Genomic DNA, 57,671 nt, shown 5'->3' with positions numbered 1-57,671 from the left:
CCGCTACCTTTTTGACGCTCGTGGTACTGCCCATTCTCTATTATTATTCAGAAAAAAAATTAAGGATGAAACTTAACAAAACTACTCTTGTTGTGTTGATGGCATTCCTCGGAAGTGTCTATTCTATAAATGCGCAGACAACTTCCCAAGTAAAAGTCTATCAAAATATTGATGAAGTGATTGCAACGGCATTGAAAAACAATCCGAACATCAAAGTTTCACGTTTGCAGACCGAACAGCAGCAGGCACTGAAAGCCGCCAGTTTAGATTTGCCCAAAACCGAATTTGGTCTTGACTATGGGCAAACCAATAGCATCGCAGCTAATGACACACGGTTTAGCGTAAGCCAAAAGTTTGCGTTTCCAACACTTTATGGCAGCCAAAATAAATTGGCAAAAGCCAAAATTGAGGCAAGCGAACTGAACGAAGCCGTTTTGGAAAATGAATTGATTGCCCAAGTAAAATCCACCTATTATGAATTGTGGTACCTCAAGAGCAGAAAAATACTGTTACAAAAGCAGGATAGCATATATGAACGATTTGCCTACGCTGCCAACATACGTTACAAAACAGGCGAAAGCAATGCATTGGAGCAAGCTACCGCCAATGTGGAACTGGCGGATATCCAGATTTTGATTTTGGAAAACGCTTCTGCACTTAAAAACCAGCAATTGCAATTGCAGAATTTGATGAACACCGATAGTTTGGTCGATATCAATGTTGGAAATTTAGAAGCAAAAACGGCGATGTTGCCCCAATTGAAGGATTCCACGGCCATCGCAAATAACCCCACGCTCGCCTTTTACAAAAAGCAAATTGAACTTGCCGAAAATGAAAAATCCGTGGCTGTTTCAAAACTATTGCCCGATATCACCTTGGGGTATTTCAACCAATCCTTTATTGGCACTGGTCAATTCTTGAACGGGATACCGAATAAATATGATTCTGGCGACCGATTTACAAGTGTACAACTGGGTTTGAGCATCCCTATTTGGTTCAAGCCACACACAGCGAAAATAAAGGCTGCCAAAATTCAAAAAATGGAAAATGAGGCACAATTGGAAGCCGTAAAAAATACAACCCAAACACAGTTCGAAACCTTATGGAACGTGCTTCAAACAGAGCAAACAAATCTGGAGTTGTACCGAAACAACGCATTGCCACAAGCGGAATTGTTGTTGAAAAATTCGCAACGTGGCTTTCAGGAAGGCGAAGTTGGCTATATCGAATACATCCAGGGCCTTAATAGGGCATTGACCATTCAAGTGAACTATTTGGATTTTGTAAACCGGTACAATCAAACACTCATTAAAATAGAACAACTCATCGCAAATAATCAATAAAATGAAGAATATATATCTAACAGCAGTTCTAATCGTCACTTTAATGGCAACAGGCTGTAAGGAAAAAGCACAGCCAATGCTTGAAGACGACCACAAGACCGAAGAAAACCAAGTTGAATTGACCGATGCCCAAATGGCACAGACCAACATCGTAATCGGTAAGGTTGAAAAACGGAAAATAGGCCACGAAATAACGGTAAACGGAATGATTAACGTGCCGCCGCAAGGCAACATTTCCGTAACGGTTCCTTACGGCGGATTTTTAAAATATACCGAGATGCTTCCCGGAAGTAGAATAAAAAAAGGTCAGGTAATCGCAAAGGTCGAAAATCCAGAATTTATTGAATTCCAAAGAGCCTATTTGGAGGCCTTGGCAAACAACGATTATTTAAAAGCGGATTTTGAACGCCAACAAACCTTGAATGATGAAAATGTAACATCATCCAAAGTATTCCAAAAAGCGAAAAGTATGTACTTGACCAATCAGGCAACTATTAAGTCGCTTGAAAGTAAACTTCGGTTGATTGGCATCAATCCTTCAACTGTAAAAAATGGGACTATTTCCACAATCGTTAATGTGTATTCGCCCATAAACGGCGTGGTTCGGGAAGTTTACATAAATACAGGGAAATATTTCAACCCACAGGATGTACTAATGGATATTACCGATGCCACCGATTTGCACGTAGAACTTAAAGTATATGAAGATGATATTCCCTTGATTCGAGATGGACAGCGCATCCGATTTAGATTGGCAAATGCACCTGATAAATGGATGGAGGCCGAAGTGTTCCTCATTGCCAATAATGTTCGTGACGATAGGTCTATCACGATTCACGGCCATTTAAAGGAAAAAAATGAAGCGTTGTTGCCAGGAATGTTCGTCAACGCCGCCATAGAGGTGGAAGCGCAAGAAGAGTACGCCATTCCAGAGGAAGCCATTGTACGGTTTGAAGCAAAACAGTACATTTTTAAATCCCTCGGAAAACGGAAAGAAGGCGAAAACACAATGAACGATTTTGAAATGCTCGAAATCACAAAAGGAAACGAGGAAGAAGGCTTTATTGCTTTCGATTTTGTCGATGAAACACAGGATATTGCTACGATGGAAGTTGTTTTAAAAGATGCTTTCACACTTTTGGCAAAAGCAAAAAACAGCGAAGACGAAGGCGGAGGTCACGGACATTAATTATATAAGATGAACGAAATTGAACAATTTTTGGAAGAAAAAAAGGTAAGACCAACCGCAATGCGGATCCTCATCTACAAATATATGGTGCAAAAAGAAATTTCAGTAGCCCTGACCGATATTGAGAATTCATTCACAAAAGCAGAAAGAACAACCCTTTACCGAACTTTAAAAACATTTGAAGAAAACGGAATCGTGCATCAAATAGATGATGGCACAGGAATTACAAAATACGCCTTATGCGAAAAAGGATGCAATTGTGAAATTGAACAGGATTTACACCTGCATTTTCATTGTAACAATTGCAATGAAACGGTTTGTTTGACACAACATAAAATTCCGCATATCAATTTACCCGAAGGCTATTTGGCTGAAGATGTAAACCTTGTAATTAAAGGTGTTTGCGAAAAATGTAGCGGCCAATAAATGCACTTCCATTGCATCGAATATAGTTGGAAATTGCACCTATGAAAAAAGAAAATAAAAAGCTTAGTGAATTAGGTGCTGAGGAAGGCTGTTGCAGTCATAATCATAATAAAAATAACGAAAACACAAGCTCAAATTTTAAAATTTATCTTCCTGCAATCATAAGTTTTGCAATGCTGATTGCAGGAATTGGTTTTGATTATTTTGATACTTGGACATCGCTCAGCACAGGCACATCATTTTTTAAGGATTGGATTAGGCTGGCCTGGTTTATTATTGCATATATTCCCGTAGGATTTCCGGTAATGAAGGAAGGCTGGAAAAGTATTTTAAAAGGCGACTTTTTTACAGAATTCTTGTTAATGACCATCGCTACAATTGGTGCTTTTGCGATTGGTCATTATGAAGAAGGCGTCGCCGTAATGCTATTTTATGCAGTAGGCGAACTGTTTCAAAATTCAGCAGTTAAAAAAGCGAAAGGAAACATCAAGGCCTTACTCGATGTTAGGCCGAATGAAGCTTTGGTTTACAGAAACAATAATTATAGTTCCGTAAATCCCGAAGCTGTTGAAATTGGCGAAAAAGTACAAGTTAGAGTTGGTGAAAAAATCCCTTTGGATGGAATTCTAATTTCTGAAAAAGGCTCATTCAATACCGCAGCATTAACGGGCGAAAGCAAGCCTAATACCATTTCAAAAGGCGAAAAGGTTTTTGCTGGAAGCATCAATTTAGATGGTGTGATTGAAATTGAAACGACCAAAGAATTTAAGGATAGTTCTATTGCAAGAATTCTTGATATGGTGCAAAACGCCACCGCACGTAAATCAAAGACCGAATTGTTCATTCGGAAATTTGCAAGAATCTATACGCCAATTGTGGTGTTTTCAGCAATTGCTTTGACATTTTTACCCTACTTTTTTGTGGACGACTATATTTTTAGCGATTGGTTATACAGAGCATTGATTTTCTTGGTTATTTCTTGTCCGTGTGCTTTGGTTATCTCTATTCCGTTGGGTTATTTCGGTGGATTGGGAGCAGCTTCAAAAAATGGAATTTTGTTTAAAGGCGCATCTTTTTTAGATGAAATGACAAAGGTAACCACCGTGGTTATGGATAAAACAGGAACCGTAACAAAAGGTGTTTTTAAAATAAAAGAAATTGTTATTGCGAATGACAAAAACCGGTCATTGAGCGAAGCCCAAATGCCTGTATTGAGCGAAGCCGAAATGATGCAGTATTTAATGGCGATGGAAGAACAGTCCACCCATCCCATTGCAAAGGCCATTATGGAATACAAAGCCGATGGCGAAGATTTTCAAGCTTCCGAAGTAACTGAAATTGCCGGAAAAGGTCTAAAAGGAACGGTAAATGGCAAAACCGTATTGGTCGGGAACAAACCATTGATGATTTCAAACAACATCGAAGTTCCATCTGAAACCGACAATATCGTAGAATCTATCGTAATGGTTTCAATCGAAAATAAATTCGCTGGCTATGTAATTATTGCAGACGAATTAAAGGATGATGCGCACGAAGCCATTAAGAAGATAAGGGAATCTGGCATTTCAAAAATCATAATGCTTTCTGGAGACAAGGATTCCATAACCCAACAGATAGCAAAAGAATTGAAAATAGATTGGGCCAAGGGCGGTCTTTTACCGGAAGATAAGCTAAACCAAGTCGAAAAATTAATGTCAGAAAATGACAACAAAGTAGCTTTCATTGGAGATGGCATTAACGATGCGCCCGTCTTGGCGGCAAGTGATGTAGGCATTGCAATGGGTGGTTTAGGTAGCGATGTCGCCATTGAGACCGCAGATGTTATAATACAAACAGACCAACCGAGCAAAATTGCCAAAGCCATTAAAATTGGTCGATCAACCAGACGTATTGTATATCAAAATATTGCGCTTGCTTTTGGAGTAAAAGCTGTGGTACTTGTTTTGGGCGCAGGTGGTCTGGCAACGATGTGGGAGGCAGTTTTTGCAGATGTTGGCGTGGCTTTGTTGGCCATTTTGAATGCGGTTAGGTTGCAGAAAATGACTTGGAGTTAAAACATAATAATATGAGTAGTAAAGCACATTGGGAAAACGTTTTTAAAACAAAATCTTTAGAAGAAGTGAGTTGGTATGAACCTATCCCTAAAACATCATTATCTTTTTTTGAAAAATCCAATATTTCTAAATCGGCAAAAATCATTGATATTGGTGGTGGCGATAGTTATTTGGTAGATAATTTATTGAAGTTGGGATACAAAGATATCACAGTATTGGATATATCTGAAACTGCATTAGATAGAGCCAAAGAACGTTTAAAAAGCCAATCAAAGAAAGTAAAATGGATTGTAGCCGATGTTGCTGATTTTTTACCACCGGAACATTATGATTTTTGGCACGATAGAGCAGCATTTCATTTCTTAACAGAAGAACAAGATATAAATAGTTATATCGAAACTGTTCAAGAGTATCTAAACAAGAACGGTAATTTAGTTGTTGGTGCCTTTTCTGAAAATGGTCCCAAAAAGTGTAGTGGTTTAGCAATAAAACAATATTCAGAAAGGACGATGACCAATCAATTTAAAATATATTTTGAAAAAATTAGGTGCATTAAAATTGACCATAAAACGCCCTTTGATACAAATCAAAATTTCGTGTTTTGCTGGTTTAAAAGAAAATAAAAAGCATTTCCCTTTAATCTGTTAGCAGATGATGATGTCCATTTAATTTTGAAAGTAAAAAAACTTATTTTTTTGTTCTAATAATTTTTTGCTTGTTTATTTCATCCTGCAATTGGCGCCGTACTTTTTGTTCGCGTTCTACGGCAGTTTTACGGTGTTCCTCAAATTCATCTTCAAGTTCGGTAAGCGAACGTTTAGCGTCTTTGGTAACCGTGTTGCTATTTTTAAAACTATAGATAAAGAAAAGTAGCAAAGCAAATAAAACACCTACAATACTCCACATGACGGCACTATAACCACTTTTGCCCATTTGGATACCCAGCAAAGACATGTTGTCTTTTTCACTTTTGGTTTTATCTAAAGTGCTTTGTATATTTGAAACACTTGTTTTTAAATCTGAAATTTCCTGTGCTTGGGCTTTTAGCGTTATTTGTGATTCTGTTACTTCTTTTTTGATGGTCTGTATGGAATCTAAAACGTGTGCTTTTAGTTCGGTTAACCAAAATGTTTTTATAACTCTGTATTCTTGTCCGCGCTCATCTCGCCATCCATTCGATTTTTGAATGGCATATTCAAATTGATTTTCCAAAGGGCCACTGTTCAAAGATAGTTTATCTTTATCATTATCAGCATCTTGTGCAGAATTCGCAAAGGAAATCAGAAAAATCAATAGGGTTGGGAGTTTAAAATAATTCATTTAAATAGGTTTACAGGTTGTTATGGTGTACTAAGTTAAAAAAAATGTTTGTTAAACAGGTAAAAAATATAAAAAAGCCTCACTTTGTGAGGCTAAATTATATACGTTATAAAAAAAGGATTGGATTTTTTGATTTTCGGTTACCTGAAATTATAACGTTCTTTTTCTCCATTGGCATTTATAAGTTCTATCCTTAAAGGTTCGTAAGCCGACTTGTTTTTAATGGCTTCTTGGGCATCATCCACCGAATTTATTTTAGTATCATTGATGGATGTGATGATTGTGCCTTCTTTTACACCATTCTTTTTCCAATAATCGGCATACTTTTCATCCAGCTCCATTATTTTAATGCCATTTGATGCTTTGTATTTTCTTAGATCTTCTTGTTTTGCATTTTTAACCCGACCTACTAGCGGAAGTGTTAAGGTTTCGTTTCTGGACAAAGTTACGGGAAAGGTCTTTATGGAACCTCCTCTGGAAATTTTAACGTTCACCACGTCATTAACACGTTTCGAACCTATATGCCCGGTTAGATCGGCGAACTTAGAAACCTTAATGTTGTCAATTTCTTTTATAATATCACCTTTTTTAATACCCGCTTTTTCGGCACCAGATTCTTCTACCACACCATCCACATAAATACCTTCGGTATCATTAATACCCAATTTATCGGAAAAGGCACTGTTCAATGAGCCGCCAGTAATACCAAGTATGCCGTTTTGCACATTACCAAACTCCATAATATCTTCAATAACCCTTCGTGCAATATTACTGGGTACCGCAAACGAATAACCGATATAGGAGCCCGTTTGGGATGAAATGGCCGTATTGATACCAATAAGTTCTCCCTTTGTATTTACCAAGGCACCACCAGAATTTCCTGGGTTTACAGCGGCATCGGTTTGTATAAACGATTGTGAGCTTGTACCCGATAAATCCCTGGCTTTGGCACTGATAATACCAGCAGTTACGGTAGATGTTAAATTAAACGGATTTCCTACCGCCAATACCCATTCGCCAATCTTCGCTTGGTCAGAATCGGCAAATGTTACATAAGGCAAATCTTCATTGGCATTGATTTTTAAAAGCGCAATGTCCGTTTTTGGATCGGAACCCACAATTTCAGCTTTATAAGTTTTATTGTTGTTTAAAGTAACAGACAACTCATCGGAGTTATTGATAACATGGTTATTTGTAATAATATAGCCATCAGCGTTAATAATGACCCCAGAACCTGTACCCATTAGTGCATGTGGTGTAGTTCTGCCCGAAAATAAATCCTGCAAACTCATTTCTCCAGAACTAATCGACACATTTTTTACATGCACTACGGCATTGACTGCATTTTCGGCAGCAACCGTAAAATCTGGAGATTCGTAGGCATTCATTAAAGCACCAACACTACTGGTTGGTAAAAACGTTGGATTTGGGTTTGAAGTTGTTAGAACAAATTCATTTTTTGGCTCTATAAAAGTTTTGTAAGCACCTAAGGTTAAAGCCCCACCTAATGCCGAAACCAATACTAATGATAAAATCTTCTTCATAATTTTCAATTAAGTTTTATTAAAAATAATTTTTTGAGAGTAAACCTCTAAATTTCAATTAAATATGTTATCTGTGCGATAGCAAAAACCACATAACGATTAAAATTAAATATTTATTGAATCAAGAATTCAACTTTAACGATTTTTAACGTCCACTTTAACGACGATTTAACAATCAAAAAAATGAAAGCACAAATGAGCTTCGTTCGATAGCTTCGTAACTCATAATTGGTTGTATAGCATAAATAAACTTTCGCCTGTTAGGATGCGTATTCCCGCACCTAAAATTTTACCCAAAAATCCAGAATCGTTTTTGGAACCATCGCCAAAAATGGTTTCCATTTTAATGCCGTCGTCCATCATCATAAAACTTCATGCTTCGGCAATCATGTCTTCTTGGGGGTCGAGTTCTATTTCTACATATTACATTTCCTCGCCATAGATTCTATAATCAATTTCGTGAGCTGTCATATTAAAAAAGTTTATTAGTTTAAAGGTTTATTAGTTTATAAGTTGATTTGTTTATGGTTTTGTTACAATTTTTTGTTGGTTGTTGAGATGTTTGTTGTTAAGCTGTAAATCAACGACACAACTTCACGACAAGCGACTTAACTCTTTTCTTTAATACTCCATTCAAAAATAAAAGTAGAGACTTCGATGCCTTCTTCGTTGGTGCCAACAGATTTCATACTAACGGTTTGCCCTTCGCCAGTTTCGATGGCTTTTTGAAGCGCTGCGTCTATTAATTTACCATCGTTGCAAGTAAAAGTGATTTTACCAGTTGCTTTTTTTGTGAATGTTGCCGAGTTTGATGTTACCAACATTGATACCCTTTTGCCCGATTCTTGAATTTTACCAATCATTAATGCACCCGTAGAAAACTCCGCTGCCATCCCTTGCACTGCCCAAAACATGGACTTAAATGGGTTTTGGTTGATCCATTTATAGGTTACGCCCACAGTACAGGCATCATTATCAATATGTTTGGTTCTCACACCACACAGGTAGGCAGCAGGCAGTTTGAACATGGTGTAAGCATTTAGTTTTCTTGGTGTTAACGTCATTTTTAATCATTTAATTTGGCACTAAGTTATGAAAATAATCCGTACCCTTAAACGTTAAATTTGTGTTAAAATATGGTACTATGCGTAACATAATACCTTTTTAAAGATATATATTTGCATAGGAAACTATTATACGTTTTAAAACCATGCTCGACAACCATCAAAAAAACATCGCTACATTTATTCATTTATCAACCTTTAGCAGGTTTATTATTCCGTTCGGGAATTTTATTGGTCCTATTATATTATGGGCCGCCAATAAAGATAAATCGGAGTTTATAGATGCGCATGGCAAACAAGCCATCAACTTTCAAGTAAGCATTTTGCTGTATGCCATTATTATCGGCGCCATAACCATTCCCTTATTTATTTTCAAGTTTTTGGGCGGTTTGGATTTTATAGATTTTAATGGTTTTCACGATATCCATTTTAATATTGGCAAGCCTTCGCCCTTATTATATATTGGAGGAGGACTGGGTGTATTGGCTGTTTTAGGTTTTATTATTGAACTTGTTTTGATAGTAATAGCCAGCTTAAAAGCGCGGGATGGGGAATATTACAAATATCCTTTTACAATCAATTTTTTAAAATAGAGAATGCCTTATGAGAAAAAAACAGATGGCAAATGGGACCGCGTTAGGGATTGGAGCGGAAAGCCCACAGCGAGGTACGAGCGAGGACTTGTAGCGTAAAGCCCGACCCGATAGGGTAACGCCCAAAAAATAAAATTTCATCAAATAACAATCATCAAAATCAATCAAAAAATGAACAGTTTCACATTATTAAACGAATGACACTATGAAGATAGAAAACACAAAAGCACAAATGCGCAAAGGGGTTTTGGAATTCTGCATATTATCGGTCTTAAAAGACGACGATGCTTATGTTGCAGAGATTTTGGACACCTTAAAAGACGCCAAGTTGCTGGTGGTGGAAGGGACCATTTACCCGCTACTTACCCGATTAAAAAATGCCGGACTACTTAATTACCGTTGGGAAGAATCGACCTCGGGGCCACCAAGAAAATACTATGGCTTGACCGAGACCGGTAAATTATTTTTAAAGGAATTGAACACGACGTGGAGCGAATTACAAAACGCCGTTAACTTAGTAACCAACACCAAAAAACAACATTAAAATGAATAAAACAGTCAACATAAATTTAGCAGGGACCTTTTTCCATATAGACGAAGATGCTTACTTAAAACTGCAACGCTATCTTGAGGCTATAAAACGTTCATTCACAGATTCTCAGGGACGCACCGAGATTATTGCGGATATTGAAGCACGTATTGCCGAACTTTTTAGCGAGCGCGTGCAAAACGACAAACAAGTGATCCGTATCAAGGAAGTGGACGAGGTGATTTCCATTATGGGACAACCGGAAGATTATTTGGTTGATGATGCCATATTTGAGGATGAACCACAACCGGCTCATGAGAGAAAATCTTCGGCCTCTAAAAAGCTTTTTAGGGATACCGATAACTCGTATATTGGTGGGGTTTCGTCTGGGTTAGGACATTATTTGGGCATTGATACCATCTGGATTCGTTTGGCTTGGATATTATTGCTCTTCGGATTTGGCACGGGGTTTTTACTATACATATTACTTTGGATTTTAGTGCCTGAAGCTAAAACAACTGCCGAAAAAATAATGATGACGGGCGACCCGGTTAACATTAGCAACATCGAAAAAAAAATAAAGGACGGGTTTGATACCGTTTCGGAAACCGTATCGGACGTTGCAAAAAACGTAAGCGATTCTGTTTCGGGGGCAGCCAAAAATGTTTCGGAAGCAGCAAGGAAAGCCGATTTTCAAAAACAGGGAAACAAAATAAAATCGAGTTCAAGATCGTTCTTTGACACGTTGGCAGACATTATTATGTTCTTCTTTAAAATAATTGCGAAATTTATTGGAATTATTATGATTTTGGTGGGTGCCTTTGCCCTAATTTCCTTAATGATCGGTTGGTTTTCGGTGGGCATTTTAAATATACTCCACATACCGGGAATGGATTTTATAAATATTGCCATTGCAGGAAATTCACCGGTATGGTTGGCATCTTTATTAGCCTTTTTTGCTATTGGGATTCCGTTCTTTTTCCTGTTCTATTTAGGTTTGAAAATTCTTATTGACAACTTAAAATCTATTGGAAACATTGCAAAATTTACCCTTATCGGTCTGTGGTTGTTTTCCATAATCGGATTAATAGTGATAGGTTTAAGGGAAGCCAGTGAACATGCCTTTAACGAACGTGTTATAGAAAAACAAGAACTTTTTATAGCTGCCAACGACACTTTGGAAATTAAAATGGCAGAAAATGATTTATTGGGAAACCGATACAATTCCTTTAAAGTGGTTAACAATGGAAATGGGGTGCCTACCATTTATAGTTCGGATATTGAGATTGTTGTAAAATCTACAACCGATTCCTTGGCTACTATAAGTATAGAAAAAAGTGCCGATGGTAGAAATTATGATAAAGCCATGGAACGTGCCAAAAACATAAACTACAATTATGCTTTAAAAGGGAATGAATTACGGTTGGATTCTTATTTATCAACCAATGCCAAAAACAGATTCAGCGACCAAGAAATAACGGTGGTACTTTATTTGCCGGAAGGTGCTGTGGTTAAATTTAATAATAATACCAAACGTTATTTACACCATACAATGGGGTCCAACTATGTGAATCATTACATAAATGTTGTTGAGGATGGGGTAACATGCCATGATTGCGAAGAAGATGAATTTGAAGTGGACGTTGATACGCCCCATGTGAAAATTGACGAAAATGGTATTGAAATTAAAAATGATAACAATAATTTTAAAATTGATAGTACGGGGATTAAAGTGGAATCGGAAGACGTGAAAGTGAACATAAATTCCAAAGGAGTAAATATCAAATCCAATTAATTAACAATTCAGTATTAAAAAACAACAGTTCAGATATTTAAGTTACTAATCAAAACCTAAAAATTGGATATTCGAACTATAAATCATCAACCTGTGCTGAACTTGTTTCAGTACCAAAAAACGAACAGTTATGACCACTTTAGTAAAAATCATTGTAGCAACCCTAATCAGTTTAAGCCTATTTTCTTGCAATTTCGATATGAACATCAATGGAGTTAAAGGAAATGGTCATGTAACCACAGAACAACGAACCATTAACAAACCATTTACCGCCATTAAAGCCACCGAAGGTTTGGACGTATATGTAACGCAAAGCGATACCGAAAGCGTTAGCGTTGAAGCTGATGAAAACCTACAAGAACTTATAATAACCGAAGTTATAGATGGTGTTTTAAAGATTCACACCAAAAAAAATATTGGCAGATGTAAATCGAAAAAAGTGATGGTAAGTTTTAAAGACGTTAGTGGCATTACGGCAACCAGTGGGAGTGATGTTTTTTCTACCAACACCATTACCGCCGAAAGTTTAGAACTTGAAACCACAAGTGGCGGCGCTATGAATTTAGATGTAAATACGGTAACACTCAACTGCATATCTACCAGTGGCAGCGATTTGAAGCTATCAGGCAAAACAATCAAACTAACAGCAGAAGCTACCAGTGGCAGCGATATAAAAGCAGCCGATTTAATTGCAGAATCCAGTCATGTAAAAGCAACCAGTGGTGCGGATATCACGGTGAATACTTCAAAAGAATTAACAGCCAAAGCGAGTAGTGGAGGCGACATTAAATATTTAGGAAATCCAGAAGTGGTGAACAAAAACGATAGTGCTTCCGGAAGTATAAAAAAACAATAGCCTAATTAAAACCAACCAATTTTAAACCATCTTAAACTTAAATCAAAGTTTAGGATGGTTTTTGTTTATATTTGTTATTCAACAATCTTCTACAAATCAATGTGTAAACAAGTTATATCTCTACTTTTTGTATTTGCATCATGCTTTATTGGTTTTGCGCAAAAAGCTGAAAAAGTAAAAGGGAACAAAAATGTGACTATTATACAAACTGAAATTGATCCGTTTCACACCATCCTGCTTGATGAAGATTTTGAAGTTGAACTCATTTATGATCAATCGCCTTCTGTAACCATTGAAACGGACGAAAACCTACATGGATTTATTAAATTTTATGTGGTTGATGGGGTTTTAACCTTTGATAAAACCATGCGGATAACCTCAAAAAAACGCTTGAACATTACCGTTAATTATGATGCTGGTTTGACCAATATTAGAACCATTGATAACAGCGAAATAACCTCAGTAACTTCCATGGATTTAACCAATGCCTTATTGATAACCGAAGGATCTTCCAAAGCTGGATTAACCTTAAAAACCAATAATTTTGATTTTCAAAGCAATGGCAGATCGAAAATAAAGCTGAACCTTACTTGTGAAAATGCCAAACTTACTTTAACAGACAACAGTAAAATAGATGCCTTAATCTATTCGCCCATAACGACTGTTGATCTATACCAACGAGCCAATGCGACCATTGAAGGGGAAACCGCTGAATTCAAATTAAGAACCGATAATTATTCCCAATTCAACGGTAAAAATTTTACGGCCCAAATCTGTAATACGGTAAATGAAATGTCCAGTGATGCTTATTTGGAAGTGGTGGATACGGTAACCATTGACGCCTCAGGTAGCAGTAGCGTGTACTTGTATGGCAACCCAAAGATTATTGTGAATAGAATGAGCGACACCTCAAAACTTCAAAAAAAGGAAAAATAAAAGAAGTTGTTTAAATGAGTTCACTGGTTACTTTGTCTGGTCGAGTGCGCAGTCGAGACCTTAATGATTGTCAATTATGTGAAGTTATAAACTTTAGTTTATCTTGAGCGAAGCCGAAAGACTACCATTGACTAGTATTTTATATATTTGATTTTCAAATATATAAATATCACTCAAATTTTAAAAACACCCCTAAAGTCTAGGGGACAATCCATATTTTCAAATTTTCGGTTTCAAATTCAATTTAATTGTCAACAATATCGCTTGATGATTTTTTTTATTTGTTGCGAACGGACAACAGCTGTTATTTTTCCTGAGCTACCAATTGAAAAAAAATTTCAATTGTATCATCCACAGAAATAAGTCCGAAGAGTTTTTTAGGAGCTTCTAACTTAAAATCATCCAAACTCAACGCCAAATCTCCCGTAATGAGCATACTACTGGTTTTTTTAATCTTCACAGGGATTTTATAGCCTTTTATAATGCCGGCAATTTCTATATTTACGGATGCTTGAACGTCTCCAGTGTTTTCCAATAAACGGATTTCTTTTAAAAACAAGGTGATTTGAGGGTAGATATCTGATTTTAAAATTTTCTTAAAATCATTGTTTATGGCTTTTCCTCCACAATCAAAACCATTGGAATCTAAAATCAATGCTGTTTTATTAAAGCTCATTTTATCACCTTCCATACGATAAATTACCTGAATGGGATTTTTGAATTTATTGATATTATATGTACAAGAAAAGGTGTTCACATTGGTTGTTCCTCTAACTAATAAAGAACTTTCGGTAGTTATAACAACCGATGTGCTTTTAAAACCGGAATCCCTATGTGTAAAAGCGAATGCCGTTATTATAAAAATTAAAAATGTAAACCTTTTGAGAATCATATTATTAAAACTAATAGTTACAATCTAATAGTTACAATTTTTATTATAAAAAAACAAGTCTCAAAAATAACAGCAATTTAAAATATTATTTCGAATAATTAAAACGTGTGCTTTTTTGAGACTTGTCAAAATTCAACTAATTATAATTATTTGCTTAAAAACTTATGGCAGCTTCTAATATAAAACCATTAAACTTACCATCCTCTAAAAGATTTCCGGTAGGATAATCGTTATATTTTTGAGTTACGTATTCAGCTTTCATTAAGATGTTTTTGGTCAAAAACCAACCAGCACCTAACTGGAATCTATTAATATCTATATCATCGCCACTTGCCAATTCCGCACTTACCGTATTATATCGAGCACCTAAGTAGAAGTTTTCGGTATTCCCAAATCTATAAATAACTTCGCCAGCGTATTGTGTAGCTTTTCTATCGTTGGTTTCAGTCAAAGCTCTTCCAGAAGTTAATTCAACAGTTCCAAAAACTTCCAATCCACCGTATTTTACAAAAGGATTGATCATTACAGCAGTAATTTTGTTTTTAAAACCTGGGTCAAAGCGACCTGATCTAAAATCATGACTTGTAGCTGTTGGATTTTGCATAACATCATAATATCTAGAACCAGCTCTATCTGCTGTATATAAATAAACATTTTGTGCGTATCCTGTATTATACAGCGACCCGGTTAATCTAAACCTGAAATCATCGGTAATTTGTTTATCATAACCTACCTTAGCTAAAAATGCAGCGCCTCCAGTAGTTCCGTTTACATCCCTAACGCTTTGGTTCAATTTACCATTGGTAAAGCCAACCATTGCTAAAAACCCACTATCCAATCGGTAAAGTAATTCGGCTCCTACTTCTGTTGTGAAAGAGTCCATAATCAAGTTGCCTACAAACGGGTTAAAAAGTGTTTGGGCATTATCACTTCTTCTAAAGTGGGCGTCGCCATAGTTGTTTTCCATGTGGCCAATTTTGATGGTTGCATGGTTCATGAAATCTTCTAAAAACCCTTCACTGATAAAATTCAGTTTATCAATTTGAAAATACCCTCCTTTTACATAAGGTTCGTTGTGATGTCTTGAAGATAGGTACGTTCTTAGATGCATTCTAACACCATCATAAAGTGCCACATCCAAATCTAAATTGGCAGTGGCCAGGTTAAAGTTGCTTCCTACTTCTACTAAAGGAACAACTCCTGAGTTTTCATTATCCAAAGATTGGAATTGCAGTGTAGAAGCACCACCTATCCTAACTTTTACACCATCAAAGGTTGATACTGAATCTTTTGGTGCTTCAAAAACACCAATTCCATCTTTGTCCGGTTGTCGGTAATTGTCTAAATTTCTGTTTTGGGCATAAAAACTGAAGCCTGTTGATATAATTCCCAATAGTACTGCTTTTTTTAATATTGATTTCATGATTTTTAATTTTTAAGATTTGATTATTACGTTTATTTGAATATGGTTGAAAATTTAATTGTGATGTCGTCGCCCGTTGTGATGGTTCCCAATAATGCCGTTGGAGGATCGATTTTAAAATCGGTCATTTTAATTTTTTTATCACCGGTAAGCGTTATTTTATCCCCCATAATAGTTGCCGAAAATTCCAATGGAATGCGTTTTTTTACGCCAGCTATGGTTAAATCCCCTTCGGTTTTTACCATAAACTTGCCTCCCCCTTTGTTTGTGGTTTCCTTAACTTCAATCAATTGGAAGGAAATGTTTTTATGGGCAGTGGTTTTTAAGGCTTTATAGGTGTTTTTGTCCATGGAGGATTTGCCACTTTTTAGGCTTTCTGCCACAATTTCAACGGTTAATTTATCAATGTCGCCGGTTTCAGGGTTTTTAAAAACTATTTTTCCGCTTTGTTGTTCGGCGGTAATGTGCCAATCATGTAAACTTGAAGTTCCTAAAACGGTTAAAGTGGATTCATGGTTGGATAAACTGAATTGTTGTGCGCCACTTAAATTAATCGCAAACACCAATACAGCTATTAAGCTTAAAACTCTAAAATATCTATTTTTTTTTGGGTCCATAATTACTGTTGTTTTAATTATGTTACAAATTTCAGATGTAAATAGATATTAAAACATGATAAAAATCATTTCGGGAATTTTAGTTCCAAAATCGAATAATTTCAAAAAAAAAGAAGTGTCCATGTTCATGGATACCTCTTTTTTTACGAAACAAAAGGAAATTTTACCAACTTAGGGTTTGAAACTGGGCGCCAATCGGCAGGCAAACACTTTTAGGAACTTAATAATCTTTGTGGTCCCGAGCCATCGGAAGCGCCTCCCCACAATAGCGCATGTGGCTGGTATTCGGTTATTTTATGTCAAATTCAGGTTGTTCAGTGAAAGAAAACTGAAAAACAACTTTAGCACCTGGAAAGGAACTTATTTTTACATTAAAACCATAACCATGTTGCTTTTTCCATCATCCATGTCCCTTTAGGGACAAAATATGGGTAGCCCAACAATATCCAGTTTTAAAATCGTGCCTTTAGGTACGACAGATGTGATCTATGTCCCTTTAGGGACAAAATATGGGTAGCGGCAATTATATCGAGGAGTGGATTCGTGCCTTTAGGTACGGCATAGGGCAGCATTGAAAGAAGGATATTTGCAATCTGATTTCATGTATGGCATTGTTTTAAAATCTGCTTTCCCATCCTGTAACTAAAGTCACAGAAAACCAGCGTATTGATATGCCACTGCCCAAATGAAGTCCCTAACGGGACAGGGCAAACGCTTTTTATGGACTTAATGGTCTTTGTGGTCCCGAGAGGAGCCATCGGGACGTGTAATATTTTGTAGGCCTTTGTGTTACAGCTATTTCACTGAGATGCACAAAGCAAAAAAACCATTGCATAAAGGAGTTTATCATGGGTCATATAAGAACATTTTTTAATGGGGTTTGAAACTGGGCAACCAATCGGCTCTTAAACTTCCAGTTTTTTTAATTCTTTGTAATTTTGGTTAAGGCGTTTTAATAATAAGCCGTAAAGGAGTTTGTAAAATAGCCAGATAACGAGCATAAAAACACCAATAACTACCATTGAAAATAAAATGATGAAAAACAATTGTTTGTCGCTGTAATGCGAAAATTTGCTGGATATTTTTGGGTCATGATTTATGCCATAGACCATTGCTACTAGAAAAGTAATGAATATCATGACCAAATTGTAAATCACATAGAACTTGATAATTTTGCGGGTATTTAAAATGCTTTCCATTAGTTTTTTTGCACTGTCTGTTGCCGAAATGGATTTTTGGGCTTTGAAAAGTAGATAAATAAAAAGTATTATAACCAAATAGCTGAAAATGGTTATGGCGGTAAAGAGATGTTCGTTAAATAAAGTGTCTAGGTTTGTTTTATATTCATCTGAATAGAAATAGGGTGTTATGGTGTTGATCAATATCCAAAACACCAGTTCGGCGATGCTTATGTAAAACAACGTCTTTGCAATAGACGACGATTTTTTGTGCAGCATGGGGTAAATATCTTGTGTAGATAGTTTTTTATGCTCTGGCTTTTCCTTGTTCCAGTCTTTTTTAAGTATATCTAGTTCATCCATAGGTTTACGGATTTAGTATGGTTTTTAGTTTGTTTTTAATTCTGTTCATTTTTACCCGTGCATTCACTTCACTAATACCCATGGTTTCACTTATTTCGCTATAATCTTTATCTTCTAAATACAAAAAAACGAGTGCTTTTTCAATATCGTTCAATTGGTGTACGGCTTTATAAAGTACTTTAAGTTGTTGTTCTTCGGTGTCATCATAATCTTCTGCTTTTATTTTAAACTCTACACCCGCAAAATCTTGGGTTGTGATGCTGCGTTTCGATTTTCGGTACAGGGTTATGGCAGTGTTTAACCCCACACGGTACATCCAAGTACTGAATTTGGCGTCGCCCCTAAATTTTGGGTAGGCACGCCAAAGCTGAATGGTTATTTCCTGAAATAAATCGTTGTGCGCATCCTGGTTATTGGTGTACAACCGGCATACCTTATGTATGATGTTTTGATGCTTTTCTAGCAATTCAACAAAGCTATGTTCTAGTTCTTTATTCAAATCGATGGTTTGGTTACACTGTAAGTAGCCTAAAGTTTTAAAATGTTACAGCTTGGTAAAAATAATATTTTGTTTCAGTAAATTATTGGCAACCCTTATATCTTTGCATAAAGTTTTATTTTATACATTATGAATATTCCCCAAGTAAATGTTCCCAGACTTGTAATAATAGGAGGTGGTTTTGCCGGTATTAATTTAGTAAAAGCTTTAGGCAACAAACCCATACAGGTGGTATTGATCGATAAGCGGAACTACCACACGTTCCAACCGTTATTGTATCAGGTGTCTTCGGCAGGATTGGAGCCGGATTCCATAGCATATCCGCTTCGGAAAATTATTAAACGCTACAAAAATATGTATTTCCGCATGACGAAAGTACGCAGTATTGATGCCGAAGCCAAAGAGATACATACGGATATTGGCGTGATTGGTTACGATTATTTAGTGATTGCCACGGGCACCAAAACCAATTACTTTGGCAATAAAGCCATTGAAGCCCATAGTATGCCCATGAAAAAAGTACCTCAAGCTTTAAATATACGAAGTTTGATTTTACAGAATTTTGAACAGGCGGCCATTACCAATGACAAGGCCGCCCGAAAAGCGTTACTCACTTTTGTGATTGTGGGAGGTGGGCCCACCGGTGTTGAACTTGCGGGTGCCATTGCAGAATTGAAAAACCAAATCTTGCCTAAAGATTATCGTGATTTGATAGCATCGGACATGCAGATTTATTTATTGGAAGGGGGTGCGCGGGTACTGTCAACCATGAGTGATGAAGCTTCAAAAAAAGCGGCGCGATTCCTTACCCAATTGGGCGTGCTTGTACATTGCAATACCTTTGTAAAGGATTATGACGGTAAAAAAGTAACTACTAATTTAAGTCTTCAATTAGAGTCCGAAACCTTAATTTGGGCCGCTGGCGTTACCGGCGATGTGGTAAAAGGATTGAAGGCGGAAGCCTTAATGGAGCGCACCAACCGGTACAAAGTAAATGCCTACAACCAAGTGGAAGGATACCCCGATATTTTTGCTCTGGGAGACATTGCTTTGATGGCTTCCGATGCGTATCCAAATGGGCATCCACAGGTAGCGCAACCAGCCATCCAACAGGCACAACTTTTGGGTAAAAACATCCTTAAATTAATGGAAGGGAAACCGCTAAAAAAATTCAAATATATGGATAAAGGATCGATGGCAACGGTGGGCAGAAATAAGGCCGTGGTAGATTTGAAACACTATAAATTTGGAGGCTTTTTTGCATGGTTTATTTGGATGTTTGTACACCTTATGGCATTGGTGGGTTTTCGGAATAGGGTATTGGTTTTCTTCAATTGGTGCTACAATTATATTAATTTTGACAAGGCTTCCCGACTTATTATACGTCCGTTTTATAAATTAAAGTAAATATTCATTTAAAATGGTTTAATAAACTGATTACAAATATTTTGAATGGTTAGTATAGATTTTGTCTATTGGTATTTTTAAGGACTAAAAAGGATAAATAAGGATGGGATATGTAGGTAAGGAGAATAATTAGAACGTCTAGAAATCAAATAACGTTCAACATATTTTAAAACCAAAAATGCACCCGAAGTTATAAAAAATTCAGCAACTAAAAAAACCAAATGCTGACTCGTTTTTTGGAATGATCTATGGTCGTAAAAAACCTGTTGTTAACTTCGTTTAAAATACAATGATCACTCAATTTCAAATCCTCAAAAAACGCCTCAAATTATCTTTCAAAAAAGCAAAAATCTCCATCCTGTAAATCAACAAAATAATTGTTAAAGCAACAATCTTATTTTGTCGATTTTGGCTTCTTCAAAATATTAAAATGTGCATCAAAAAAGGCTAAAAAAAAGACATGGATTATTTAATCAAACAACAAATGTTAAAACAATAAGTTCAAATTATTAAAAATAAATTCCTCAATAATGACTCTCTTTTTTGTGCGCTTGACTTAGGGGCGTTAGCCTTGTAATCTTTATAGCAAAGTGTGACATGAAGATGAATTAGGGGCGTTAGCCCTGACATCTTTTATAAAACAATTGTGTACGTGTTTGCCATGTTTAATAGATTTAAGGGCTAGATCTTTTTTTTCGTCATCGTGTTATTTTACGAAGATAACAGGGCTACGCCCCTTTTCATTTCATTAACGTTTGTATCTACGACGATTTTAGGGCTAACGCCCCTAATGATGTATTCTAGATCCTAATGGGTTCTAATCTTTTCAACCCTTGATTCACATAACTAACTATTTTATCACATACTGAGATAAATCATTAAAAATATTTCTTCAGGATTGCTTAACATAATGGACTGTTTTTAAATTAAAATCAATTCATCATTGATATTTTACAGTTGGGTAGTTTAATGTTTTTCATCAAATGGCAATGGTTCAAATTTGTGCTGTCAATAAAAAGCAAACCAATCAACCATCATGAAAAAATTGATCTTAACAGTTAGTTTAATCATCTCAAACCAATTACTGGCTCAGACCATAATTAGCGGAAAAGTTATAGAGGCTAATGGAGCCCCCATAGCTGGAGCGAATATTTATTTGGAAGGTACTTACGATGGGAGTACCAGTGATGGACTTGGTGTTTTTTCATTTAAAACCAATAAAACAGGTTCGCAAACCCTGATTGTTTCTTATCTGTCTTTTGAAACCTTTACTATGTTTGGCGATGTGTTTTACATGAAAAACCTAATTGTTAAACTTCGTGAAGACGTCAATACGTTGGATGCGGTGGTTTTATCGGCAGGCACATTTTCGGCGGGCGATAACAGTAAAGTAAATGTTTTAAAACCTTTGGATGTGGTAACCACGGCAAGTGCTTTGGGCGATTTTGTGGGCGCATTGCAAACCTTGCCCGGAACCACCACGGTTGCCGAAGATGGCAGATTGTTTGTACGTGGTGGAGATGCCGACGAGACCCAAATTTTCATTGACGGCATTCTTGTATTCACACCTTACACGCCAACAACCAACAATGCGCCTACACGGGGGCGCTACTCGCCATTTTTGTTTGATGGGATTACGTTTTCAACAGGTGGGTATTCGGCAGAATATGGTCAAGCTTTATCGAGTGTCTTATTGTTAAATACCATAGATGAACCCGACCAGGAAAAAACCGATATTGGCATTATGAGTGTGGGTGGTGGTATTGGCAATACCCAAAAATGGGATAACAGTTCGTTGAGTTTTAATGTGTCGTATCTTAATTTGGCGCCTTATAATGCGATTTTTTCAAGTAGAAATAAGTGGATAAAACCTTATGAAACCGTTTCGGGGGAAACCGTTTTCAGAAAAAAACCCAATAAAGGTTTGTTTAAATTGTATGGTGCTTTTGATGCCACTAATTTTGAATTGACCCAAGAAGACATCAATGATGCAGATGGTGTTCATTTTAAGTTGAAGAACAAAAACTTTTATTTGAACAGTTCGTATGAAGTGGAACTGAATGATAGCTGGACTTATTTTGGTGGTTTGAGTTATACCCATGGGAACAACGATTTAAATAGTATTGACAGCGCCATTGAAGATGTAGAAAACTCGGTACATGCCAAACTGAAATTCAAAAACAGGATAAGCAACCGTTTCAAGCTTTATTTGGGCGTAGAGTACTTCGCTACCAATTTTACGGAAACGTACAATGACACGTCTGTAAACAATGCCAAATACGGCTATGACAATAACATTTCGGCAGCATTTGCAGAGGCCGATATTTTTATATCGAAAAACTTAGCGTTTAAAACGGGGTTGCGTGCCGAATATAGCCAGTTGTTCAATGAAGCCACCGTAGCGCCAAGGCTGTCTTTGGCATATAAAATATCGGGCAAAAGTCAGTTGTCATTGGCTTATGGGAACTTTTACCAAAACCCATCGAGTGCCATTTTAAAATTCGACCAAGATTTAAAAGCGCAAAACACATCGCATTTTATAGCCAATTATCAATACAATGGCGATAGAAAATTATTTAGGGCCGAAGCGTATTATAAAAAATACAATAACTTGGTAAAGTACGATACTGTCCCGATAGTTATCGGGATTGCTTCTTTCAACAGCAATTATAACAACACGGGTTACGGATTTGCACAAGGCATTGATTTCTTTTACCGAGATAGCAAAACCATTGAAAACTTTGATTATTGGGTAAGTTATTCGTTGTTGGACACGAAGCGTGATTATAAAAATTTCAGCATGGAGGCACAACCCAATTTTGCGAATACCCATAATGTGTCGGTTGTTGGAAAATATTGGATCAACGATTGGCGCAGTCAGGTAGGGTTTGCTTATGCTTTTGCATCAGGCAGAACATTTACCAACCCCAATGAACCAGGTTTTTTAAACGATAAAACAAAAGCCTATAACAGTTTGAGCGTGAATTGGGCGTATTTGATAAGTCCGCAAAAAATACTCTACGCCTCGGTTAATAACGTGCTGGGTTTTAAAAACATTTATGGCTACCAATACGCCAACACGCCCGATATGAACGGAAATTTTAACAGAAGGGCGTTACAGCCTGCGTCAGACCAATTCTTTTTTGTAGGCTTCTTTTGGACCATTAGCAACGATAAAAAGAGCAACCAGTTGGATAATTTGTAAATGGGTTTTTACTGGTCATGCTACTTGTTACAAGTAAAGTTCGTCCTTGTATTTTGGAGTGGTTATTTTTATGTCTTCTAGATGTCTATTGTTTAAGTTGATTTTCAGTCCTTTATGGTAAAAAACTTCGTTTTCTCTTTTATATATTTCTTGGTCTTTCTCGCAATCTTCAAATTCTTTTTTGTATTCGATTTTCCCTGTTGAAATATTAAAATCGAAATGAGTCCAATATTCACAAGGTTTTCCGTAAACGCTGGTGTAACCTATGAGTTCGAACTCATCTTTTTGAAACCTGTACTTGTCCGTATAGCTCCATTTCCAACTACTGCCTCCATAGTGGCTAATTAATAAAACACCATTTTTTATTTCAACCTCGCCAAACGGGTCTCCCATCATGCCGCCTTCTTCACTTTTTAATATAGCATTTCTGGAGGTTATCCATTTTTTCCAATTTCCGTCTGACCATTTTAGGATTTGAATTTCACGAACATTGCCAAATTCCGTCGAATCTGTTGTATTATGAACTACAATTTTTTCATCTATTCCATCTTTATCCAAATCACCTGATTTTTGAGTAAGTACTTCATAGCCTTTTGGTGTAGGAATTTCCTGTGCAAATATAAAAGCACTTATAAGTGTCAGAGTTATTGTTGCTAGTTGCCTCATTACCAATCTTGAAATTTTTTGAATAACTTAAATCGTTGAGTGTCTTAAATTTTTATTGTTAAACACTTTTCCCAAAAGTAAGCAAATTATTATCGGGATCCAGCATGGAGAATTCTTTTTGTCCCCAAGGTTTTATTTGTAGTTTTCCATTAGGGTGAATGCTTAAATTTTTATCCAAGAATGATTTATATAGGGCTTCAATAGCATTGGTTCTAATATAAACCTGACCGTAATTTTCTTTAGGATCCAAATCCTTAAATTCAAAAAAATGGATCTGAATCTGGTCTTTTTGCAACATCAGGTAATCATCAAAGTCTGCACTTCCAAATTCTTCAAAACCCAAACCGTCTATATAATAATCTTTGGTGGTTTTTTTACTGCGCATGGGCAGTTTCGGATTGATTTCTGTTAGCATAATTTCTTTTTACTTGGAATGACTAATAACGCATCCATCTTCAAATTTAATATAAATTTTATGAATGTTTCAATCAATCACTATTAAAAAAAATCACCCAGATACACCTAGTAAAACCTTTCATTAAAAAAAACACTATAAATACATCCCTTGTACATGATAAATATCATATTAATTGATAGTTAAATCCATTAATTTTAAGGTATTAAATGAACATAATATTAAATCAAATAATCATGTTAGCTCATAAAAAAAATCCGGAAATAGAAATAAGCCGAAATAGCGGTTTGTATTTTGCTATTGGGCTTAATTTAATGTTGCTTTTATCATGGCAGCTTTTAGAATATAAAACATACGAAAAAAGTGATGTGGCTAGGGATGTTTTAAATATGGAAGCCGAAATTGAAGAAGACATACCTATTGTAAATATTAATATGCCGCCACCGCCACCACCGCCAATTGCGGTTGGAGAATCCATTCAAATTGTAGAGGACGTTAAGGATATTGAGGAAACTGTTATTGAAAGTTCCGAAACCAGCCAAACGGAGGCCATTACAGAACGTGAGGTAAGCGTAAAAGAGGTTAAGGTAGCCGCAGTTGAAGAGGAGGTTGAAGTGGCGTTTGCCGTTATTGAGGATGTACCTGTTTTTCCAGGTTGTGAAGGATTATCCAAAAGCGCCACCAAAGACTGTTTTCAACGAAAAGTGCAAGAGCACGTGGTCAAGAATTTTAACTACCCGCAAGCAGCCTTGGATTTGGGCATCCAAGGTCGGGTTTCAGTCATATTTAATATTGACTCTAAAGGGTATACTACCGGAATACGTTCTAGAGGGCCAGATAAAATATTGGAAAAAGAGGCAGAACGCATTATTGGTTTGTTGCCGAAGATGCTACCTGGCAAACAACGCGGAAAACCAGTGAAAGTGTCGTATGCAGTGCCCATATTCTTTAAGTATCAAGATGGATAGTATTTGGATTTAGTTATAGAACTCATTTAAACTTTTTTAATTGGCTAAAAAATTGCCTTTTTGCACCCATTTTTCGTCTTTTTTTCGTTCCGTAGCGATGCTGTGCAACTCAAAAAAACCTTCAACTGGACAAAAATCTCTTCCCGATAGCTATCGGGATTTCACTTCAATCCAAAAAGTTTAAATGAGTTCATAATGTCAATGTTAAAAATCAAGAGGCAGGAATGCTCTCTTGATTTTTTTTGTTTACAGTTCTTTAACAGTTATCTTTTTATTTAATGAGAATAAGATACCAATAATTAGCGATAAAGCTATAAAGGCTAAAGATACCCATTCAGGAAAATGAAGGTGATGGGCCAGTATAAGTTTCACTCCAACAAAAATTAAAATGGCAACCAAACTATATTTTAAATAGGTAAACTTGGCAAGCATATTAGCTAAAAAGAAATACATGGACCGTAAGCCCAGAATAGCAAAAATGTTGGAACTGAACACTAAAAAGGGATCGGAAGTGATAGCCAATATGGCAGGAACACTATCAAGTGCAAATAAGATGTCTGTAAATTCTATTATAATTAAAGCTATAAATAAGGGTGTTGCTGCTTTGATATGACGTATTTTCACAAAAAACCTTTCACCTTCCATCTGCGATGTAATGGGTATTATTTTTCGTAAATTTCTATAGACAAATGATTTTTTAGGATTGAAATGTGCATCTTTTGAAAACAACATTTTTAAAGCCGTAAAAATTAAAAATGCACCAAATACATAGGTGGTAAAGCTGAACTTTTTAATAAGGGCTACGCCAAAAAATATCATTAAAGCCCTAAAAACAATTGCACCCAAAATGCCCCAAAACAATACTCTGTGCTGGTATTTTTGGGGAATACGAAATGAAGTGAAAATAACAGCGATCACAAAAATATTATCAATACTCAAAGAAAGCTCTATTAAATACCCCGTAATGTATTTAATAGTGGCATCCATTGGTTTTAATGAATCCACATTATCTATATTGCCTGTGCCATACAACCAATAAATAACGCCTGAAAACAGAAATGAGAGCGTTACCCAGATACTGGTCCAAATTGAAGCTTCTTTAACACTAATTACGTGTGGATTACGGTTAAAGATGCCTAAATCCAACGCCAAAAAAATAAGGACTCCTAAAATAAACAAACCCCAAATGAGCATAGCATATATAATTAAAAACGACCAAAAATAACAATTGTGTTTTTTCAAAAAAAAGAATATTAGTTAAAATTTTTCCCTTTCGGACGTAGAAAAGAAATATGTTTGGATCGTGCTGAACTTTTGATATATTTTCAACTTGCATACACCTAACTTTCAGAATCGATCAAAAATGAAATCCAATTTTTTAACATTCCATCCCAAAAAAACAACACTTGGGCAAGTCACTTTTTAAAAACCTTTAACAGTGTTCGATATTTGTTTCATAAACTTGTACTGGCTTAGTCTCCATATTAAAAAAAAAACGAATCATCATGAAACACTTAATTAAAATTATTGGTCTCGCACTTTTTAGCATCACCATTTCAAATGCGCAACAATCAAAAGGAAACCATGTTACTGTTACTATTTCCAACCTTAAAAACAATAACGGGAAAGTGTTTGTGGCACTTTATAATTCCGAATCCTCTTTTTTGAATAAAGGCATTAAAAGGGATATTGTTAAAATTAAAAACAACAGTTGCAAAGTAACTTTTGAAGATGTTGCCAACGGCACTTATGCCGTATCGATGTTTCATGACGAAAACGATAATGGTAAAATGGATACCAATTTTTTAGGAATTCCTAAAGAAGATTATGGCTGCTCCAACAACGCCAAAGGATTTATGGGGCCACCAAAATGGGAAGACGCCAAATTTGAAATAAATAACCAATCAATCAATCAACACATAAAACTTTAAAAATACTAACCAATGAAAAAATTACTTATCATTGCAACATTAATGGTTTCAGTTCTAGCAACTGCACAAACCAATTACGAACAAGGCATGCAAAAAGCCTTTGAATTATGGGGAAGCAATAACCCAACCGAAGCTTCAAATATGTTTGAACGCATCGCAAAGGCAGAACCCGATAATTGGTTGCCACCATACTATGCGGCCCAGATAAATATTGTTAGCAGTTTCGGGGAAAAAAATGAAGAAAAGCTATCGGCACAACTTAAAAAGGCGCAAGATTTGATTAATGATGCTACCGCTATTTCAAAAAACAATCCTGAAATTTTAGTGTTACAAGCCTTGTTGCATACGGCGTGGGTAGCTTTTGATGGTGCCACTTACGGGATGGCTTTGTCGGGCAAAATAGTAGAGCTTTATGCAAAAGCAGAAATGTTGGCACCCAAAAACCCACGGGTGGTGTATTGTAAAGCCGAATGGAGCATGGGAAGTGCCAAATATTTTGGACAGGATACCAAACCATTCTGCAAGGATTTAGAGCGTGCTTTACAACTTTTTGCTAACTTTAAACCCGAAACACCTTTTAGCCCAAATTGGGGCAAGGACCGTGCCGAAATGCTATTGGAATCTTGTAAGGAGTAAACCTGTATTTTTAAATTAACAAATGAAAAACCTTCGGAAATCAATCATTTTAAGCTTTATAATAGGCTGTGCCGTTTTTGTAATAGGCAATGCCATTTCTGGTGGTTTTCATTTTGAAACGATTAACGAATTTCTAATCAGTTTTTCACTGTATCAATTGTACAGTTTTGTTCTTGGGTTTGGTAACATGTACTTTTTCGATTTCATGGAACGCCAGGAATGGAAAAAGGAAGATAGGATCAAACGCATAGTTTTAGGCATTATTGGCTCTACGGTATTGACTTTAATGGGGCTGTTTTTTCTAAGGGCCTTTACATCGGTTGTGTTATATGGTCATTCCTTTCATGATTTTTTAGTGAATGAAAAATTTGCTTACTACCAGTTTGGGTTGTGGATTACCTTAACCATCGTGATCATTTTTCACTTTGTATATTTTTATAACCGATACCAGCAAAACAAAATAAAGGAACAAAAAGTTATTGCAGGTACGGCAAGCGCAAAGTTCAATGCTTTAAAAAACCAACTGGACCCACATTTTTTGTTCAACAGTTTAAATGTGCTCACCAGTTTAATTGAAGAAAATCCAGAGAATGCCCAAAAGTTCACCACGTCACTATCAAAAATATATCGCTATGTTCTGGAACAAAAAAACAAGGAATTGGTATCGGTGGATGAAGAGTTGGAATTCGCCAAAACCTACATGTCGCTTTTAAAAATGCGTTTTGAGGATAGTATTATTTTTGATATTCCCGAAAGGGCCAATAACCCCGATAGTAAGGTGGTTCCCTTATCGTTACAGTTGCTTTTGGAAAATGCGGTAAAGCACAACACCGTAACTGCCAAGAATCCCTTGCGTATAAAAATTTATGAACAAGGAGACAGTTTGGTGGTCGAAAACAATTTGCAACCCAAGCAGATAGTTAAAAAGAGCAGCGGCGTAGGTTTAAACAATATCATGCAGCGCTACGACCTGTTGACCATAAAGAAAGTAAACATTGACAAAGAAGCAACACGGTTTGCGGTGGCCATACCCATGCTCACAAAACAAATTTATAACATGGAAACCAATCATCATTACAACGAACAAGACGCGTACAACAAAGCCAAAAAGCGCGTAGAGGAAATTAAAGGCTTTTACTCCAATTTGCTATCCTACAGCATTGTGATCCCGTTTTTAATCTTTATAAACTACAAAACCTCTTGGGAATTCAAATGGTTTTGGTTTCCCATGTTGGGGTGGGGCATGGGATTGACCTTTCATGCCTTTGCGGTGTTTGGATATGGCAAATCGTGGGAAGAGCGCAAAATACAAGAAATATTGGAAAAAGAAGCATCGGCAACCAATAAAACCTGGAAATAATGGAAACCAATTCTACTGAAAAAAGCCGTTACGAGCGTGCCGCAAAACGTGTAAAGCGCATCCGGGGCTTTTATTCGCACGCCTTGGTGTACGTGGTCATCAATACCATGATCGTAATTATCAACACTCAAAATTTAGATACAGGCGAAAGCTATTTCCAATGGCACAATTTCACCACCCTAATATTTTGGGGCATTGGTTTGCTGGCCCATGGACTATCGGTTTTCGCACCCAATTTTATATTCGGAAAAGATTGGGAAGAACGAAAAATTAAAGAGCTCATGGAACAAGACAAAAGATCTTGGAGGTGATATTAGTTTACAGCCGCAGTATTCAGTCCCAGTTTACAGTAAGCTTTGCGGCTTTGCGGCTTTGCGAGAAAAAAGTAATCAGTTGCAGTTTTCAGTAAAATTTTGCGAGAAAAAAAGTATAAAAATTTGGGCGTTCCCTTTATCCTGAAACAAGTTCAGGAACCGGGGCGGGCTTTTCGCGCTACACGGTAGCTTGCTTCAATCCCTAACGCACCTGCCAATAAACAGTAACCAAAATAAAAAACAGTAACCAGCCCATGAAAGTAATAATCATAGAAGACGAAAAACCATCGGCACGACGTTTACAGCGCATGCTCACAGCTTTAAAAATGGAAACCGAAACCATGCTGCATTCCGTTGAAGAATCCATCCATTGGTTTCAAAACAACCCGCATCCCGATTTAATATTCCTGGATATCCAGTTAAGCGACGGCCTTTCATTTGAAATCTTTGAAGCCATCGAAATAAAATCCGCCGTCATCTTTACCACCGCTTATGATGAATATGCGCTACAAGCTTTCAAATTAAATAGTATCGACTATCTATTAAAACCTATTGACGACGACGATTTAGCAAAAGCCGTAAAAAAGTACCAAGAACGCTTACCGCAAAAACAAGCCGTTACGCTCGATTTCAACGATATTAAAAAACTCCTTGTCAACCCCATAGACCGCGAGTACAAAAAACGCTTTTCGGTAAAAGTGGGCCAACATTTAAAACTGATAAACATTGACGATATTGAGTGTTTTTACAGCGAAAATAAAGGCACTTATTTACACACCACAGAAGGAAGGAACTATGTGCTGGATACCACTTTAGAGCTGTTGGAAAACGAACTGGAGCCCCAAAATTTTTTCCGCATCAGCCGAAAATTCTTTGTAAACATCAACGCCATAAAAGATATGGTAAGCTATACCAACTCGCGCCTGCAAATTAAACTGAATTCTTATAAGGACGATGAAGTTATTGTGGCACGCGAGCGCGTTAAGGATTTTAAGGACTGGTTGGAGTAGGAGTTGTTTTTTAAGAGTTTTCATCTCTGCATTTGATGGAAGTAGTTATCTCTTATTATAGAACTGGTTAATCAAAAATGGTCAGGAAAAATATTTTTATCGACCATTTTATTATACGTTTAAACCTAAATCAACTTTTGTTGTAAATATTCATTAAGTACATGACAAAAATTTATTAACATCAAATTATTAAAAAAATCTCCTTAAATAATTCCTCCCCTTTTTTCAAGGGGAGGTGCCGATAGGCGGAGGGGTCAACTTTAATAGTTATTTTTATGATGTAAGATTATTTTTGTCATGTACTAAAAAATATTCAAATAAAATTTAAAAGGCTTATTTAAGATTTGATAAACTTGGTCTGGTAATTTTTTTCCCCATTTTGTATCTTGATCAGATAGATGCCATTGGACAGGGCATCCACATTTATATTTTGAATGGGGTTCTGCATAGCTTCTGTTTTTACCAATTTCCCATCTATGGAATAAATAGATATTTTGCATTTGGCATCCATATTTTTGGAAATGGAAATCGTAAACGCATTGCCCACAGGATTGGGGTAAATGGTAACCGAACCGTGTTTCCCAAAACTGTTTTGTTCAATGTTCAGAGTATTATTGGAATCTCCGTTTTCAATCACGACACCGAATATTCTTTTTGCACTTACCCCATTATTGGTCGCCAAAGTTATAGCGGTTAAAGACACTGGGTACGTGGTATATCTTACGTCAACGTCGCCCGCAGCATTTATATTTGAAGTGTCGCCCAAACGTTCAGTGGTTGCTACAATAGTAGCTGATGCAAAACCATTGGTAATATCTAATATCCTACAATTATTCCCAATCGGGCTACCAGTGGTTTGTTTACTTTGAAAAATGGCGAGATATTTTTTCCCTTCCAATTCAAAATATTTTGTTGAGTTGCTATCACTATCAATAATAGCGTTTCCTAATGTACTTTTATTAACACCGGTACTACTATAAAGGATGGTATTTTTAGCTATGGAATTCACAATCATATCACTATCATCACTGGTGCCGGTAGCGGCAACACAGGCTTGGTTGCCCATAGCTGCTGGTAATGTAATTTCAGTTGGACTTTGCACCTCGCCATTTATTACCAACCATCTAACCACTTTGGTGCCTCCTGATGCCGCAGCGAAAATCACGGCATTTTTAGAAATATCTCCTAAAACTGTGAATTTATCGCCCAGTCTGAGGTTTGATGGTGATGCGTAATCTATATAAACTGTTGGATCTGTTGTTTCATTAGCCCATTTATAAATTTTAAAGTTCGAAGAGCCTGTGTTTATTGTTAAATTGCAACCAAGCAGCATCCCATTGCTACTCGCCTCTATATCGTTTAGCCCAAAAGTGCCTCCTGAAATTCCTGTAACAGGCAACTCTCCTGAATCGGTGCCATCAAAGCAATTTAGTATTTTCACTTTTATACCATTACTTCTTGATACTACATAAACTTTATTGTTGGCATAAGCCAATCCTCTTTCTGTATCCGTGCCAAACCAAGTTGGCTTGTTGCCATCTGTTGAGGCTCTTTTCCAATCTATTTCCACGCCATTTGTAAATGTGAAACTTATGGGGTCTGAGTAATAAGACTTAAAACCACCAGCTTTAAAAGCTATAACTGTCCAATAATAAGTGGTTCCCAATGTTAAATCCGAAAAATCATAAGTACCCAGGGCGATGTCCTCATTTACTAGCACCGTACCATCTGTGGTGGTGTTGGGTGTGAAACCAACGTGTTTGTTCCAATTATCTTTTGAAGTCGCTATTTGAAGTCTATAGGTGGTGCCCGTTTCCGTAGGCATGTTCCACAAAAGATTCACGGGGTTGTCTAGGGTTGAAGATTGATCCATAGGTGCCGTAGGAACTGGTGTTTCCAAATTTGCCTTTTTGTAGATGGCCCAAACTGAAGGCACTAATCTATAGGATTCTGATGGGGTATTGATAAATGCATCTGGTGTCGCTAATTGCGAAGAACCTCCGCCATCAAAATTTAAAGCTTCCTCACAACCTAAGTTTTTTAAAATGGAAGCCATTAGTGGTAAAGATGCACCTGCTGAAATACCCGGTTGTCTTCCATCCGCAACCAATAAAATTACATGTTTATCTGTGGTATAGCCCATAGCGGATCGGGGATCCAATCCAGTATTTGACACACCAGACCCCCAAAAAACCTCTTCGGTATAGGTATCTACAATAGTCCCATTTTTAATTAAAACGGGGCCTGCACCCATGCCTTTTGTTAAATTGGTCCATTGTACGCCTCCACCCTGCGTAGGGGTTGGGGCAGGAAATCCATCAGCATTCGGGGCGGGGGTTGCATAGCTATATATATCGGCTTTGGTATTGCCAAAATGGTAAATCCAATTAACGGCCATCGTACCATCCGCATTAAAACCAAAAAAACCTCTCGTTACGGGGTAATTTAACCCACTTCTATTTAAAACGGCCACATTTTTAGCTTCCACAGTAGTATTTACAACTGCCGAGAACGAGGTGCTTCCACCAAAATAACCCCCATTCATGGCGGCTACGGCGCCTAAATTGGTTGCCCAATTTTTAACATGTGCATTGGTAGAGGATAGTACGGGCGTCAATTCCAAATCAGCATTATTAAGATCAACGTCTATATATTTAACCTTTAACGGGATGCTGGCGTCTTCTCCTGAAAAAACCTGAACGCCTGTTGGCATACTATAGCTTCCGGTAATATTGGTCCAAGTAATATTTTGTGCCGAAACAATAGACATATTAATGAACAATACAAATAGGGCGACCTTTTTCATAATAATAGTTTGTTGAGTTTAAATTGAATGCACGTAAAGGCCATAAAAAAAATGAGGCTGTTCGTTGGAATAGCCTCATTAATTAAATGGTGTATTTTTAGTTTTTAAGCAACTTGCTTGTCGATTGACTGTCGCCATTTTTTATTTTAACCACATACAGCCCTTTGCTTAAGTCTGCTATGGATATGGATTGTAATTTAGAAATCAATTTAGAAGATTTTACTTGGCGTCCATTGATGTCATATATAGTAGCTTCAGCATTTTTTTCAACCGCATTGCTTAAAGTGATTTGGAATTCATCACTCGCAGGATTAGGGTATATATTTGCTGCGGATACAGAAAACTTTTTATTTGATAAAACGGTACCTTGGTAAACCAGTGTGGTGCCACTTATGCCGTTGTTTGTGGCTAATGTGTAAACAGTAATGGTGTTGTTGATGCCATCTACCATATCGAGTTCTGTTTTTACACCTACGCCACCTGCGCCATTGACATTACTATTTGTACCTAGTTTTGGAGTACGGCTTATAGTGGCGGCGTTTCCTAAACCACCTGTTACATCCAATAATGTTGCTTGTTCTGCAATAGATGAATAAATAGCAATATACTCCTTGCCACCTAATACGAAATATTCAAAATCGGTTGCTGTACCTCCTAAAACCGAGGCTGAAACTTCTTCGTTTGCGTAAGTACCGTCTGCATTATATAAACGTAACGTTTTACCATAAGATTTCACTAACATTTGAGGGTTTGCACTGATAGTTTTTGGATATGCAACAGTATTGGTTCCTTGAACATCGGCTAATGTAATAACGGTAGGTGCTCCTATCGCACCAGCAGTTACTATCCATCTAACTATTTTATCGCTACTTCTTGCACCTGCGAAAATCACAGCATTAGTACTAATATCACCTGCAACAGTAAATACATCCCCTAAACGAAATATGGGGTCACTAGCGTCATTTGGATATTCTGCATAAACTGAAGGTGTAGCGTTTTCGCTATCCCATTTATAAATCTTAAATTTTGAGGTAAGACTTGGAGTAACGGTTAAATTACAAGCTAGAATACTACCATTAGTGCTTACTTCCACATCGTTTAAAGTGAATGTTCCGCCACCAACACCTGTGTAATTAGCAACATCTGTTAAGTCGGAACCATCAGCACCGTTAACAACATTAATTTTGTTCCCAAGCCTTGTAACCACATACATATGGTCATTCGTTGCGTGATAGGCCATGCCTCTTTCGGTATCGCCAGTCCCCATCCAAGTTGGATAATTTGAAGCTGCTTGAGATCGTTGCCAGTTAATTTGTGCATTCCCAACAAAAAAGCTGGCGCAGAATACTAATAAGTAAATTTTTTTCATAATATTAAAGATTAAATTAGTTATATAATGTAAAGATAATAAAATATTTTATTAAATGAATGTAAATTAATAAATATTTTTTAGTAAATGATTATTTTAACTCGAATCGTATTGTTTATTGAGCTTTTTTTTTGAAACCTGCTCAGGATATTATAAATGATTTCTTTTTATTTGTCCAAAAAATTTTATGAACAAACAATTAATGTCGATATTAAAACAAAATATAAAGTAGCTTTGTGCACGGACTTTTCGTCTTCTTAAAAAATATATTAAAATGAATTTAAAGGATTTACTGGATAATAATGTTGATAAAACACTCTCAGATTATAAATGGCACGTGCTTAGGCAGACCATCATTAAGCGCTTGCTGTCCGCAGGAAATGCTACCATAACAGAGTTGAGTTTGGATTTGCAATCCAGTGTGCCCACCGTAACCAAAGCGGTTAACGAGTTGCTCTCTGAAGGGTACATGATCGATATGGGAAAGGTTGCCAATAGTAGCGGAAGGCGACCCTCCTTATATAGTATCAACCCTACCTGTGCTTATTTCTTGGGTGTTGAAGTAGGGGTGGCAAGCGTATCTATGGGCTTGCAAAATATTAAAAATGAGTTTGTGAGTATCGAAATGGGTGCCTCTTTTGTTTTAAAGAATACCCAAGAATCGCTCATGGATTTTTGTAAATTATTAAATTCATTTATTGAGGATAGTTTGGTAAAAAGGGATATGATAGTTGGTGTCTGCATTAATTTATCGGGCAGAATCAACTCCATGGAAGGTTTTAGTTATAATTATTTTTATAAAGAAAATCGCCCTTTAATTGAAATCATATCCGAACAAATAAACCTGCCCGTGCACTTGGAAAATGATACCCGTGCCATGGCTTTTGGTGAATTCACTGAAGGCGTGGTTGATAACGAGCAAAATGTGATATTCCTCAACTATAGTTGGGGCGTGGGGATAGGGATTATAACGGACGGGAAACTTTACTACGGCAAGTCCGGTTATTCCGGTGAATTTGGACATAGTACTATCTTTGATAACGAACTTATGTGCCAATGTGGGAAATTGGGCTGCTTGGAAACCGAAGTTTCCGGGTGGTCCTTAGTGAACCAATTTCGGGAAGCCATTAATGAAGGCAAACAATCAAAAGTTAAGTTGGATGAAAATTTGGTCTCTTTACAGCATCGCGCCATTATAGATGGTGCCGTTAAATTGGAAGACAGTTTATGTGTGGATTTGGTAACGAAACAAAGCGACAAAATGGGGCGTTACTTGTCCATTTTGCTAAATATATTCAATCCGGAGCTATTGGTGATTGGAGGAGATTTTGCACAGCTTGGGGACTATGCGTTGTTGCCCATCCGGGTCGCTTTAAAAAAACATTCCCTCGGTTTGGTCAATCGGGATGTCACCCTTAAAAGATCCACTTTGGGCCGTCGTGCAGGAGTTATTGGTGCTTGTTGCATTGTAAAAGAAAAAATGTTGTCACTTTACTAGCTTAAAATCATTCTTCAAATCTAATTAATAAATATTTTTATTAATTATAGATGTATTAATAAAATATTATATATATTTGTGTTGTTCTATACAATTACAAATGGTAAAATTTATTAATCCACTCACTATCTCGTTAATTATTGTTACAGGGTTAGCCCTACACAAAATAAAGAAATCTCTTGTTTTAAATATCCCGTTTTCTTTGCGCATAATAGGAATGTATGTTATTGCAGCAACTGGTTTTCCCCCTGATTCAATTTCTAAAATTATAAAATCCATCAAACGCGGTCTAATCCTATCGAAGTATTTTGTTAGGTTTCAATGTCATCATAGTGACTTTGGAATTTATAGGGGGTTTAGTTCTATTTAAAAGTGAGAAGAGAATAATTAAAGAATAATTGCCAACAATGCAAAGTGGCGGGTTTTGTTATTAAAAATATTCAAAACAGTAACATATTGATTTAAAATACTTAACATCTATGTTTAAAATTAAAAATAGGGTAAACAAAGAATTGCATCTTGAAAATGATTTGTCTGAGTATGCCCATTTATACCAAAAGGAGTTATTGGAAGAAATCATTCCGTTTTGGGAAAAAAATTCCATCGATGCTGAGTTTGGAGGATATATTACCTGTTTGGATAGAGAAGGTAAGGTGTATGACACAGATAAGTTTGTTTGGCTTCAAGGCAGGCAAGTGTGGATGTTTGCGATGCTTTACAACAACGTTGAAAAAAAACAGGCTTGGTTGGATATAGCGCTAAACGGTGCCGATTTCTTATTGAAAAATGGAAGGGATAAAAATGGCAATTGGTATTTTTCCCTGAACCAAAAGGGCGCACCCTTAATTGAGCCGTACAATATTTTTTCAGATTGTTTTGCTGCCATGGCATTTGGTGAATTATTTAAAGCCACCAAGAACCCAGAGCATAAAGATGTCGCTATTGATACCTACAATAATATTTTGGCTAGAGAACACAATCCTAAAGGAGTGTGGAACAAGGCGCATAAAGGGACTAGGGATTTAAAAGGGTTTTCCCTTCCTATGATTTTATGTAATCTTTCCTTGATTTTAGAAGATGTTATAGGTAAAGAGGTGGTTGATAAGATGGTGCCGCTATTGATTGACGATATCATGACCAATTTTTTGAACAAAGAGCATGGGGTCATCATGGAAAATGTTCTTGCTGATGGTGGTTTTTGCGACAGCTTTGAAGGCAGACTTGTAAACCCCGGCCACGGAAATGAGTCCATGTGGTTTTTAATGGATTTGGCAGTACGGTACAACGATTTGGATTTAATCAAACAATGTGAGGATATTTTAATCCGTACCACAGAGTTTGGATGGGACCAAGAATTTGGCGGCATATACTATTTCTTGGACATCAAGGGGCAACCTATGCAAGAGTTGCAATGGAACCAAAAACTTTGGTGGGTACATATAGAAACGATGATTTCGTTTGCAAAAGCATATACGTTAACAGGAAATAAAACATGTAAGGAATGGTATATAAAATTACACGATTACACTTGGAAACATTTCCGGGATGAAAAACATAAAGGCGAGTGGTTTGGCTACTTGACCAGAGAAGGTAAGCCACTATTGGAAGCCAAAGGTGGTAAATGGAAAGGCTGCTTTCATGTACCGCGGGGGTTGTATCAATTATGGAAAACATTGGAATGAACTAACTAATTAAATAATAAATATTTACGTATGAAAAGAGTAATTCTATTTTTACTTTTGTGTGTCTTTTCTCTTAATATCGAGGCTCAGACAAAACAAATAAAGGGAACTGTTATCGATCAAGACGGATTTCCGCTTCCCGGGGCTACCGTATTGGTAACGGGAACCAAGACGGGGACTTCAACAGATTTCGATGGAAATTTTGTGCTGGACATGCCACAGAATATAACTTCTATTAATGTGAGTTATATTGGCTATAAAACAAAAACCGTGTCCACTCAAGGGCAAACTTCATTTAAAATACAACTGGAGACAAGTAATGTTGAGATGGACGAAGTGGTGATAGTTGGTTATGGCGTGCAAAAGAAGGCGACCTTAACAGGAGCCGTAGGAACTATTAAGGGTGAAGACCTTAACAAACGTAGCGTAGCATCATTATCTACGGCAATTCAAGGTACAGTTCCCGGCGTAACGGTTCAACAAACATCTGGAGAGCCGGGTAACGATGGTGCTCAAATAAGAATAAGAGGTATAGGTTCGATAGGTTCCAATACCTTTCCTTTAGTTTTGGTTGATGGTATAGAAATGGATATCAATCAGGTGGATATGAATACGGTGGAAACCATCTCCGTTTTAAAAGATGCTGCTTCTGCTTCAATATATGGCTCCAGAGCATCCAATGGTATTGTTTTGATAACGACTAAAAGAGGTACGGAAGGCAAATTTAAAGTATCGTTTGATACCTACTCTACGCTTCAAACACCTACCAATATGCCACGGGTGATTAAGGCTGCTGATTTTCTTCAAGCGGAATTAAACTCTTTGGACAATGCAGGAATTATTCTTCCAAATGAACAACGTGTTGAAAGGGAACAAATAATTGAAGACCAACGGAATTTTAAACCAGACAATTGGAATCGCTACGATACCGATTGGAGAGCTGCTACGGTAAAGACAACGGCACTAATGACCAACCACAGTTTAACACTGTCCGGTGGAAGCAAGGATTTTAAATATTATGGTGCTTTAACCACCTTGAATCAAGGTGGACTCATAGCCAATAATAATTTTAAGCGTATTAATATTCGGGTCAATACAGATGCCAACCTTAATAGTTGGTTAAAGTTTAGTAATGAAATATCTTATAGAGATTCTGAACAATTAACACCTGGTATTTCATCTCCCAAAGAAATCATCAATAAATCTTTATATTTATTGCCTACATTATCGGCAGTAAGGGAGTTAGATGGAAATTGGGGTTATGGTAAAAATGGGGACAACCCAGTAGCCAATGCCGAAGATTCAGGTACTAGAACTTTAAAAAGTCCTGAAATTTTATTTAATGCCACACTTACCGCTACGCTCATTCAAGATTTAGTATTTGAAGCACAGTACAGTTACAGAAAAACCGAGCAACGTGGTACATATATATTAACACCTTACAAAACGTCGTTAAAAGGAATAGATTTAGGATTTTTTCCTGGGACTGATGGCGTTCAAGAAACTTGGAATCAAAATATTAGAAATTATTTTAGAGCACAAGCATCTTATGTAAAAACCATGGGCTTACACAATTCCAAAATTTTAATTGGAACCCAATCTGAGGATAATTTATTTACCGATATCAGTGCTTCAAGAAGAGATTTTGAATTAGATCGCTACTATTTAAATAATGGAGATGCCAGTACTGCTGTGGCAAATGGTGGCGCTACAGATTGGTCCATAGCCTCTTTTTATGGTAGATTTAATTATGATTATGACAATAAGTATTTATTTGAATTAAGCGGTCGCTATGACGGGTCATCTCGATACATAAAAGACCGATGGGGTTTATTTCCTGCGGTTTCTGTAGGTTGGGTGGTAAGTAAAGAGAAATTTATGGAGCCTTTAAAAGGTGTGATTAATTTTTTAAAATTAAGAGCCTCTGTTGGGGTCTTAGGAAATCAAGACTTAGTGAGTACGCTAAACAATGCAAACCAAGCGAATTATGCTTATGCCTCTCGTATAGAACCAGGGTATAGTTATTGGATTGATAAACAATTAGCTGCGGGGGTTGCCCAAACTACATTGTCTAATCCTAACTTAAGTTGGGAGAGTTCTAAACAACAAAATTTTGGAGTAGATGCTAATTTTTTTAATAATAAATTAACCGCCACTTTCGATTATTATATAAAGGATATTTATGATATGTTAATAGCTTATCCTGTAACCTATTACACGGGCTTAAATCCAACATTTTTAAATTCTGGTGATATGCAGAATAAAGGTTTTGAAGCCAGTTTGAATTACAGGGGCAAAATTGGAGAATTCAAATATAATGTTACCGCAGTATTAAGTAACAATGAAAATGAAGTGACTAGTTTACTCAGTCCTTTTTCAGATAGAAGTTTAACAGTTGGATATCCTTATCAAGGTATTTGGGGTTATGTAACTGATGGGTATTATAGAGATTCTGATGATGTGGCAAATTCCCCAAAATTATCAAACTCAGCGGCACCTGGCTACGTAAAATATGTAAAAACCGATGCAAGTGGTTTGAATCCTAATCAAATAACAGAAAGAGATAGAGTGTTTTTAGGAGACCCGTTTCCACATTACGAATACTCATTAAATATAGCGGGAAATTATAAGAATTTTGACTTTACATTGTTTTTCCAAGGTGTTGGGGAGCGAAAGGTGGTATTGAGTGGCATTGGTTTAAGGCCCTTTTTTAATGGCTCTAATTTGTTTACCCACCAGTTGGATTCTTGGACGCCTGATAATCTGGATGCAGCCTACCCGATATTGGTGCCAGAAGCCAATTCTGCCGATAACTTTGTGGTTTCTGACAGATGGGTTAAAAATGGTGCTTATTTAAGATTGAAAAACGTGGTATTAGGTTATAATTTACCTAAATCATTTTTAGAAAAAACTAAAATAGACGGGGTAAGGCTGTATATAAGTGGTCAAAATTTATTTACCTTAAGTTCGTTCTACCCAGGTTATGATCCTGAGGTTAATTACGGAGGAAGACTTGGAGGGGAATTCTACCCTATCATGCAGACCTATACCATTGGTGCTAACTTTAAATTTTAAAAAAATGAAATCAATTAGAAAAACTATAATAGGATTGGGTCTTTTAATAGGCTTTGTGTCTTGTGATGACTATATAGATAAAGAACCATTAAGCGAATATTTGTCTTCCAATTTTTATAATAATGAAGCGGCTATTGAGCAAGGGACTAATGGTGCGTACCAAGGTATGTACATGGAAAGTAGCCTGTTGCCTTTTTTTACGCTTTATGATATGTACACACCCATGGGCATTGAACGTGCGGACAATAGCAGTATAGGCGTAGGAAACTCAAATTTAGAAATGTCGTTTGTAGTTGAGTTGCAATGGGCCAACTTTTACAAAGGTGTGGCACGTGCCAATGCCGTTATTGAAGGTTCTGAACCTTATTTGGCTGGATTGAGCGATAAGGCAAAACAGTATGTAGCTGAAGTAAAAACCATTAGAGCGACGCATTACCACTACTTAACTTCTTTATATGGTGATGTACCATTTTTTACAAAATCGGTAACTCCAGAAGAACGACTAAGTGCACCAAGGACCCCTTGGATTGATATTGTGGACTTTTTATTGCAAGATTTGGAGGAGGCAAGTACACTATTGCCTTGGCAAACAAACCAACTGGGAAGAATAGATAAATCATATGCACTAGGTCTAAAATCTAGAATAGCACTTTATGCTGGTTCGTGGTACAAAGAAGGTTTTGGTAAAGATGGCGTAAAAGACGTAGCCAAAGCTGCTATTTATTTCGATATCGCAGCAAAAACATCGCAACGCATCATCGCAGAGTCTGGAAGAGCTGTAAGTCCAAATTTCGCCGATTTATTTACAAGGGCAGGTCAACTTACACCAGCTTCAAAAAGAGAAAATATTTTTGCTTTGGCATATTCCGATCAATCATCCAGAAAATACCATTATCAATCTTTTGGTGAAATGGCTAGAACAGTGGGTGGACAATCCGGACGTTTTCCAACACAGTTATTGGTAGATACTTACGAAATGACCAACGGAAAGAGAATTGACGAGCCAGGTTCAGGGTATGATCCTAAAAAACCTTTTGAAAATAGAGATCCACGTTTAAAAATGAGCATCTATACCCACGGCGACAGAATCATTGCCAATAATGGTGGCGTTAAGTTGGAAATCCAAATGGAACTTTACAATCCAAGAACATTATCTTTTGACGGCACAGGGAATTCTCAACTCATTACAAATCTCGATTACACAGGGTCTGTAGCGCAATTTGGATATATTCAAAGTGGTGTTGGTTATTTATGGAAAAAATACAATTTCTTCAATGATGAAATTGTATCAGAACCAACTTATAATGTATTGTTGATGCGCTATGCAGAAATATTATTGATATATGCCGAAGCAAAAATTGAATTGAATCAAATAGATAATAGTGTTACAAGTGCTTTAAATGAAGTGAGAGGAAGAGTCAACATGCCAATCATCACTTCAACAGATCCAACAAGATTAAGACAGTTAGTTCGTAGAGAGCGGAAAGTAGAATTGGCAAGAGAATCTGGATTGCATTTTTTCGATATGAGAAGATGGCGCACCGGAGCTTTGGAAAATGCCGAAAAAACGTATGGCTATCCTTTAGCCATTGGGGTTAATGCTTCCACCAATACCTATCCAGATGGGTATGACCAAGTGTTGCCCAGTATGGTGCCAACGTATGGAGGAACGGGATCTGCCAGAGATTTAAATGATTTAGCTTTATATGGAGCTTATGGAAGTAGATTGCGCCAAAGAGATAAAGATAGACCTAACAATTGGGATGATAAGTTTTATTTGTGGCCTATTCCACAAACCGAATTAAATAAAGCGCCATGGTTAACGCAAAACGATGGATACGGTCAATAAAATGCTGTATTTCAATGTTCATTCTGTTATATTTTAATCAGAATTGAATGATAAATTAGAATGAATAAAAAAAAATAAACAAATCAAACTTTCATACCGAGGCATCAATACTCGAAAAATAATTATATGGAAGTAAATGAGACAAAAACAAATAATATAAACACATGAAAAAAATATGTTACTTCCTGTTAAGTCTTTTCCTTTTAACATCTTGTGATGATAAATATAGAGACGATCGTGTTTTTGAGGCTGCAAAAATAGTAGCTGTAAAAGCAAACGATGTATTATATTCAATTGATAATACTGGTAATAATGAAGCGAAAATAATTTTGCCTGCTGGTGTTAATCTTACAGCATTAAAAGCTGAAATTTTGGTTGCAAATGGCAAACTTGTTGGGTTTGAAAATAATATACCGCAAGACCTTACCAAACCAGTGGATATTCAAATTGAGGGTGAGTATGGGGACATCAGTATTTGGAAACTTATTGTACAATCGCCTCCTTTATTGGTAAGTTTGGATGCCGTGGGTTTATCAATTCCTAAAGAAAAAGTCAACATTGGTAAAACTACCATTATTGTTGAAATTCCAGAAGGAACAGATACCACGAATCTTGCAGTTTCTTTTGGGTTTTTAAATGGCACGATACAAAATTTTACCAACGGGACACCAAAAGATTATTCCACACCTTTTAGATTAAATGTTTTAGGTGTGGATGGCGTAACGGTTTACGGTTATGATGTGGTATTTACTTCCGATCCCGTGGGGCCAGCGCTACTTAAAGGGATGGTTATTAATGGTGATGCAACCTCTGAGATTTTAGTTATCGATGCTGCAACCTCAACTATTCAACCCGTTGTTCCCTATTTAACAAATTTTTCAAATGCTAATATTGCATTGGACGTCGCATTTGGAAATGTTGTTGATCCTAACTTTAATACTACAAATATAGATTTATTGAAAGGTTTTAAAGTGAAGATTACAGGTACTAATGGCGTTGAAACAGAGTTTACAGTAAAAAATCCTTTAATACAATCAACTCCAATATTAGATAAAACACATGCAGCTTTTGAATTTGCTGCAAACGCAGGTTCTTCGGCAGCCTTTAGTGGCAATAATATTGTTATTGCTGCAAATGCTATGCTTGGTGGCGCAACAGCAACATTGGGAATAAACGCCTATGATTTATCAGGAAATTATTTGAATGGATTATCTAAAACGGGTACTAATTTTGATGGTGGTGGAGTAACAGGTATTCGTAAATTGGCTACTGATGATGATGGACGTATTCTAGGTGTTCAATTAGGTGCCGGTGCTGGTGCTGATGTCACACTCAGTATTTTTAGGTGGAATTCGATTACTGATGAAAATCCAACGGCCTATATTTCTTATACACAAACTAGTTTAGGAACGACATCAGCAAGGGCTGCCGGTATTAATATTTCTGGTTCATTAGCTGGCAACGCCACCATTGCAGTGCCTATAGCACAAAAAACAGATGTTCTGGTTTGGACAGTTACTAACGGTGTTTTAAACCCTGTACCTCAAAAAAGAGAATTTCCATATGCAGGAACCGGATTTTATTATAGCGTTCAACCGTATAGCGATGGTTTTATTGGTGCATCAACAGGGATTAATTTTAGTGGTATAAATGTGATGAGCAGTACTTTGAACGAAAGTGCCAAAATAACGGGTACATCAACTACAGATGCAAAAACCATAACATATAAAGGAAGGAAATATGTGGCATATACCGCGCAAATAGGTGGAAGACATGTATTTAGAATTGTAGATTTTACAACGCCTAATGTATATGCTCTAAGTAATCCCATTATGAGTATTTCAAGAGCACCTACATCAAATGCCAATGTTACCGTAGACTCTGATTTTAAAGTCATTAACAATAAGCTACACGTTCTTTTTTATGGAACAAATGACGGGTTAGCAGTTTATAAATTAGAACAATAAAATAACTTAAGAAAGGCTGTGTTTAATAGCTCAGCCTTTTATAAACTAATACTAAATAATATGAAAAAGATTCTATTGTTACTTGCCGTACTTGTGTTTTCATGTGCGATTGAAGAACCGCCCAGAGTATATCCAAACAAACCTGTGATAGCTGAAGATGGCGTTAAAGGTGTTTGGGTTACCAACGTAGCATCCTCTGCTTTAAGTTCCCTTAGTAGTATAAAAGAAACCGTGCAAATTTGTAAAAAATCGGGGATGACCGATATTTATGTGGTAGTCTGGAATAAGGCACGAACCTTATATCCAAGTACTATAATGAATACAGAATTTGGTATTCCTATTATGGAAGCCTATTCTGGAAGGGATCCTTTGCAGGAAATGATTACTGAAGGACATAAAGAGAATATGAAAGTGCACGCTTGGTTTGAATATGGTTTTGCAGCATCAAATGGTCAAAATGGTGGTATCATTTTACAAAAATACCCACAGTGGAGCGCCAGAGATGTCAATAAAAATTTACTGGTATCCTCAGGCGGATTTGAATGGATGAACGGTATTAATCCAGAAGTTCAGAATTTTATGAAATCTTTAGTGGTTGAGGTCGTTACCAAATATGATGTTGATGGCGTGCAAGGTGATGACAGATTGCCCGCAATGCCTGTAGAAGGTGGTTATGATGATTTTACAGTGCAACTATATAAGAACGAACATGCAGGGGCAGCTCCTCCTACGGATGCAAAAAATGCCGATTGGATTGATTGGCGAACCAATAAACTTTCAGATTTTTTCGGCGATTTAACAGCTGCAGTAAAAGCGGTTAAACCGAATATGATTGTTTCTTCGGCGCCTAGTGTTTACCCATGGGGAAAAACCAATTATCTTCAAGATTGGCCTACTTGGTTAAGCAAAAAATATTGCGATTATGTTATTCCCCAAGTATATCGCTATGATTTCGACGCTTATAAAGTAACCTTAAAAAGTCAAGTTACTGCCTTAAAAAGTAGTGCCGATAGGTCAAAATTATTTGCTGGCGTTTTATTGGGCGTTGGTACAAATAACAATTCCAGTGAGCTTGTTGAAAAGATGGTCAATGAAAACAGAGCCAATGGGATAGGTGGTGAAGTGTTTTTCTATTTTGAAGGATTGAAATTGAATTCTGAATATTTTACAACTAAATATCCACCAAAATAATGGTTTGTGTTTAGAAAAAATTTGACAATTAAATAGCTTTACAATAATAGATAGAGATTTATTTCTTGTCTCTATTATGATAATGCACAACATTGTATTTTTTAAGTACATAGCAAAATTTAATTAAGGTCAAATCAGTAGTAAATCAGTTCCTAAATAATTCCTCCCCTTTTTCCAAGGGGAGGTGCCGATAGGCGGAGGGGTTTAATTCCTCCCCTTTTTCCAAGGGGAGGTGCCGATAGGCGGAGGGGTTTAATTCCTCCCCTTTTTCCAAGGGGATAGCTTGTACCGATTTTTCGGTATGCCGATAGGCGGAGGGGTCAAAACATTAAGTTTTAAACTTTTTTTGAAACATAGGAAACACATGAAACGAGCATGTTAAAAGCATTATCACCCAACGAAATGATTAATAGCGAACAGTCCCGATAGCTATCGGGATGACAATTAAAAAACACTAATATAAACACATGAAACACTTAATATTAATAGCGCTCATTGGTGTTTTTTATTTAAACTTGGGGTGCAAGAAGGAAAATCAAATCTTGAAAGAGAGCGATACTTCCGCACCTAAATTCCCAATGGGATATAATGAACCCGTAAAAGGCGTTTGGCTAACCAATGTAGCGAGTGAGGCGCTCTATACAAAGGCAAATATTGAAAAGGCCGTTTTAAAATGTAAAGATCTTGGCATCAATACCATTTTTGTGGTTACTTGGAACAAAGCACAAACTATGTACCGAAGTGCCATCATGAAAAATTTTACGGGGGTGGAAATCGATCCCATTTTAGACCCCGAAAATAATGGCAGGGACCCCTTGCAAGAACTTATAGATGTGGCACATGCCAATAATATAAAAGTATTTGCTTGGTTTGAATTTGGCTTTGCGTCGTCCTATAACGAAAATGGAGGGATATTAATAAAATTGAAACCAGAATGGGCTTCGTTGACTTCTGATGGAAGCATCTGTACCAAAAATAATTTTGATTGGATGAATGCTTTAGACCCCGAAGTTCAAGATTTTATATCGTCTTTGGTTTTAGAGGTTGTTAGAAACTATGAAGTCGATGGCATACAAGGTGATGACCGATTACCTGCAATGCCTTCCTCTGGAGGTTATAATCCAAAAACAGTAGCATGGTATAAGGTCGAACATGGTGGCAACCCACCGCCCGAAAATTATAAGGATTTTGAATGGGTAAACTGGCGTTCAGAAATATTGAATGACTATTTAAAACAGTTGTATGAGGACGTTAAAGCCATTAAACCCGACTGTATTGTCTCCATGGCCCCTAGCGTATTTCCATGGAGCAAAGAAGAATATCTACAAGATTGGCCTACATGGATCAATCATGGCTATGTGGATCTGTTGTGTCCGCAAGTGTACCGTAAAGATTCTTTAAGCTACCAAAAAACCTTAAAGAAAACCATGTCCTATATCATTCCTGAAAAAAGACATTTATTTTTTCCTGGGATTTTAATTCAGGTAGATGATCAAAGACCGTCAAAAGAGTTATTCAATTTTATGCTCAAGACCAATAGAGAAGAAGGGGTAAACGGCGAAGTTTATTTTTTCTATGAAGGGTTAAGTGCTTTTGAAAATGACATAAAAACATTTTATAGACCAACCAAAAACTAAATCAAATGAATTTATCTTGGATTGATATTTCAATTGTCATGCTCTATTTGGTATTGACTCTTTTTCTGGGCTTTTATCTGTCTAAAAAAGCATCAAAAAACTTAGAATCCTATTTTTTGGGAGGTAATGAAATTAAATGGTACTATTTAGGACTGTCCAATGCATCGGGCATGTTCGATATTTCTGGTACCATGTGGACGGTGACGTTAACCTTTGTTTACGGACTAAAAAGTGCCTGGATTCCTTGGCTATGGCCCGTGTGGAACCAAATTTTCGTTATGGTTTTTCTTGCTATTTGGATGCGACGATCCAATGCTATGACCGGCGCCGAATGGATTACCTTCCGTTTTGGCGATGGTAAAGGAGGCCGTTTAGCACACATCATAGTGGTTGTGTTTGCTGTGGTAAGTGTCATTGGGTTTATAGCCTATTTTGTAGAAGGCATTGGCAAATTTGCCACCACTTTTTTACCATGGGATTTATCGGCTGATATTATCGCACTCCATCTCACTTCAGAACAATCGTATGCTCTTATTATTATTGGAATCACAACACTTTACACCCTTAAAGGAGGTATGTATAGTGTGGTAAGCACCGAGGTAATCCAGTTTTTAATCATGACGGTGGCATGTGTTGCCGTTGGAATTATTGCTTACAATCAAGTAACTCCAGAGCAAGTAGCTGCAGCTACGCCCGAAGGTTGGAGTAATTTAATGCCAGAGTGGAATTTAAGTTTGGATTGGTCGCAGACCTTTCCCGAGCTCAACGATAAAATAGTCTCCGACGGCTATGAAATGTTCGGAATGCTCATCATGATGATGATTTTAAAAGGGGTGTTCGCAAGTTTAGCGGGGCCTGTTCCAAGTTACGACATGCAACGTATTTTATCAACAAGAACCCCTTCCGAAGCTGCAAAAATGAGCGGTTTAACGCCATTGGTATTGTTCATTCCACGTTATTTAATGATTGCAGGTTTGGCGGTTTTGGCATTGGTATATTTAAAACCAGATTTGCAAGCTATGGGCGCTAATATGGATTTTGAAATGGTATTGCCCATGGCCATACAAAATTTTGTGCCTATTGGTGTAAAAGGACTCTTGTTGGCAGGCTTGTTGGCAGCTTTTATGGGAACATTCGCAGCGTTTGTAAATGCGGCACCAGCATATTTGGTGAACGATTTGTATAAAAAATATATAAATCCTGAGGCTTCAAACAAAAAATTGATTCGTTACAGTTATGCCTCCAGTTTAGCGTTGGTAATTATTGGAGTGAGTTTTGGACTCTTTGTAACCTCTTTGAATAGTTTGACCCTTTGGATAACATCATCGCTTTTTGGTGGTTATGCTGCGGCAAACGTATTAAAATGGATTTGGTGGCGTTTTAATGGTATGGGATACTTTGCTGGGATGCTTGGTGGTCTTTTAGCATCACTGGTCGTTCCTCCTTTGGCGAGAATGGCATATCCAGATATTATTGATATTTATATTTTCCCCGTCATATTTCTTATTTCATTTTTATCTTGTGTGTTGGCCACTATGTTGACAAAACCAGAAGATATGTCCATCTTAAAACAGTTTTACAAGCAAACCCGACCGTGGGGGTTCTGGGGACCCATAAGAGATGAAATTTTAAAAGAGGATCCTGGTTTTCAGGAAAATAAAGATTTTAAAAGAGATGCCTTTAATGTGGCAATAGGAATTATTTGGCAAATGAGCATGATTGTTATTCCATTGTATTTACTTACCGGAAATACTAGGGAAACCATCATTTCGGTTATCGTTTTTGTTGTAACATCCGTAATTTTGAAAAAGACGTGGTACAACAATTTAAAAAATGTAGATTAAGAATAAAGCTAAGTAATTGACAAGATTTAATTAAGTTTAAATCATTAGTAAATCAGTTCCGGAATAATTCCTCCCCTTTTTTTAAGGGGAGGTGCCGATAGGCGGAGGGGTTAAGAGGATTAATTGTTTAAATGTTATAAGATGTTTTTGTTATTTAGTGTTAAAATATAGTTGAATTAAAAAGAATAAAAAACAAGCATGATAAAAGGCACTTTTATAGATGAGATAAGTCATGATATCCCACACCAAAACTGGGGTAGGGAAGAATGGGATACCGATTTTAAGCACATGAAAAACATGGGCATCGAAATGGTTATCATGATTCGGAGCGGTTATAAACAATGGATTACCTATCCGTCAAGCGTACTACAACGTGAAGTAGATGCTTTCAAACCTTCAACAGACTTATTGAAACTATTTTTGGAATTAAGTGAAAAATACGATTTACAATTCTATTTCGGATTGTACGATTCGGGCAAATATTGGGTCAATGGCGATTATGAAGCTGAGGTTGCTATTAACAAGGCCGTTATAGATGAAGTTTGGGAGCATTATGGTCATTATCCAGCATTTAAAGGTTGGTATATTTCCCATGAGATAAGCAGAAAGAACAATCCCGCCATACAATTATACAAAACCTTAGGAACCCATTGTAAAGCCATGTCCAATGGCTTACCAACCATGATTTCGCCATATATAGATGGCGTTAAGAACATCAGTCAATATGACCATGAAGTTCTTAAAACGGCAGGCGTTTCATTGGAAGCCCATAAAGCGGATTGGCGCGAAATTTTTCAGGAAATCCATGAAGCTGTAGATATTGTGGCGTTTCAAGATGGTCATGTGGCGTATCGTGAATTGATAGATTTTTTAAAAGTCAATAAGGAATTGGCGGAAGAATTTGGTATGGAATGTTGGACCAATACGGAGACTTTTGATCGGGATATGCCCATCAAATTTTTACCTATTAAATGGGATAAATTAGAATTGAAATTAGAACTCGCTAAAAAAGCAGGCATCCAAAAAGCCATCACTTTTGAGTTTTCTCATTTTATGAGTCCGCAATCGGCTTATTTACAAGCGGGCCATTTGTACAATAGATACCAAGAGTATAGAGAAAAACAAAGAAAATTGCTAAATAATTGACAAAAATTGAAACAATAAGTTCAAATCATTAAAAATCAATGTCGTAATAATTCCTCCCTTTTTTCAAGGGGAGTTGCCGATAGGCGGAGGGGTCAATGATATAAAAAATGTTAAAATGACATTAACAAAATGATCTAACATGAAGAAACTATTTTTAGTAGTTGTAAGTTTCCTTTTAGGAAGTGTATCTTATACCCAAAACCAAAACCAGATAAACCAAAATACTATCGATGTTTTGGTAATTGGTGGCGGAGCAAGTGGTACTATGGCAGGTATTCAAGCTGCTCGAATGGACGTTTCTGTGCTTATTTTAGAGGAAACACCTTGGTTGGGAGGCATGTTGACGTCTGCAGGGGTTAGTGCCGTAGATGGCAATTACAATTTACATTCAGGTTTGTGGGAAGAATATAAGCAAGCATTAAGTGCACACTATGGTGGCGAGGAAGAACTTAAAACAGGTTGGGTAAGCAATGTGTTGTTTGAACCACAAGTTGGAGCAAAGATTTTGTTAGACATGGCAAAAAAAGAATCAAACTTACAAGTGGTTTTTAATTCAAAAACAGAAAAAATAACAAAGTCTAATGATGGTTGGGAAATAACGTATCGTGTAAACGGAGAAGAGAAAAATATCCAAGCTAAAATAGTTATAGATGCTACCGAGTTAGGAGATATCGCTGCCAAAGTGGGAATACCCTATGACATGGGTATGGATTCAAAATTTGATACAGGCGAAGAAATTGCTCCAGAGAAAGCGAATAACATCGTGCAAGATTTAACCTATGTGGCCATTCTTAAAGATTACAAAGATTCTTTAAAAGCAAAACTCGATAAACCCAAAAATTACGATCCGACACCTTTTTTATGTACCTGTAAAGGCAAGTGTACGGAGGAAATGGCAAAAACTAAATTATGGGATTGCGATTATATGATGGAATACGGAAAATTGCCAAACGGTTATTATATGATTAATTGGCCCATTTACGGTAACGATTATTATACAAATATTATTGAATTGAATGCTGAAGAGCGTGCTGAAGAAATCCAAAAAGCAAAAGACTTCACGCTTAATTATGTTTATTATTTGCAAAATGAACTGGGTTTTGAAAATTTAGGGATTGCAGATGATGTGTATCCAACAGAAGATGGATTGCCTTTCATCCCTTATCACAGAGAATCCAGAAGAATAAACGGATTGGTGCGCTTTACGGTAAATGATTTGGCAAGACCTTTCCAACAAGAAAAACCGCTTTACAGAACTGGGATTGCAGTGGGGGATTACCCTATCGATCATCATCATAATCGTTATCCAGAAGCCGATAAGTTACCGGACTTGCATTTTTATCCAGTCCCTTCCTATAGCATTCCTTTAGGGACATTAATACCAAAAGAGACGGCTAATTTTATAGTTTCCGAAAAATCCATTTCAGTGACCAATATAGTAAACGGCACCACAAGGTTACAACCAGTTTGTATCCTAATTGGGCAAGCATCTGGCGCTTTGGCAGCACTTTCCGCGAAGCAAAACAAAACTCCTGCTGAAGTTTCGGTAAGGCAAGTTCAAAAAGCATTATTGGATGCGAATGTTTATTTGATGCCATATTCGGATATTGAACATACAGACCCCGCCTTTAAAGCATTACAACGTATTGGTGCCACGGGTATGTTAAAAGGTAAAGGGAAAAATATAGGCTGGAAAAATCACACCCATATTTATCCAGATAGTTTGTTAACAGTTACAGATTTAAAAACGGGACTAAAAGGTTGGACAAATGTAGATGCATTAGATTTTAACAAAGAAACCGTTTCTTATAAAGAATTGCTGACTGTTATTAAAGTGATTAAAAAAGAAGCAGGAAACGATAAAAACACATCATTAAAAAAACTAAAGAAACAAGGAAACTTAGTCTTAAAATCTTATGAACTAAACGAATTAAAATGCGATGATAATTTAAGTAGAAAACAAGCCGCCGTATTATTGGATGCATTACTTAATCCGTTTGAAATGCACAATGTAAATCATTTTGGCGAGTTATTGCCTATTGAAAAATAATTATGAAACGAGCAGGTCAAAAGCATTAATGCATAAGAGAAAGATAAATAGCAAACAGTCCCGATAGCTATCTGGATGACCGTTAAAAAACAATGAATATAAGCACATGAAAACACTTTCAAAAATATTAATGGGGTTACTATTCTTATTTGTGGTTTCAATGCATGTTATTGGGCAGTCAACATTTTTTCCTGCTACACATGAAAGCTTTCAATATATCGGGCGATTTGATAAAACAAATCCTGAACAAGTACGCTTTGATTGGCCAAATTCAACCATTCAATTTCAATTCACGGGTTCAGAAATAGCTCTATCACTTAAAGGTGGCGCTCGGAATTATTTTAACCTTTTTCTAAATGATACGTTGCATAGTGTTTTACATCAACCCAATGATTCCATAATCAAAATTAAAGACATTAAAAAGGCAGGTATACATACGTTACGCTTACAAAAAAGAACAGAAGGCGAGATGGGAATTGCTGTTTTTAAAGGCGTATATCTTCCTAAAAATGAAAAACTGATAATATCTAAATTAAAAACTTCAAGAAAAATTGAATTTATAGGAAACTCGATTACTTGTGGGTATGGTACAGAAGGCGCATCTCGACATGAAAAATTTCTTCCGAGTACGGAAAATGTCAACCAATCTTATGCGTTGATCACATCAAAAGCTTTCAATGCCGATTGCCACGTTATAGCACATTCTGGTTTAGGGGTTGTTAGAAATTATGGCGCCAAAAACAAAGTATCGGTAGATCGTGCCACGATGCCTATGCGTTTCAATCAAATTTTAGATACAGATAATAGTCTGTTGTGGGATTTCAATTCATGGAAACCCGATATGTTGGTTATTAATTTAGGTACGAACGATTATTCTACGAAGCCATATCCAGATAAAGCTATTTTTCAGAACACCTATAAATCGCTCATAGAAAAAATACAAGATGTGTATGGAAACATTCCTGTTTTTCTTATTTGTGGCCCATTAATAGACGAGCCCGCCTATACAAATATTAAAGAGTTGGCTAATGATATGAAACAATCAAACCCAGAATTGAACATTCATTTTATAGGCATTCCCAAAGCACTTTTAAATTCAACTAGCGATTTAGGATCCGATTCGCACCCATCCTATAAAGGGCAATTAAAAATGGCAAAGCATATCATACCAACAATAGCGACGGTGATGGATTGGGATTATAATTTAGAGATAAACAACTGATGCTAAGATGAAAATAATAAAACATGCTACATATCTTATTTTAGGAATATTATGCCTTTTGCAAACTTCTTGTAACGGTATTGATAAGAAAACTTCTGCTAATAATCCAGAAAAAATAATAGTCGAAAATGTTCTTAAATATGTAGATCCTATGGTAGGTACAGGCGGTCATGGACATACGTTTCCCGGACCCACGTTGCCACATGGTAGAATACAATTAAGTCCCGATACCCAATTGTTGGGTTGGGAAGCAAGTAGTGGTTATTCGTATGCCGATACAACATTATATGGCTTTAGCCATACCCATTTAAGCGGAACGGGTATTGGTGATTTAGGCGATGTACTTTTATTGCCCTTTACGGGGGAATTCAATAATGAAAAACCTGTTGGTGCATTTTCCCATGATAAGGAGCGTGCAGAAGTAGGTTATTACAAAGTGACTGTCGAACCCTGGAACGTGATTTCAGAATTAACAACAACGCTGTATTCAGGAAGACATCGTTATCAGTTTCCAAAGTCTGATGATGCTAATGTTATGGTAGATTTGGCCCATATTTTACAAGCCAACTGGGGACATAAAGTGGTAGAAAGTAGTATTCAAATTATTGATGAATACACCATTCAGGGTTATAGAAAAACATCAGGATGGGCAGCAAACGACCCTATTTGGTTTACCTGTGTTTTTGATAAACCCATCCTTTCTCATGTAATAAATGTAGATGGGAAAACGATGGACGCCACTTCTGCTTCAGGAATTAATACCACTGTTTATGCCACTTTCGGAAAACTGGAAACACCCTTAAATGTAAAAGTAGCCGTTTCTGCGGTTGACCAAGCGGGAGCAAAACAAAACCTAAATGCCGAAGCGGATTTAGAAACTTTTGATGATGTTGTAAAGCATGCTCAAAACCTATGGAACGATGAACTGCAAGCGATAACCATCACATCTAAAGACACTACCGTTTTAAAGAATTTTTACACCGCTTTATACCATACAAAAATAGCACCTATGCTGTACAGTGATGCAGATGGAAGATACCGTGGTATGGATAATGAAATACATAAAAACACGCATTTAAAACGCTATTCCGCCTATTCCTTGTGGGATACTTTTAGGGCTTGGTATCCTTTAATGACCATTATAGAACCTGATAGGTCAAAAGATTGGGTGTATGATTTGTATCAACAATCCCAAGAAGGTGGATTGCTTCCAAAATGGCAGCTAAATGGTAATTACACAGGGACTATGGTTGGGTATCCAGCAGTGGCTATCCTATCTGATGCAGTAAATAAAGGGCTTATAGATTCTATACCAAATAAGTTGTTAGATGCAGCACTTTTAAGCTCGAAATGGCAACCAGAATTTCATGAAAAACACAAAGGTACCCGAGCAGAAATGGTGATGCCAGAGCAAATCTATTACAAAGAAAAAATGGGATTTGTGCCTTTGGATAAAACAAAAGAATCAGTTTCGTATGGATTGGAAATGGCGTATTACGATTGGTGTATTGCAAAAATGGCAGATGCTTTAGGTGCAAAAGAAATTGCTGAAACCTATTATAAAAAAGGGGAGGCTTATAAAGAATATTTTGATCCTGAAATAAAATTCATGCGGGGTAAAAATTCAGATGGCTCTTGGGGTAAAAATTTCAACCCAAGATTTTCCAATCATTTAGAAGGAGAATTTGTAGAAGGAAACTCCTATCAATGGACGCCCTTTTTGCCACATGCGGTAAACGACTTCGCCACTATGTTGGGTGGAAAAAAAGCATTGGGCGATTGGCTTGATAACTTGTTTACAACATCCTCTGAAATAGAAGGCGATAACGCTTCAGCAGACATTACGGGGCTTATCGGTCAGTATGCGCATGGTAATGAACCAAGTCATCATGTACCCTATATGTATCAATTTAGCGACCGGCCATGGCGCACGCAAGAGGTTTTAGATTCAATTATGAAACAGTTTTATACCCCAATACCAGAAGGTATTATTGGGAATGAAGACTGCGGACAAATGTCTGCTTGGTATGTTCTAAATGCAATCGGTTTATATCAAATGACACCAGGCGATAACCAATACTATATTGGCAGACCGATGATCGATTCCGCTGAAATAAAACTTAAAAATGGAAGTTTTAAAATTGAAGTGATGAATAACTCTGCTAAAAACAAATATGTAGAAAAGGTGCTTCTAAATGGAAAAAAATTAGAAGCAAATAAAATAGAATATAATGATATTAAAGCCGGAAGTGTTCTTGAAATTTACATGTCGCCCAATAAATAATAAAAATAAACAATAAAAAATAATCAAATGATTTCATTTTTCATAGCAATAGGCGTACTCATATTAGGTTATTTCATTTATGGTAGAATTGTGGAGCGTGTTTTTGGTGTAAAACCAGAACGTGAAACACCTGCTACCAGATTGGAAGATGGCGTGGATTTTATGGTTTTGCCTACATGGAAAGTCTTTTTAATCCAGTTTTTGAATATTGCAGGTCTAGGGCCCATTTTTGGTGCTATTGCCGGTGCCATGTTTGGTCCAGCAGCCTTTTTATGGATTGTATTGGGGAGCATTTTTGCAGGAGGCGTGCACGATTATTTTTCGGGGATGTTATCCGTAAGACATGATGGATTGAGTATCAGCGAAATTGTCGGGGTGTATCTTGGTAATAATGCCAAACACATCATGCGCTTGTTCACTATTGTGCTATTGATATTTGTCGGTACTGTTTTTTTAATGGGACCAGCAAAGATTATCGATGGCATGACGGGTGTGAGCTGGGGTGTTTGGGGCTGGGTTTCCATCATTTTAGTTTATTATGTGCTATCCACGTTACTTCCCATAGATAAGTTGATCAGTAAGCTATATCCCGTATTTGGCGTTGCCATGTTATTTATGGCTTTAGGATTGTTTATTGCTTTGGTTTTTGGAGACTATCATATTCCAGAAATCATTCCAGCCAATTTGTATAATATGAAAACCAACCCGGACGAAACACCTCTTTTTCCTATACTTTTTGTAACCATTGCATGTGGTGCGATATCTGGTTTTCATGCTACGCAATCCCCATTAATGGCACGTTGTATGAAAAATGAAAAAATAGGAAGAAAGATATTTTATGGCACCATGATTACGGAAGGTATCGTCACTTTAATATGGGCAGCCGCAGCCATGACTTTTTTTGGTAATGTAAATGGATTGAATGAGGCCATGATAGCTAATAACAATAATGCCGCTTGGGCTGCCAATGAAATCTCCCTTAATATGTTAGGAGGCTTTGGAGGCATTTTGGCATTATTGGGAATCGTTGCAGCACCTATAACTTCAGGCGATACAGCATTTAGATCGGCACGACTTATTCTTGCGGATATTTTTAAAATCAACCAGAAAAAATTTAAAAACCGTTTATATGTTTCCATTCCTTTGTTTGTTATTGCTTTTTTACTCACGCAAATTGATTTTGCCATTATATGGCGCTATTTCGCATGGAGCAACCAAACATTGGCAACCATTGTACTCTGGACCATCACAGCATATTTATGCTATGAAAATAAAAATTATTGGATTACCGCACTGCCAGCTGTATTCATGACCATGGTGTGCAGCACCTATATTCTGGTAGCTCCTGAAGGATTTCAATTACCCACCCAAGTAGCATACATAGGAGGCGCATTAATCACATTGGTAGTAACAGCATTATTTCTTTTCAAAATGAACAATTATATAAAAGCACAGGTAGCAACGATGTAACTGTACTTAAATTGAAATATTAAAAAATAACTAAACCACAATTTTTTA

44 protein-coding genes and 1 pseudogene (1 of these 45 running past the window's edge) are annotated in these 57,671 nt (G+C 36.8%); 31 read left to right on the top strand and 14 right to left on the bottom strand.

The features are described from left to right. The 5 genes in view from ACU1LP_RS06930 to ACU1LP_RS06910 are tightly spaced (at most 41 nt apart) and all read left to right on the top strand, a layout consistent with a single transcriptional unit that may run on beyond the window. On the top strand, window positions 1-1,343 hold the end of the coding sequence (locus ACU1LP_RS06930) for a CusA/CzcA family heavy metal efflux RND transporter (protein WP_445735918.1). It extends 3,043 nt beyond the left edge of the window; the window shows 1,343 of its 4,386 coding nt (coding positions 3,044-4,386); the start codon falls outside the window, past its left edge; the stop codon is at window positions 1,341-1,343. Between the two features lies 1 nt (window position 1,344). Next, on the top strand, window positions 1,345-2,532 hold the full coding sequence (locus ACU1LP_RS06925; RefSeq protein ID WP_445734147.1) for an efflux RND transporter periplasmic adaptor subunit: 1,188 nt from the start codon (window positions 1,345-1,347) through the stop codon (window positions 2,530-2,532). A 9-nt stretch (window positions 2,533-2,541) separates the two neighbouring features. Then, window positions 2,542-2,958 carry a Fur family transcriptional regulator gene (locus tag ACU1LP_RS06920; RefSeq protein WP_445734148.1) on the top strand — a complete coding sequence of 139 codons (417 nt, stop codon included), beginning with the start codon at window positions 2,542-2,544 and terminating at the stop codon, window positions 2,956-2,958. Between the two features lie 41 nt (window positions 2,959-2,999). Then, entirely contained in the window at window positions 3,000-5,012 is a 2,013-nt protein-coding gene (locus tag ACU1LP_RS06915) for a heavy metal translocating P-type ATPase (protein WP_445734149.1), read from the top strand. A gap of 11 nt (window positions 5,013-5,023) precedes the next feature. Continuing rightward, a complete protein-coding gene (locus ACU1LP_RS06910; protein WP_445734150.1) occupies window positions 5,024-5,635 on the top strand; it encodes a class I SAM-dependent methyltransferase in 612 nt (203 codons plus the stop codon). 64 nt (window positions 5,636-5,699) lie between these two features. On the opposite strand, the gene ACU1LP_RS06905 is transcribed toward ACU1LP_RS06910, so the two are convergent. The 4 genes and pseudogenes from ACU1LP_RS06905 to ACU1LP_RS06890 form a co-directional block, all read right to left on the bottom strand. Then, window positions 5,700-6,332, bottom strand: a complete 633-nt coding sequence (locus ACU1LP_RS06905) for a tRNA (guanine-N1)-methyltransferase (RefSeq protein ID WP_445734151.1) — start codon at window positions 6,330-6,332, stop codon at window positions 5,700-5,702. 140 nt (window positions 6,333-6,472) lie between these two features. After that, complete coding sequence (locus ACU1LP_RS06900) at window positions 6,473-7,876, bottom strand: trypsin-like peptidase domain-containing protein (RefSeq protein WP_445735917.1); 1,404 nt, start codon at window positions 7,874-7,876, stop codon at window positions 6,473-6,475. 225 nt (window positions 7,877-8,101) lie between these two features. Next, a pseudogene (locus ACU1LP_RS06895) lies at window positions 8,102-8,290 on the bottom strand (AIM24 family protein); the annotation flags it as partial. Between the two features lie 194 nt (window positions 8,291-8,484). Next, window positions 8,485-8,940, bottom strand: coding sequence for a DUF4442 domain-containing protein (locus ACU1LP_RS06890; protein ID WP_445734184.1), 456 nt, complete (start codon window positions 8,938-8,940; stop codon window positions 8,485-8,487). A 146-nt stretch (window positions 8,941-9,086) separates the two neighbouring features. On the opposite strand from ACU1LP_RS06890, the gene ACU1LP_RS06885 reads away from it, so the two are divergent. The 5 genes from ACU1LP_RS06885 (at window position 9,087) to ACU1LP_RS06865 (ending at window position 13,649) form a co-directional block, all read left to right on the top strand. Next, window positions 9,087-9,533 carry a DUF4870 domain-containing protein gene (locus ACU1LP_RS06885; RefSeq protein WP_445734183.1) on the top strand — a complete coding sequence of 149 codons (447 nt, stop codon included), beginning with the start codon at window positions 9,087-9,089 and terminating at the stop codon, window positions 9,531-9,533. Window positions 9,534-9,738: 205 nt separating this feature from the next. Beyond that, a complete protein-coding gene (locus ACU1LP_RS06880; protein WP_445734182.1) occupies window positions 9,739-10,077 on the top strand; it encodes a PadR family transcriptional regulator in 339 nt (112 codons plus the stop codon). Window position 10,078: 1 nt separating this feature from the next. Further along, entirely contained in the window at window positions 10,079-11,857 is a 1,779-nt protein-coding gene (locus ACU1LP_RS06875; RefSeq protein WP_445734181.1) for a PspC domain-containing protein, read from the top strand. A gap of 130 nt (window positions 11,858-11,987) precedes the next feature. Further along, window positions 11,988-12,713 carry a head GIN domain-containing protein gene (locus tag ACU1LP_RS06870; protein WP_445734180.1) on the top strand — a complete coding sequence of 242 codons (726 nt, stop codon included), beginning with the start codon at window positions 11,988-11,990 and terminating at the stop codon, window positions 12,711-12,713. A gap of 99 nt (window positions 12,714-12,812) precedes the next feature. After that, complete coding sequence (locus ACU1LP_RS06865; protein WP_445733159.1) at window positions 12,813-13,649, top strand: GIN domain-containing protein; 837 nt, start codon at window positions 12,813-12,815, stop codon at window positions 13,647-13,649. Between the two features lie 304 nt (window positions 13,650-13,953). On the opposite strand, the gene ACU1LP_RS06860 is transcribed toward ACU1LP_RS06865, so the two are convergent. The 5 genes from ACU1LP_RS06860 to ACU1LP_RS06840 all read right to left on the bottom strand — a co-directional run bounded on the left by ACU1LP_RS06860 (window position 13,954) and on the right by ACU1LP_RS06840 (window position 18,621). Beyond that, window positions 13,954-14,541, bottom strand: coding sequence for a YceI family protein (locus ACU1LP_RS06860; RefSeq protein WP_445734179.1), 588 nt, complete (start codon window positions 14,539-14,541; stop codon window positions 13,954-13,956). Window positions 14,542-14,695: 154 nt separating this feature from the next. Then, a complete protein-coding gene (locus ACU1LP_RS06855) occupies window positions 14,696-15,964 on the bottom strand; it encodes a hypothetical protein (protein WP_445734178.1) in 1,269 nt (422 codons plus the stop codon). Window positions 15,965-15,996: 32 nt separating this feature from the next. Beyond that, complete coding sequence (locus ACU1LP_RS06850) at window positions 15,997-16,581, bottom strand: YceI family protein (protein WP_445733192.1); 585 nt, start codon at window positions 16,579-16,581, stop codon at window positions 15,997-15,999. A 905-nt stretch (window positions 16,582-17,486) separates the two neighbouring features. Then, window positions 17,487-18,122, bottom strand: coding sequence for a hypothetical protein (locus ACU1LP_RS06845; protein ID WP_445731210.1), 636 nt, complete (start codon window positions 18,120-18,122; stop codon window positions 17,487-17,489). Between the two features lie 4 nt (window positions 18,123-18,126). Further along, window positions 18,127-18,621, bottom strand: coding sequence for an RNA polymerase sigma factor (locus ACU1LP_RS06840; protein WP_445731211.1), 495 nt, complete (start codon window positions 18,619-18,621; stop codon window positions 18,127-18,129). A gap of 129 nt (window positions 18,622-18,750) precedes the next feature. Here ACU1LP_RS06840 and ACU1LP_RS06835 point away from each other — a divergent pair, with 129 nt between their 5' ends. Further along, window positions 18,751-20,028, top strand: a complete 1,278-nt coding sequence (locus ACU1LP_RS06835; protein ID WP_445731212.1) for an NAD(P)/FAD-dependent oxidoreductase — start codon at window positions 18,751-18,753, stop codon at window positions 20,026-20,028. 1,036 nt (window positions 20,029-21,064) lie between these two features. Then, entirely contained in the window at window positions 21,065-23,233 is a 2,169-nt protein-coding gene (locus ACU1LP_RS06830; protein ID WP_445733828.1) for a TonB-dependent receptor, read from the top strand. 27 nt (window positions 23,234-23,260) lie between these two features. Here ACU1LP_RS06830 and ACU1LP_RS06825 read toward each other — a convergent pair whose 3' ends face one another. Further along, the gene (locus ACU1LP_RS06825) at window positions 23,261-23,899 is read right to left on the bottom strand and encodes a hypothetical protein (protein WP_445733827.1); all 639 of its coding nucleotides are present in this window, start codon (window positions 23,897-23,899) and stop codon (window positions 23,261-23,263) included. A gap of 58 nt (window positions 23,900-23,957) precedes the next feature. Then, on the bottom strand, window positions 23,958-24,314 hold the full coding sequence (locus ACU1LP_RS06820; RefSeq protein ID WP_445731215.1) for a bleomycin resistance protein: 357 nt from the start codon (window positions 24,312-24,314) through the stop codon (window positions 23,958-23,960). A gap of 236 nt (window positions 24,315-24,550) precedes the next feature. On the opposite strand from ACU1LP_RS06820, the gene ACU1LP_RS06815 reads away from it, so the two are divergent. Then, window positions 24,551-25,282, top strand: a complete 732-nt coding sequence (locus ACU1LP_RS06815; RefSeq protein ID WP_445731216.1) for an energy transducer TonB — start codon at window positions 24,551-24,553, stop codon at window positions 25,280-25,282. 246 nt (window positions 25,283-25,528) lie between these two features. On the opposite strand, the gene ACU1LP_RS06810 is transcribed toward ACU1LP_RS06815, so the two are convergent. Next, window positions 25,529-26,476, bottom strand: coding sequence for a TerC family protein (locus tag ACU1LP_RS06810; protein WP_445733829.1), 948 nt, complete (start codon window positions 26,474-26,476; stop codon window positions 25,529-25,531). 311 nt (window positions 26,477-26,787) lie between these two features. Between ACU1LP_RS06810 and ACU1LP_RS06805 the strand changes: the two genes are divergently transcribed. From ACU1LP_RS06805 to ACU1LP_RS06785, 5 genes are all read left to right on the top strand, one after another. After that, complete coding sequence (locus ACU1LP_RS06805; RefSeq protein ID WP_445731217.1) at window positions 26,788-27,213, top strand: DUF2141 domain-containing protein; 426 nt, start codon at window positions 26,788-26,790, stop codon at window positions 27,211-27,213. Window positions 27,214-27,225: 12 nt separating this feature from the next. Beyond that, window positions 27,226-27,849, top strand: a complete 624-nt coding sequence (locus ACU1LP_RS06800) for a hypothetical protein (protein WP_445731218.1) — start codon at window positions 27,226-27,228, stop codon at window positions 27,847-27,849. Window positions 27,850-27,871: 22 nt separating this feature from the next. Then, complete coding sequence (locus ACU1LP_RS06795) at window positions 27,872-29,209, top strand: 2TM domain-containing protein (protein ID WP_445731219.1); 1,338 nt, start codon at window positions 27,872-27,874, stop codon at window positions 29,207-29,209. Further along, window positions 29,209-29,520 (top strand): 2TM domain-containing protein, encoded by a 312-nt coding sequence (locus ACU1LP_RS06790; RefSeq protein WP_445731220.1) that lies wholly within the window; start codon window positions 29,209-29,211, stop codon window positions 29,518-29,520. The genes ACU1LP_RS06795 and ACU1LP_RS06790 overlap by 1 nt, the downstream gene beginning before the upstream one ends. Before the next feature lie 257 nt (window positions 29,521-29,777). After that, window positions 29,778-30,533: a LytR/AlgR family response regulator transcription factor gene (locus ACU1LP_RS06785; RefSeq protein WP_445731221.1), complete on the top strand. Its 756-nt coding sequence runs from the start codon at window positions 29,778-29,780 to the stop codon at window positions 30,531-30,533. A gap of 337 nt (window positions 30,534-30,870) precedes the next feature. Here ACU1LP_RS06785 and ACU1LP_RS06780 read toward each other — a convergent pair whose 3' ends face one another. After that, window positions 30,871-33,339, bottom strand: a complete 2,469-nt coding sequence (locus ACU1LP_RS06780; protein ID WP_445735916.1) for a DUF4623 domain-containing protein — start codon at window positions 33,337-33,339, stop codon at window positions 30,871-30,873. 97 nt (window positions 33,340-33,436) lie between these two features. After that, window positions 33,437-34,708 carry a T9SS type A sorting domain-containing protein gene (locus ACU1LP_RS06775; RefSeq protein WP_445735915.1) on the bottom strand — a complete coding sequence of 424 codons (1,272 nt, stop codon included), beginning with the start codon at window positions 34,706-34,708 and terminating at the stop codon, window positions 33,437-33,439. Window positions 34,709-34,982: 274 nt separating this feature from the next. On the opposite strand from ACU1LP_RS06775, the gene ACU1LP_RS06770 reads away from it, so the two are divergent. The 13 genes from ACU1LP_RS06770 to ACU1LP_RS06710 all read left to right on the top strand — a co-directional run bounded on the left by ACU1LP_RS06770 (window position 34,983) and on the right by ACU1LP_RS06710 (window position 57,623). Beyond that, window positions 34,983-36,206 carry an ROK family protein gene (locus ACU1LP_RS06770; protein ID WP_445731224.1) on the top strand — a complete coding sequence of 408 codons (1,224 nt, stop codon included), beginning with the start codon at window positions 34,983-34,985 and terminating at the stop codon, window positions 36,204-36,206. Between the two features lie 479 nt (window positions 36,207-36,685). After that, window positions 36,686-37,888 (top strand): AGE family epimerase/isomerase, encoded by a 1,203-nt coding sequence (locus ACU1LP_RS06765; RefSeq protein WP_445735914.1) that lies wholly within the window; start codon window positions 36,686-36,688, stop codon window positions 37,886-37,888. A gap of 30 nt (window positions 37,889-37,918) precedes the next feature. After that, window positions 37,919-40,963, top strand: coding sequence for a SusC/RagA family TonB-linked outer membrane protein (locus tag ACU1LP_RS06760; protein WP_445735913.1), 3,045 nt, complete (start codon window positions 37,919-37,921; stop codon window positions 40,961-40,963). Between the two features lie 4 nt (window positions 40,964-40,967). Next, window positions 40,968-42,812 carry a RagB/SusD family nutrient uptake outer membrane protein gene (locus tag ACU1LP_RS06755; protein WP_445735912.1) on the top strand — a complete coding sequence of 615 codons (1,845 nt, stop codon included), beginning with the start codon at window positions 40,968-40,970 and terminating at the stop codon, window positions 42,810-42,812. Window positions 42,813-42,976: 164 nt separating this feature from the next. Beyond that, window positions 42,977-44,779 (top strand): hypothetical protein, encoded by a 1,803-nt coding sequence (locus tag ACU1LP_RS06750; protein ID WP_445734424.1) that lies wholly within the window; start codon window positions 42,977-42,979, stop codon window positions 44,777-44,779. Window positions 44,780-44,839: 60 nt separating this feature from the next. Then, on the top strand, window positions 44,840-45,970 hold the full coding sequence (locus tag ACU1LP_RS06745; protein WP_445731230.1) for a glycoside hydrolase family 10 protein: 1,131 nt from the start codon (window positions 44,840-44,842) through the stop codon (window positions 45,968-45,970). Window positions 45,971-46,437: 467 nt separating this feature from the next. Further along, window positions 46,438-47,607, top strand: coding sequence for a glycoside hydrolase family 10 protein (locus ACU1LP_RS06740; protein ID WP_445734425.1), 1,170 nt, complete (start codon window positions 46,438-46,440; stop codon window positions 47,605-47,607). 5 nt (window positions 47,608-47,612) lie between these two features. Further along, a complete protein-coding gene (locus tag ACU1LP_RS06735; protein WP_445735911.1) occupies window positions 47,613-49,451 on the top strand; it encodes a sodium:solute symporter family protein in 1,839 nt (612 codons plus the stop codon). Between the two features lie 198 nt (window positions 49,452-49,649). Beyond that, window positions 49,650-50,597 carry a DUF4434 domain-containing protein gene (locus ACU1LP_RS06730; protein ID WP_445735910.1) on the top strand — a complete coding sequence of 316 codons (948 nt, stop codon included), beginning with the start codon at window positions 49,650-49,652 and terminating at the stop codon, window positions 50,595-50,597. 139 nt (window positions 50,598-50,736) lie between these two features. Then, window positions 50,737-52,647 (top strand): FAD-dependent oxidoreductase, encoded by a 1,911-nt coding sequence (locus tag ACU1LP_RS06725; RefSeq protein WP_445735909.1) that lies wholly within the window; start codon window positions 50,737-50,739, stop codon window positions 52,645-52,647. A gap of 106 nt (window positions 52,648-52,753) precedes the next feature. Next, complete coding sequence (locus ACU1LP_RS06720; RefSeq protein ID WP_445735908.1) at window positions 52,754-53,869, top strand: SGNH/GDSL hydrolase family protein; 1,116 nt, start codon at window positions 52,754-52,756, stop codon at window positions 53,867-53,869. Window positions 53,870-53,876: 7 nt separating this feature from the next. Further along, window positions 53,877-56,153, top strand: a complete 2,277-nt coding sequence (locus tag ACU1LP_RS06715; RefSeq protein WP_445735907.1) for a GH92 family glycosyl hydrolase — start codon at window positions 53,877-53,879, stop codon at window positions 56,151-56,153. Between the two features lie 27 nt (window positions 56,154-56,180). Further along, entirely contained in the window at window positions 56,181-57,623 is a 1,443-nt protein-coding gene (locus ACU1LP_RS06710; protein ID WP_445733470.1) for a carbon starvation CstA family protein, read from the top strand. Window positions 57,624-57,671: the final 48 nt, after the last annotated feature.

It is taken from the genome of Mariniflexile sp. (genome assembly GCF_052728615.1).
Note: the sequence above shows the minus strand (reverse complement) of the source record. Positions and strands in the feature narration are given on the sequence as shown.

What these genes read in the sequence shown, in the direction of transcription:
- ACU1LP_RS06925 (WP_445734147.1), top strand. Translation starts at nt 1,345, where the DNA reads ATGAAGAATATATATCTAACAGCAGTTCTAATCGTCACTTTAATGGCA.
- ACU1LP_RS06920 (WP_445734148.1), top strand. Translation starts at nt 2,542, where the DNA reads ATGAACGAAATTGAACAATTTTTGGAAGAAAAAAAGGTAAGACCAACC.
- ACU1LP_RS06915 (WP_445734149.1), top strand. Translation starts at nt 3,000, where the DNA reads ATGAAAAAAGAAAATAAAAAGCTTAGTGAATTAGGTGCTGAGGAAGGC.
- ACU1LP_RS06910 (WP_445734150.1), top strand. Translation starts at nt 5,024, where the DNA reads ATGAGTAGTAAAGCACATTGGGAAAACGTTTTTAAAACAAAATCTTTA.
- ACU1LP_RS06905 (WP_445734151.1), bottom strand. Translation starts at nt 6,332, where the DNA reads ATGAATTATTTTAAACTCCCAACCCTATTGATTTTTCTGATTTCCTTT.
- ACU1LP_RS06900 (WP_445735917.1), bottom strand. Translation starts at nt 7,876, where the DNA reads ATGAAGAAGATTTTATCATTAGTATTGGTTTCGGCATTAGGTGGGGCT.
- ACU1LP_RS06890 (WP_445734184.1), bottom strand. Translation starts at nt 8,940, where the DNA reads ATGACGTTAACACCAAGAAAACTAAATGCTTACACCATGTTCAAACTG.
- ACU1LP_RS06885 (WP_445734183.1), top strand. Translation starts at nt 9,087, where the DNA reads ATGCTCGACAACCATCAAAAAAACATCGCTACATTTATTCATTTATCA.
- ACU1LP_RS06880 (WP_445734182.1), top strand. Translation starts at nt 9,739, where the DNA reads ATGAAGATAGAAAACACAAAAGCACAAATGCGCAAAGGGGTTTTGGAA.
- ACU1LP_RS06875 (WP_445734181.1), top strand. Translation starts at nt 10,079, where the DNA reads ATGAATAAAACAGTCAACATAAATTTAGCAGGGACCTTTTTCCATATA.
- ACU1LP_RS06870 (WP_445734180.1), top strand. Translation starts at nt 11,988, where the DNA reads ATGACCACTTTAGTAAAAATCATTGTAGCAACCCTAATCAGTTTAAGC.
- ACU1LP_RS06865 (WP_445733159.1), top strand. Translation starts at nt 12,813, where the DNA reads ATGTGTAAACAAGTTATATCTCTACTTTTTGTATTTGCATCATGCTTT.
- ACU1LP_RS06860 (WP_445734179.1), bottom strand. Translation starts at nt 14,541, where the DNA reads ATGATTCTCAAAAGGTTTACATTTTTAATTTTTATAATAACGGCATTC.
- ACU1LP_RS06855 (WP_445734178.1), bottom strand. Translation starts at nt 15,964, where the DNA reads ATGAAATCAATATTAAAAAAAGCAGTACTATTGGGAATTATATCAACA.
- ACU1LP_RS06850 (WP_445733192.1), bottom strand. Translation starts at nt 16,581, where the DNA reads ATGGACCCAAAAAAAAATAGATATTTTAGAGTTTTAAGCTTAATAGCT.
- ACU1LP_RS06845 (WP_445731210.1), bottom strand. Translation starts at nt 18,122, where the DNA reads ATGGATGAACTAGATATACTTAAAAAAGACTGGAACAAGGAAAAGCCA.
- ACU1LP_RS06835 (WP_445731212.1), top strand. Translation starts at nt 18,751, where the DNA reads ATGAATATTCCCCAAGTAAATGTTCCCAGACTTGTAATAATAGGAGGT.
- ACU1LP_RS06830 (WP_445733828.1), top strand. Translation starts at nt 21,065, where the DNA reads ATGAAAAAATTGATCTTAACAGTTAGTTTAATCATCTCAAACCAATTA.
- ACU1LP_RS06825 (WP_445733827.1), bottom strand. Translation starts at nt 23,899, where the DNA reads ATGAGGCAACTAGCAACAATAACTCTGACACTTATAAGTGCTTTTATA.
- ACU1LP_RS06820 (WP_445731215.1), bottom strand. Translation starts at nt 24,314, where the DNA reads ATGCTAACAGAAATCAATCCGAAACTGCCCATGCGCAGTAAAAAAACC.
- ACU1LP_RS06815 (WP_445731216.1), top strand. Translation starts at nt 24,551, where the DNA reads ATGTTAGCTCATAAAAAAAATCCGGAAATAGAAATAAGCCGAAATAGC.
- ACU1LP_RS06810 (WP_445733829.1), bottom strand. Translation starts at nt 26,476, where the DNA reads ATGCTCATTTGGGGTTTGTTTATTTTAGGAGTCCTTATTTTTTTGGCG.
- ACU1LP_RS06805 (WP_445731217.1), top strand. Translation starts at nt 26,788, where the DNA reads ATGAAACACTTAATTAAAATTATTGGTCTCGCACTTTTTAGCATCACC.
- ACU1LP_RS06800 (WP_445731218.1), top strand. Translation starts at nt 27,226, where the DNA reads ATGAAAAAATTACTTATCATTGCAACATTAATGGTTTCAGTTCTAGCA.
- ACU1LP_RS06795 (WP_445731219.1), top strand. Translation starts at nt 27,872, where the DNA reads ATGAAAAACCTTCGGAAATCAATCATTTTAAGCTTTATAATAGGCTGT.
- ACU1LP_RS06790 (WP_445731220.1), top strand. Translation starts at nt 29,209, where the DNA reads ATGGAAACCAATTCTACTGAAAAAAGCCGTTACGAGCGTGCCGCAAAA.
- ACU1LP_RS06785 (WP_445731221.1), top strand. Translation starts at nt 29,778, where the DNA reads ATGAAAGTAATAATCATAGAAGACGAAAAACCATCGGCACGACGTTTA.
- ACU1LP_RS06780 (WP_445735916.1), bottom strand. Translation starts at nt 33,339, where the DNA reads ATGAAAAAGGTCGCCCTATTTGTATTGTTCATTAATATGTCTATTGTT.
- ACU1LP_RS06775 (WP_445735915.1), bottom strand. Translation starts at nt 34,708, where the DNA reads ATGAAAAAAATTTACTTATTAGTATTCTGCGCCAGCTTTTTTGTTGGG.
- ACU1LP_RS06770 (WP_445731224.1), top strand. Translation starts at nt 34,983, where the DNA reads ATGAATTTAAAGGATTTACTGGATAATAATGTTGATAAAACACTCTCA.
- ACU1LP_RS06765 (WP_445735914.1), top strand. Translation starts at nt 36,686, where the DNA reads ATGTTTAAAATTAAAAATAGGGTAAACAAAGAATTGCATCTTGAAAAT.
- ACU1LP_RS06760 (WP_445735913.1), top strand. Translation starts at nt 37,919, where the DNA reads ATGAAAAGAGTAATTCTATTTTTACTTTTGTGTGTCTTTTCTCTTAAT.
- ACU1LP_RS06755 (WP_445735912.1), top strand. Translation starts at nt 40,968, where the DNA reads ATGAAATCAATTAGAAAAACTATAATAGGATTGGGTCTTTTAATAGGC.
- ACU1LP_RS06750 (WP_445734424.1), top strand. Translation starts at nt 42,977, where the DNA reads ATGAAAAAAATATGTTACTTCCTGTTAAGTCTTTTCCTTTTAACATCT.
- ACU1LP_RS06745 (WP_445731230.1), top strand. Translation starts at nt 44,840, where the DNA reads ATGAAAAAGATTCTATTGTTACTTGCCGTACTTGTGTTTTCATGTGCG.
- ACU1LP_RS06740 (WP_445734425.1), top strand. Translation starts at nt 46,438, where the DNA reads ATGAAACACTTAATATTAATAGCGCTCATTGGTGTTTTTTATTTAAAC.
- ACU1LP_RS06735 (WP_445735911.1), top strand. Translation starts at nt 47,613, where the DNA reads ATGAATTTATCTTGGATTGATATTTCAATTGTCATGCTCTATTTGGTA.
- ACU1LP_RS06730 (WP_445735910.1), top strand. Translation starts at nt 49,650, where the DNA reads ATGATAAAAGGCACTTTTATAGATGAGATAAGTCATGATATCCCACAC.
- ACU1LP_RS06725 (WP_445735909.1), top strand. Translation starts at nt 50,737, where the DNA reads ATGAAGAAACTATTTTTAGTAGTTGTAAGTTTCCTTTTAGGAAGTGTA.
- ACU1LP_RS06720 (WP_445735908.1), top strand. Translation starts at nt 52,754, where the DNA reads ATGAAAACACTTTCAAAAATATTAATGGGGTTACTATTCTTATTTGTG.
- ACU1LP_RS06715 (WP_445735907.1), top strand. Translation starts at nt 53,877, where the DNA reads ATGAAAATAATAAAACATGCTACATATCTTATTTTAGGAATATTATGC.
- ACU1LP_RS06710 (WP_445733470.1), top strand. Translation starts at nt 56,181, where the DNA reads ATGATTTCATTTTTCATAGCAATAGGCGTACTCATATTAGGTTATTTC.